General features: G+C 66.9%; 59 protein-coding genes and 4 tRNA genes (1 of these 63 cut by a window edge). 23 read left to right on the top strand and 40 right to left on the bottom strand.

Annotated features, from left to right (window positions below; genetic code table 11):
* Positions 1-1,838 carry the 3' portion of a tRNA(Met) cytidine acetyltransferase TmcA gene (gene tmcA / locus ACSC1W_RS20220; protein ID WP_435349620.1) on the top strand. 421 nt of this gene lie to the left of the window's left edge, so 1,838 of the gene's 2,259 nt are visible here — the last part of the coding sequence; the start codon falls outside the window, past its left edge; its stop codon occupies positions 1,836-1,838.
* Between the two features lie 43 nt (positions 1,839-1,881).
* Positions 1,882-2,043 (top strand): DUF8014 family protein, encoded by a 162-nt coding sequence (locus tag ACSC1W_RS20215; RefSeq protein ID WP_435349618.1) that lies wholly within the window; start codon positions 1,882-1,884, stop codon positions 2,041-2,043.
* Positions 2,044-2,185: 142 nt separating this feature from the next.
* Here ACSC1W_RS20215 and ACSC1W_RS20210 read toward each other — a convergent pair whose 3' ends face one another.
* From ACSC1W_RS20210 to ACSC1W_RS20185, 6 genes are all read right to left on the bottom strand, one after another.
* Entirely contained in the window at positions 2,186-2,920 is a 735-nt protein-coding gene (locus ACSC1W_RS20210) for a GNAT family N-acetyltransferase (RefSeq protein WP_435349616.1), read from the bottom strand.
* A 206-nt stretch (positions 2,921-3,126) separates the two neighbouring features.
* Positions 3,127-3,483 (bottom strand): DUF8055 family protein, encoded by a 357-nt coding sequence (locus ACSC1W_RS20205; protein ID WP_435349614.1) that lies wholly within the window; start codon positions 3,481-3,483, stop codon positions 3,127-3,129.
* Positions 3,480-5,147, bottom strand: coding sequence for an FAD-dependent monooxygenase (locus tag ACSC1W_RS20200; protein WP_435349613.1), 1,668 nt, complete (start codon positions 5,145-5,147; stop codon positions 3,480-3,482). Before ACSC1W_RS20200 ends, ACSC1W_RS20205 begins: the two co-directional genes overlap by 4 nt.
* The gene (locus ACSC1W_RS20195; protein ID WP_435349611.1) at positions 5,140-6,816 is read right to left on the bottom strand and encodes an electron transfer flavoprotein subunit alpha/FixB family protein; all 1,677 of its coding nucleotides are present in this window, start codon (positions 6,814-6,816) and stop codon (positions 5,140-5,142) included. Before ACSC1W_RS20195 ends, ACSC1W_RS20200 begins: the two co-directional genes overlap by 8 nt.
* A gap of 1 nt (position 6,817) precedes the next feature.
* A complete protein-coding gene (locus ACSC1W_RS20190) occupies positions 6,818-7,672 on the bottom strand; it encodes an electron transfer flavoprotein subunit beta/FixA family protein (RefSeq protein ID WP_435349610.1) in 855 nt (284 codons plus the stop codon).
* Positions 7,673-7,678: 6 nt separating this feature from the next.
* A complete protein-coding gene (locus ACSC1W_RS20185; RefSeq protein ID WP_435349609.1) occupies positions 7,679-8,008 on the bottom strand; it encodes a 4Fe-4S dicluster domain-containing protein in 330 nt (109 codons plus the stop codon).
* 226 nt (positions 8,009-8,234) lie between these two features.
* Here ACSC1W_RS20185 and ACSC1W_RS20180 point away from each other — a divergent pair, with 226 nt between their 5' ends.
* Positions 8,235-8,735, top strand: a complete 501-nt coding sequence (locus ACSC1W_RS20180) for a DUF456 domain-containing protein (RefSeq protein ID WP_435349607.1) — start codon at positions 8,235-8,237, stop codon at positions 8,733-8,735.
* A 17-nt stretch (positions 8,736-8,752) separates the two neighbouring features.
* Here ACSC1W_RS20180 and ACSC1W_RS20175 read toward each other — a convergent pair whose 3' ends face one another.
* The 3 genes from ACSC1W_RS20175 to ACSC1W_RS20165 form a co-directional block, all read right to left on the bottom strand.
* Complete coding sequence (locus tag ACSC1W_RS20175) at positions 8,753-10,471, bottom strand: glutamate--tRNA ligase (RefSeq protein WP_435349606.1); 1,719 nt, start codon at positions 10,469-10,471, stop codon at positions 8,753-8,755.
* Between the two features lie 98 nt (positions 10,472-10,569).
* Entirely contained in the window at positions 10,570-11,619 is a 1,050-nt protein-coding gene (gene idsA3 / locus ACSC1W_RS20170) for a geranylfarnesyl diphosphate synthase (protein ID WP_435349605.1), read from the bottom strand.
* A gap of 4 nt (positions 11,620-11,623) precedes the next feature.
* Complete coding sequence (locus ACSC1W_RS20165) at positions 11,624-12,976, bottom strand: RNase J family beta-CASP ribonuclease (protein WP_435349604.1); 1,353 nt, start codon at positions 12,974-12,976, stop codon at positions 11,624-11,626.
* A 342-nt stretch (positions 12,977-13,318) separates the two neighbouring features.
* On the opposite strand from ACSC1W_RS20165, the gene ACSC1W_RS20160 reads away from it, so the two are divergent.
* Positions 13,319-13,570, top strand: a complete 252-nt coding sequence (locus ACSC1W_RS20160) for an AN1-type zinc finger protein (RefSeq protein WP_435349602.1) — start codon at positions 13,319-13,321, stop codon at positions 13,568-13,570.
* A gap of 11 nt (positions 13,571-13,581) precedes the next feature.
* On the opposite strand, the gene ACSC1W_RS20155 is transcribed toward ACSC1W_RS20160, so the two are convergent.
* The 16 genes from ACSC1W_RS20155 to moaA all read right to left on the bottom strand — a co-directional run bounded on the left by ACSC1W_RS20155 (position 13,582) and on the right by moaA (position 22,710).
* Positions 13,582-14,313 (bottom strand): isopentenyl phosphate kinase, encoded by a 732-nt coding sequence (locus tag ACSC1W_RS20155; RefSeq protein WP_435349601.1) that lies wholly within the window; start codon positions 14,311-14,313, stop codon positions 13,582-13,584.
* On the bottom strand, positions 14,310-15,302 hold the full coding sequence (gene mvk / locus ACSC1W_RS20150; protein ID WP_435349599.1) for a mevalonate kinase: 993 nt from the start codon (positions 15,300-15,302) through the stop codon (positions 14,310-14,312). The genes ACSC1W_RS20155 and mvk overlap by 4 nt, the downstream gene beginning before the upstream one ends.
* A 137-nt stretch (positions 15,303-15,439) precedes the next feature.
* Positions 15,440-16,219 (bottom strand): 30S ribosomal protein S2, encoded by a 780-nt coding sequence (gene rpsB, locus ACSC1W_RS20145; RefSeq protein WP_435349598.1) that lies wholly within the window; start codon positions 16,217-16,219, stop codon positions 15,440-15,442.
* Entirely contained in the window at positions 16,216-17,421 is a 1,206-nt protein-coding gene (eno, locus tag ACSC1W_RS20140; RefSeq protein WP_435349596.1) for a phosphopyruvate hydratase, read from the bottom strand. The genes rpsB and eno overlap by 4 nt, the downstream gene beginning before the upstream one ends.
* Entirely contained in the window at positions 17,418-17,597 is a 180-nt protein-coding gene (locus tag ACSC1W_RS20135) for a DNA-directed RNA polymerase subunit K (RefSeq protein WP_435349595.1), read from the bottom strand. The genes eno and ACSC1W_RS20135 overlap by 4 nt, the downstream gene beginning before the upstream one ends.
* A complete protein-coding gene (locus tag ACSC1W_RS20130) occupies positions 17,597-17,791 on the bottom strand; it encodes a DNA-directed RNA polymerase subunit N (RefSeq protein ID WP_435349594.1) in 195 nt (64 codons plus the stop codon). The genes ACSC1W_RS20135 and ACSC1W_RS20130 overlap by 1 nt, the downstream gene beginning before the upstream one ends.
* A 10-nt stretch (positions 17,792-17,801) precedes the next feature.
* Complete coding sequence (locus ACSC1W_RS20125; protein ID WP_435349593.1) at positions 17,802-18,197, bottom strand: 30S ribosomal protein S9; 396 nt, start codon at positions 18,195-18,197, stop codon at positions 17,802-17,804.
* A complete protein-coding gene (locus ACSC1W_RS20120; protein ID WP_435349592.1) occupies positions 18,191-18,628 on the bottom strand; it encodes a 50S ribosomal protein L13 in 438 nt (145 codons plus the stop codon). The genes ACSC1W_RS20125 and ACSC1W_RS20120 overlap by 7 nt, the downstream gene beginning before the upstream one ends.
* The gene (locus ACSC1W_RS20115; protein ID WP_435349590.1) at positions 18,625-18,975 is read right to left on the bottom strand and encodes a 50S ribosomal protein L18e; all 351 of its coding nucleotides are present in this window, start codon (positions 18,973-18,975) and stop codon (positions 18,625-18,627) included. The genes ACSC1W_RS20120 and ACSC1W_RS20115 overlap by 4 nt, the downstream gene beginning before the upstream one ends.
* A gap of 32 nt (positions 18,976-19,007) precedes the next feature.
* Positions 19,008-19,092 (bottom strand) — tRNA-Leu (locus ACSC1W_RS20110).
* Positions 19,093-19,253: 161 nt separating this feature from the next.
* Positions 19,254-20,000 (bottom strand): DNA-directed RNA polymerase subunit D, encoded by a 747-nt coding sequence (locus tag ACSC1W_RS20105; protein ID WP_435349588.1) that lies wholly within the window; start codon positions 19,998-20,000, stop codon positions 19,254-19,256.
* Between the two features lie 3 nt (positions 20,001-20,003).
* Complete coding sequence (locus tag ACSC1W_RS20100) at positions 20,004-20,393, bottom strand: 30S ribosomal protein S11 (protein ID WP_435349586.1); 390 nt, start codon at positions 20,391-20,393, stop codon at positions 20,004-20,006.
* Positions 20,394-20,915, bottom strand: coding sequence for a 30S ribosomal protein S4 (locus tag ACSC1W_RS20095; protein ID WP_435349585.1), 522 nt, complete (start codon positions 20,913-20,915; stop codon positions 20,394-20,396).
* Entirely contained in the window at positions 20,915-21,436 is a 522-nt protein-coding gene (locus tag ACSC1W_RS20090) for a 30S ribosomal protein S13 (protein ID WP_435349584.1), read from the bottom strand. The genes ACSC1W_RS20095 and ACSC1W_RS20090 overlap by 1 nt, the downstream gene beginning before the upstream one ends.
* An 80-nt stretch (positions 21,437-21,516) precedes the next feature.
* A tRNA-Ser gene (locus tag ACSC1W_RS20085) sits at positions 21,517-21,601 on the bottom strand.
* Positions 21,602-21,744: 143 nt separating this feature from the next.
* Positions 21,745-22,710, bottom strand: a complete 966-nt coding sequence (moaA, locus tag ACSC1W_RS20080) for a GTP 3',8-cyclase MoaA (protein WP_435349583.1) — start codon at positions 22,708-22,710, stop codon at positions 21,745-21,747.
* Between the two features lie 150 nt (positions 22,711-22,860).
* Here moaA and ACSC1W_RS20075 point away from each other — a divergent pair, with 150 nt between their 5' ends.
* Positions 22,861-23,787, top strand: a complete 927-nt coding sequence (locus tag ACSC1W_RS20075) for a DUF7351 domain-containing protein (RefSeq protein WP_435349582.1) — start codon at positions 22,861-22,863, stop codon at positions 23,785-23,787.
* 18 nt (positions 23,788-23,805) lie between these two features.
* On the opposite strand, the gene ACSC1W_RS20070 is transcribed toward ACSC1W_RS20075, so the two are convergent.
* From ACSC1W_RS20070 to ACSC1W_RS20060, 3 genes are all read right to left on the bottom strand, one after another.
* A complete protein-coding gene (locus tag ACSC1W_RS20070; protein WP_435349580.1) occupies positions 23,806-24,999 on the bottom strand; it encodes an MFS transporter in 1,194 nt (397 codons plus the stop codon).
* A gap of 94 nt (positions 25,000-25,093) precedes the next feature.
* Positions 25,094-25,822, bottom strand: coding sequence for an archaeal proteasome endopeptidase complex subunit alpha (locus ACSC1W_RS20065; RefSeq protein ID WP_435349578.1), 729 nt, complete (start codon positions 25,820-25,822; stop codon positions 25,094-25,096).
* Complete coding sequence (locus tag ACSC1W_RS20060; protein ID WP_435349576.1) at positions 25,823-26,572, bottom strand: Ntn hydrolase family protein; 750 nt, start codon at positions 26,570-26,572, stop codon at positions 25,823-25,825.
* Positions 26,573-26,686: 114 nt separating this feature from the next.
* Between ACSC1W_RS20060 and ACSC1W_RS20055 the strand changes: the two genes are divergently transcribed.
* The 3 genes from ACSC1W_RS20055 to ACSC1W_RS20045 all read left to right on the top strand — a co-directional run bounded on the left by ACSC1W_RS20055 (position 26,687) and on the right by ACSC1W_RS20045 (position 28,664).
* A complete protein-coding gene (locus ACSC1W_RS20055) occupies positions 26,687-27,730 on the top strand; it encodes an Mrp/NBP35 family ATP-binding protein (protein ID WP_435349574.1) in 1,044 nt (347 codons plus the stop codon).
* The gene (locus ACSC1W_RS20050; protein WP_435349573.1) at positions 27,727-27,972 is read left to right on the top strand and encodes a DUF7976 family protein; all 246 of its coding nucleotides are present in this window, start codon (positions 27,727-27,729) and stop codon (positions 27,970-27,972) included. Before ACSC1W_RS20055 ends, ACSC1W_RS20050 begins: the two co-directional genes overlap by 4 nt.
* Positions 27,973-28,043: 71 nt before the next feature.
* Positions 28,044-28,664 carry a uracil-DNA glycosylase gene (locus ACSC1W_RS20045; protein WP_435349572.1) on the top strand — a complete coding sequence of 207 codons (621 nt, stop codon included), beginning with the start codon at positions 28,044-28,046 and terminating at the stop codon, positions 28,662-28,664.
* 2 nt (positions 28,665-28,666) lie between these two features.
* Here ACSC1W_RS20045 and ACSC1W_RS20040 read toward each other — a convergent pair whose 3' ends face one another.
* Positions 28,667-28,873, bottom strand: a complete 207-nt coding sequence (locus ACSC1W_RS20040; protein ID WP_435349571.1) for a hypothetical protein — start codon at positions 28,871-28,873, stop codon at positions 28,667-28,669.
* A gap of 89 nt (positions 28,874-28,962) precedes the next feature.
* Between ACSC1W_RS20040 and ACSC1W_RS20035 the strand changes: the two genes are divergently transcribed.
* From ACSC1W_RS20035 to ACSC1W_RS20025, 3 genes are all read left to right on the top strand, one after another.
* Positions 28,963-29,733: a DUF2064 domain-containing protein gene (locus ACSC1W_RS20035; protein WP_435349570.1), complete on the top strand. Its 771-nt coding sequence runs from the start codon at positions 28,963-28,965 to the stop codon at positions 29,731-29,733.
* 26 nt (positions 29,734-29,759) lie between these two features.
* Positions 29,760-29,842 (top strand) — tRNA-Ser (locus tag ACSC1W_RS20030).
* A 382-nt stretch (positions 29,843-30,224) separates the two neighbouring features.
* Positions 30,225-30,578, top strand: coding sequence for a DUF4112 domain-containing protein (locus tag ACSC1W_RS20025; protein ID WP_435349569.1), 354 nt, complete (start codon positions 30,225-30,227; stop codon positions 30,576-30,578).
* Positions 30,579-30,583: 5 nt separating this feature from the next.
* On the opposite strand, the gene citE is transcribed toward ACSC1W_RS20025, so the two are convergent.
* The 5 genes from citE to glmS are packed head-to-tail and all read right to left on the bottom strand — an operon-like array spanning position 30,584 to position 35,895.
* The gene (gene citE / locus ACSC1W_RS20020; RefSeq protein ID WP_435349567.1) at positions 30,584-31,624 is read right to left on the bottom strand and encodes an L-malyl-CoA/beta-methylmalyl-CoA lyase; all 1,041 of its coding nucleotides are present in this window, start codon (positions 31,622-31,624) and stop codon (positions 30,584-30,586) included.
* Positions 31,621-32,664: a 2-methylfumaryl-CoA hydratase gene (gene mch / locus ACSC1W_RS20015; protein WP_435349565.1), complete on the bottom strand. Its 1,044-nt coding sequence runs from the start codon at positions 32,662-32,664 to the stop codon at positions 31,621-31,623. The genes citE and mch overlap by 4 nt, the downstream gene beginning before the upstream one ends.
* Positions 32,665-32,709: 45 nt before the next feature.
* Complete coding sequence (locus tag ACSC1W_RS20010; RefSeq protein ID WP_435349564.1) at positions 32,710-33,996, bottom strand: methylaspartate ammonia-lyase; 1,287 nt, start codon at positions 33,994-33,996, stop codon at positions 32,710-32,712.
* Complete coding sequence (locus ACSC1W_RS20005) at positions 33,986-35,455, bottom strand: methylaspartate mutase subunit E (RefSeq protein WP_435349563.1); 1,470 nt, start codon at positions 35,453-35,455, stop codon at positions 33,986-33,988. The genes ACSC1W_RS20010 and ACSC1W_RS20005 overlap by 11 nt, the downstream gene beginning before the upstream one ends.
* A complete protein-coding gene (glmS, locus tag ACSC1W_RS20000; protein WP_435349688.1) occupies positions 35,455-35,895 on the bottom strand; it encodes a methylaspartate mutase subunit S in 441 nt (146 codons plus the stop codon). The genes ACSC1W_RS20005 and glmS overlap by 1 nt, the downstream gene beginning before the upstream one ends.
* Positions 35,896-36,050: 155 nt before the next feature.
* On the opposite strand from glmS, the gene mct reads away from it, so the two are divergent.
* The 5 genes from mct to ACSC1W_RS19975 all read left to right on the top strand — a co-directional run bounded on the left by mct (position 36,051) and on the right by ACSC1W_RS19975 (position 40,594).
* Positions 36,051-37,241 carry a succinyl-CoA:mesaconate CoA-transferase gene (gene mct, locus ACSC1W_RS19995; RefSeq protein ID WP_435349562.1) on the top strand — a complete coding sequence of 397 codons (1,191 nt, stop codon included), beginning with the start codon at positions 36,051-36,053 and terminating at the stop codon, positions 37,239-37,241.
* A gap of 56 nt (positions 37,242-37,297) precedes the next feature.
* Positions 37,298-37,624 carry a DUF5785 family protein gene (locus ACSC1W_RS19990; RefSeq protein WP_435349561.1) on the top strand — a complete coding sequence of 109 codons (327 nt, stop codon included), beginning with the start codon at positions 37,298-37,300 and terminating at the stop codon, positions 37,622-37,624.
* Between the two features lie 143 nt (positions 37,625-37,767).
* Positions 37,768-38,526, top strand: coding sequence for a GTP cyclohydrolase III (locus ACSC1W_RS19985; RefSeq protein ID WP_435349560.1), 759 nt, complete (start codon positions 37,768-37,770; stop codon positions 38,524-38,526).
* 94 nt (positions 38,527-38,620) lie between these two features.
* A complete protein-coding gene (locus tag ACSC1W_RS19980; protein ID WP_435349558.1) occupies positions 38,621-39,202 on the top strand; it encodes a CBS domain-containing protein in 582 nt (193 codons plus the stop codon).
* A gap of 129 nt (positions 39,203-39,331) precedes the next feature.
* Positions 39,332-40,594 (top strand): ABC transporter substrate-binding protein, encoded by a 1,263-nt coding sequence (locus ACSC1W_RS19975; protein WP_435349556.1) that lies wholly within the window; start codon positions 39,332-39,334, stop codon positions 40,592-40,594.
* Positions 40,595-40,622: 28 nt separating this feature from the next.
* Here ACSC1W_RS19975 and ACSC1W_RS19970 read toward each other — a convergent pair whose 3' ends face one another.
* Genes ACSC1W_RS19970 through ACSC1W_RS19955 form a run of 4 tightly spaced genes read right to left on the bottom strand, consistent with a single transcriptional unit; the run spans position 40,623 to position 44,663 of the window.
* The gene (locus ACSC1W_RS19970; RefSeq protein WP_435349555.1) at positions 40,623-41,327 is read right to left on the bottom strand and encodes an ABC transporter ATP-binding protein; all 705 of its coding nucleotides are present in this window, start codon (positions 41,325-41,327) and stop codon (positions 40,623-40,625) included.
* Positions 41,327-42,142: an ABC transporter ATP-binding protein gene (locus ACSC1W_RS19965; protein ID WP_435349553.1), complete on the bottom strand. Its 816-nt coding sequence runs from the start codon at positions 42,140-42,142 to the stop codon at positions 41,327-41,329. The genes ACSC1W_RS19970 and ACSC1W_RS19965 overlap by 1 nt, the downstream gene beginning before the upstream one ends.
* Positions 42,139-43,533: a branched-chain amino acid ABC transporter permease gene (locus ACSC1W_RS19960; RefSeq protein ID WP_435349552.1), complete on the bottom strand. Its 1,395-nt coding sequence runs from the start codon at positions 43,531-43,533 to the stop codon at positions 42,139-42,141. The genes ACSC1W_RS19965 and ACSC1W_RS19960 overlap by 4 nt, the downstream gene beginning before the upstream one ends.
* A complete protein-coding gene (locus tag ACSC1W_RS19955; protein WP_435349550.1) occupies positions 43,530-44,663 on the bottom strand; it encodes a branched-chain amino acid ABC transporter permease in 1,134 nt (377 codons plus the stop codon). The genes ACSC1W_RS19960 and ACSC1W_RS19955 overlap by 4 nt, the downstream gene beginning before the upstream one ends.
* 209 nt (positions 44,664-44,872) lie before the next feature.
* Between ACSC1W_RS19955 and ACSC1W_RS19950 the strand changes: the two genes are divergently transcribed.
* From ACSC1W_RS19950 to ACSC1W_RS19940, 3 genes are all read left to right on the top strand, one after another.
* Positions 44,873-46,081, top strand: coding sequence for a phosphoglycerate kinase (locus tag ACSC1W_RS19950; protein ID WP_435349548.1), 1,209 nt, complete (start codon positions 44,873-44,875; stop codon positions 46,079-46,081).
* Positions 46,071-46,562 (top strand): GNAT family N-acetyltransferase, encoded by a 492-nt coding sequence (locus tag ACSC1W_RS19945; protein ID WP_435349546.1) that lies wholly within the window; start codon positions 46,071-46,073, stop codon positions 46,560-46,562. The genes ACSC1W_RS19950 and ACSC1W_RS19945 overlap by 11 nt, the downstream gene beginning before the upstream one ends.
* 12 nt (positions 46,563-46,574) lie before the next feature.
* Positions 46,575-46,648 (top strand) — tRNA-Thr (locus ACSC1W_RS19940).
* Between the two features lie 575 nt (positions 46,649-47,223).
* On the opposite strand, the gene ACSC1W_RS19935 is transcribed toward ACSC1W_RS19940, so the two are convergent.
* Positions 47,224-47,544, bottom strand: a complete 321-nt coding sequence (locus tag ACSC1W_RS19935; RefSeq protein WP_435349545.1) for a hypothetical protein — start codon at positions 47,542-47,544, stop codon at positions 47,224-47,226.
* 78 nt (positions 47,545-47,622) lie between these two features.
* Here ACSC1W_RS19935 and ACSC1W_RS19930 point away from each other — a divergent pair, with 78 nt between their 5' ends.
* From ACSC1W_RS19930 to ACSC1W_RS19920, 3 genes are all read left to right on the top strand, one after another.
* A complete protein-coding gene (locus tag ACSC1W_RS19930; RefSeq protein WP_435349543.1) occupies positions 47,623-50,634 on the top strand; it encodes a hypothetical protein in 3,012 nt (1,003 codons plus the stop codon).
* Positions 50,635-50,730: 96 nt separating this feature from the next.
* The gene (locus tag ACSC1W_RS19925) at positions 50,731-50,982 is read left to right on the top strand and encodes a hypothetical protein (protein ID WP_435349542.1); all 252 of its coding nucleotides are present in this window, start codon (positions 50,731-50,733) and stop codon (positions 50,980-50,982) included.
* A gap of 144 nt (positions 50,983-51,126) precedes the next feature.
* Complete coding sequence (locus ACSC1W_RS19920) at positions 51,127-51,660, top strand: hypothetical protein (RefSeq protein ID WP_435349540.1); 534 nt, start codon at positions 51,127-51,129, stop codon at positions 51,658-51,660.
* Positions 51,661-51,805: 145 nt separating this feature from the next.
* Here ACSC1W_RS19920 and ACSC1W_RS19915 read toward each other — a convergent pair whose 3' ends face one another.
* Positions 51,806-52,156, bottom strand: a complete 351-nt coding sequence (locus tag ACSC1W_RS19915; protein ID WP_435349538.1) for a nuclear transport factor 2 family protein — start codon at positions 52,154-52,156, stop codon at positions 51,806-51,808.
* Positions 52,157-52,493: 337 nt separating this feature from the next.
* Here ACSC1W_RS19915 and ACSC1W_RS19910 point away from each other — a divergent pair, with 337 nt between their 5' ends.
* Positions 52,494-53,354: an IS5 family transposase gene (locus tag ACSC1W_RS19910; protein WP_435348564.1), complete on the top strand. Its 861-nt coding sequence runs from the start codon at positions 52,494-52,496 to the stop codon at positions 53,352-53,354.
* The last annotated feature ends 656 nt before the right edge of the window (positions 53,355-54,010 follow it).

Below are 54,010 nucleotides of genomic sequence, written 5' to 3'. Positions count from 1 at the left end.
TCCGCCGGCGCTTCGTCGAGACGCTCCGGGCGCACCCCGGAGTCGGTATCGTGGACGTGGACGACGACGCGGTCCGTGACGAAGGACTCACGCACCCGGCCCCGCGGGTCGCCCGAGAGGAGGGACTCGCGTTCCCGACCGACCACGCCTTCCCGCGCGCGGCGTACGAGGCGTGCCTGACGACCGACCAGGTCGAGGCGGTCCACGACTTCGAGTTCCTCCGGCGGGACGACGGGACCGCGACCCCCCGTGCCCTCGTCCTGGAGGCCGACCGGGGGCGCGGGAAGTCCAGTGCGGCGGGACTGGCCGCCGGTGCGTTCGCCGCCGACGGGCAGGACGTCCTCGTCACCGCGCCACAGTACCGGAGCGCAGCGGAGGCGTTCGAGCGCGCGCGGGAACTGCTCGCGACGCTGGGCGTGGCCGGCGACCATCCCGACGAGGAGACGGACCTCGTCTCGACGACCGGCGGGTCGGTGCGGTTCGAACCGCCGCGGGAGGCCGCGGCGACGGCCGGCGACCCCGACGTGCTGGTCGTCGACGAGGCGGCAGCCCTGTCGGTGCGCCTGCTCGACGCGACGCTCGACGCCGACCGGGTCGCCTACGCCTCGACAGTCCACGGCTACGAGGGTGCTGGCCGTGGGTTCTCGGTCCGGTTCCGGGACCACCTCGACGAGAGCGACCACGACGTGCGCGAAACCCGACTGGCGGAGCCGATCCGGTACGCGGGCGGCGACCCGGTCGAGGTCTGGTCGTTCCACGCACTCGGACTGGACGCGAACCCGCCGGTGCCCGAACTGGTCGCCGAGGCGACCACCGACTCGGTCTCCTACGAACGGCTCACCCCGGACGACCTCCTCGCGGACCCGACGCTGCTCCGGGAGACCTTCGGCCTGCTCGTGCTCGCACACTACCAGACCCAGCCCGACGACCTCGCGCGCCTGCTCGACGCCCCCAACCTCACCGTCCGGGCGCTGTCCCACGGGGGCCACGTCGTAAGCGTCGCCCTGCTCGCCCGGGAGGGGGACCTGTCGGACGGGACAGCCGCAGAGTTGTACGAGGGTGGCCGCATCCGGGGCAACATGATTCCCGACGTGCTGGTGAGCCAGGTCCGCGACGAGGGGGCCGCCGCCCCGGTCGGCCAGCGCGTCGTCCGCATCGCCACGCATCACGCCGCCCGGTCGCAGGGGCTCGGGTCGCACCTCCTCTCCGAGGTCCGCGATGAGTTCGCCGACGAGATGGACTGGCTCGGCGTCGCCTACGGTGCCACGCCCGACCTGCTTCGGTTCTGGCGACGGAACGACTACGCCGTGGTCCACTACTCGACCACCCGGAACGACGTCAGCGGCGAGTACTCGGTCGTGATGCTCGACCCCTGCTCGCCGGCGGGCGAGGCGCTGGCCGACCGCCACGGCGACTGGTTCGCACGGCGCGTCGGCGGCCAGTTGACCGACTCGCTCGCCGACGCCGACCCCGACGAGATACGGGCCGCGCTGACCGCCTGCGACGGCGACGTCTCGCTCTCGCTCGACGAGCACGAGTGGCGGATGGTCGCCGGGGCGGCCTACGGCACGGGCCTGTTCGACGTGGACCCGACGCCCTTCCGCGACCTGCTGACCAAGCACCTCGTCGACCCGGACCACGACGTGTCCCTGACCGCCCGGGAGGAGCGCCTGCTCGTCGAACGCGTCCTGCAGGGCCGACCGTGGCCGGCCGTCGCCGAGGACTGCAGCTTCCACTCCGCCGGCCAGTGCATGCGCGCCCTCGGCGACGCGTTCGTCCCGCTGGTCGACGCCTACGGCGGGGACGTCGCCGCCGAGGAGCGCGAGCGTCACGGCTGACCGGACGGGGTACCTTCGTTACCCTCCGCCCGAAACGGGGCGTATGGAGTGTGCCGAACCCGACTGCGACCGCGAGGCCGCGGTCCTGCTCGACGTGCCGTGGGACGAGAACCGCGAGGTGTGCACCGCCCACGCTCGTGCGCTGGTCCAGCAGGACGGCGTGGTGGCGATTCCCCTGGAGGGCAGGGAGGACGAGTGGCCGTGACGTTCGTCCTGGCCGCCGACCCGCCGACGTAATACTGCCCCGACACCAGGACCCTCGGTGCGTCCGGGCTGGAGCAGGTACTCGGCGGCATCGAGAAATGCTGGGGTGACTGCGCGTCCCGTTCGCCCGTCCAGTCCTCGACTCAGACCGTCACGGCCATCATCACTTCGTCCACGTACTCGCCGCCGATACGGTAGTGGTCCTTCCGGACCGCCTCGGTCTCCCAGCCGTGTCGTTCGAGGAACTCGATGGCGCCCTCGTTGGTCGCCGGGACGGAGTTGTATATCTTCTCGTAGCCGTTCGAGGCGGCCCAGCTGATGCCGCGCTCCAGCAGGTGCGAGCCGATGTCGTGACGGCGGTACTCCGCGAGGACGCCGACGGTCAACTCGGCGGTGTGGGCCAGTTTCTCGAGTTCGGGAGCGCGGATGTGGACCCAGCCGACCACCTCGTCGCCGATGGTGGCGACGAAGAACATGCGCGACTCCAGTTCGTTGTGCCGGAGCAGTACCTCCTCGTGGTCGAGGACGTCCGCGACCGACTCGGCGACGATGTAGTCCCCGCCGCTGGCGACGGCCCGGATGGCCCCGACCAGTCCGGTCAGGTCCTCCTGCCGGGCCTGCCGGATGACGAAGTCCAGGTCGTCGGAGGAGTGCTCCTCGGCGGCCGCCTCGTCCTCGAACGCCACCTTCAACTCGCCGTCGGTGTCGGTCAGGTAGCCGTCGCGCTTGAGGATGGCGACGTGGTGTCGGACCGCCCGCGGGTCGAGGTTCAGCGTCCGGTGGAGCGACGACCGGTCGACCGTGCCGTGGCTCTCTACGTACTCGTAGATCCGCTCTCGGTCCTCGTGTTCGAAGCTCAGTTTGTCCGTGAGTTTCATGGTGGACGTTATCACGCATCCTGCCGTAATGATTGTTTGGGACCACCGGACCGTCGTGCGAATCCCCTCAGCAGGGTACCGCCGAACTGAGCAACGGTCGAAGCCGCCATCTCCAGCACGTCTCGACAGCATCGACGTGCAGCGATGGCTGGTCACGAATCTCCGGACGGGTCAGACGGCGAAGAAGGTGAGTCCGGCGACGACCGTCAGTGCCGGGGCGGGACCGTCGTCAGCAACTGTGCCACGTCGCGGGCGTTGTGCGTCTCGACCAGCACCTCGGCGGCCGTGTGCAGTGCGAACGAGCACTCCATCTCGACGCCGTAGCACCGCGCGTACAGCTCCAGCCAGTCGTTGAGGACGCCTTCGAGTCGGTCGCGCTCCGCCGACGGCAGGTCCGGGCCGCCGGTCCGGCAGTCCGCGTAGAGGACGACCGCCGGCCCGACGCCCTCCCGGACGTACTCCATCGCGCGTTCGTCCGGGTCCTCGGGGGGGTCGAACGATCGCCGTTCGCGTTCGACCCGTCGTTCGAACTCGTCGATACGGTCACCGACGGGAGCCGTCATCCCTGACGGTACTCGACACCCTTGCCGCCGCGGGGGTGCTCCCACTCGGTGTCGGCGACGATGGCGCAGGTGCCACACTCCACGCAGGGTTGCGTGTCGAGGCTCACCACGCGCTCCTCCCCGCCGTTGGTCTTGACCGTCTCGGAGCGATAGCAGCCGCCGCCGAAGTCCTCGGCACTGACCGGACAGGCCGTGACTGCCGTCCCGCTGGCCGCGTAGGAGTTGTCACGCAGGCGGATGTGCGGGTTACCGATGTCCGTGTCGTAGGTCAGGTCGCCGATGCGGTCCTCCAGGGACGGTGGTTCGACGCTGCTCTCGCCCTCGACCGGGACGCCCTGCTCCTCGGCCAGCAGGGTCGGTATCGTCACGTACGCGGGCCGGATGTCGGGCAGCATCGACAGCATCGTCGGCGAGTTGAACGCGCGCGAGACCAGCGATTCGCCGACGCCCGTCCGGAGGACCGCCCGTCCGAGGAACGAACTGGCGAGCGTCTCCGTCACGCCGGCGACAGCCGAACTTTCGGTGACCGAACTCGTCACCTCGTAGCTGCTGGGTCGGAGTTTGGCCATCACGCCCTCCTCCTTCAGCAGGGACGCGTAGCGCTGCCCCGCCGTCTTGTCGGAGCGCCCGCGGGACGTGACGTACGCGTCGGCCGCCAGCGCGCCGGCGGTCACCGCGTGGTTCATCCCCTTGATGATGGGACCCTGGGCCTGCATCTGACCGGCGGCGTCGCCGACGAGCAGCAGGCGGTCGCGGTGAGGTTCTTTCAGCGCCACCTTCTTCGAGTCGGGGACGAGTTTCGCCGAGTACTCCAGTTCCTCGTACTCGTCGCCGATCCACTCCGAGAGGTGCGGGTGGGTCAACAGCGCGTTCAGCAGTTCGTGGGGTTCGGCGCGCTCGGCGGCAAGGCTGTCGAGGTGGAACACCGTCCCGATGGAGAGGGTGTCCTGGTTCGTGTACATGAACCCGCCGCCCCGGACGTCCTGGAACAGGTCGCCCGAGAACAGGCGTGCGGCACCCTCGCCCTCGCCGACGTCGAACCGCTCCTGGATGGCCCCGTCGGGCATGTCGACGACGGCCTTGACGCCCTGGAACCACTCCTCGGGGTCCTCCCAGTCCATCAGTCCGGCCGCCCGGGCGAGTTCGGAGTTGACCCCGTCTGCGCCGATGACCACGTCGGCCTCGATGTCGTCGAGTTCGTCGCAGGTGACGCCGATTATCTCGCCGTCCTCGCGGAGCAGGCCGTTGACGCGCACGTCGGTCAGCAAGCCACCGCCGTGCTCCCGGCACTTCTCGTGGACCCGCTCTGCCAGCCACGAGTCCATCTTCCGCCGGAGCACCGCGTCACACCACTTCGTGTCGTTCTCGTGGAGCGGCGTGAGGTCGTACGTCTTCACCGCGTTCCCCGCGATGTTGTCCATCTGGTAGTCGGTGATGGGACGCTCGGTCGCTTCCTCGCGGAAGTCGGGGAACAGGTCGTCGATGCGGTAGGGTGCGGAGTTCTCTGCGTAGATGAGTCCGCCAGAGACGTTCTTCGACCCGGCCTCGACGCCGCGTTCGAGGACGAGCGTCTCGACGCCGTGGTCGGCGAGTCGGGCCGCCGCCGCCGCACCGCCCGGGCCGGCACCGACGACGACCGCCTCGTAGTGCTCGCGGTCAGTCATCGTCACCACCCCCGGCGGTCGCGGCCTCCGCAACGGCGTCCGAGGCGTCGCCGCTCTTGACCGCCTCGATGAGTCTGGGAAGCACCTCGAACAGGTCTCCCTCGATGAAGTAGTCCGAGAAGTCCCTGATGCGTGCGTCCGGGTCGGTGTTTATCGAGACGATGACGTCGGACTCGTCCATGCCGACCTTGTGCTGGACGGCACCGGAGATGCCGGCCGCGATGTACAGTTTCGGCGCGACGACCTGTCCGGTCTCGCCGATCTGGCGTTCCTCGGCCGTGTAGGGTTCGACGTGGCCCTCGAACTGGTACGACCCGGTGACGATGCCACGGGTGACGCCGACGTCGGCGTCCTCGAAGCAGTCGGCGAGGTCCATCCCGAGTTCCATGCCGCGGGTCGGGTCGCCCCCGATGCCCCGGCCCATGGCGACGATGACCTCGTTGTCCGTGAGGTCGACGCCCTCGTCGAGCACGTCGTACTCGGTCACCGAGACGCGGAACCAGTCGCCGGAGATGTTCCCGTCCCACTCGACGAGTTCGCCCTCGCGGTCGGGGTCCGGGTCCGGCACGTCGAAACTCCCGGGGATGACCGACCCACCCTGTGGGTGGAAGTCCCGGTTCGGGTTGTCGATGCAGAGGATGGTCGAGTACTCGAACCCGGAGAAGTCCGGACGTTTCATGTGCAGGATGCGCTCGAACGTCTTCGTCGTGCCCGGTTCGCCGGTCTTGACGGGGTTCGATATCTCGGCGTCCTCGATGTAGAGGCCGGAACAGTCCGACGCCAGCCCCGAGTCGAGTTCGGCCTGGACCTGCGCCGAGAGGTCGCGACCGTTGTTCGTCGCAGGGAACAGGACGTATCGCGGTTCGTCGTAGTCGCGCCAGTCGGCCGGGTCGGGGTTGCCCTCGCCGGGGTCGCCGCCCCACCGGGCCATGTCGCAGAATATCTCCGTGTACGGCTTGTGGCGGAATCGCGACAGCTCCTCGTCCTCGGCGTACACGACGACGTCCGCGCCGAGGGAGATGCACTCGTCGGCGTGGCGCTCCACGTCGTCACCGATGAGGACGGCGACGACCCGCTCCTCGGACCCGTAGTCGTCGGCGTAGTCGTCCATCAGTTCTCGCGCCTTCCCGAGCATCTCCCGGGAGACGTCCAGCAGTTCGCCCTGCTGGGTCTCGCAGTACACCCACGTGTCCTCGTAGGTGCCGTCCTCGATGGCCCGGACGTGGCGCTTGTCCGCCGTCGGGTGGTCGAGTTCGGGGTGGCGCTCCTCCGGCGACAGCGCCTCCTCCTGTTCACCCTCGTCTTCCGCCTCGGACTCGCTGAGGTCGTCGATGCGCTTCTGGATGAGTCGCTTCGCACTGTCGCGGTTCTCGGCGGCCTCCTCGGCTTCGAGCATGGCTTCGAGGTCCTCGACCTCCTCCAGGTCGCGGACCGCGTTGCCGATGTCCGCGACGCTCATGTCGGCGGGGTCGAGTTCGCCCTCCTCGTCGTCCGTCTCGTCCTCGGAGAACTTGTCGATGCGACTCTCGATGAGCGTGACCGCGCCGGTGCGGTCCTCGCCCTCCTTCTCCGCCTGCAGTATCTCCTGCAGTTCGTCGACGTCCTCGATGTCCTTGAGTGCCGGTCCGAGTTCAGCGATCGTGTACTCGCCTGGGTCAATACTCGCCATCTCAGTCACCTGCCGCGAGGGGCGTCATCTCTTCGAGAATCGATTCCATCCCCTGTTCGTCGTCGGGGTCGACCATCGTCGCCTCGCGTTCGGCGGGCGCCTTCGGGATGGGGTCCACCGACGAGACGATGGTGGGGGACCCGTCGAGTCCGACGTAGTCAGGGTCGAGGTTCAGTTCCTCGTGGTTCCACGTCGTGAGGTGGTCCTCGTAGTTCTCCGCGCGTTCGCGCGTCTCCTCCCTGAGGTCCTTGTGCCGGAGGCGGTGTTCCGCCCGCCGGTACGTCGGTTCGAACTCGGGGTCGGTCACGACGAAACACGGGAGTTCCGTCTCGACCGTCTCTATCTCGTTCACGTCGCCCTCTACCAGGCGCTTCGCCCGGACGGTCCCCTCGTCGGGGTCCATGTCGAGCGAGATGACGTGGGTCAGGACCGGCCACTCGAGTCCCCAGCACGTCTGGGGACCCGTGTGACCCGTCTCGCCGTCGGCCGTCTTGAACCCCGCGAACACGAGGTCCGGCGTCCTGTCTCTGTGTTCGAGCGCCGTGGTGAGCGTGATGGCCGTCGCCCAGGTGTCCGCGGCAGCGAACTCGCGGTCGGACACCAGCACGAGGTCGTCGGCGTAGACGTCGCGCATCCCCTCCTCGAGGATGTTGTCGTAGCCGGGCGGCCCCATGCTGCACAGCGTCACGTTGCCGCCGTGGCGCACCTTCGTCTGGAGTGCCGCCTCCAGCGCGAACTTGTCGTTCGGGTTCATCACCGTCGGGGTCTTCCCGCGTTCGAGGTGGCCGTCCTCGTCGAACGACACCTGGCCCTCTCGGAAGTCGGGAACCCCCTTCGTAAGCACTGCGACCTCCATCGCTATCTACGCTCGCCCCTGTCGTCCTGCGTCCACGTCGATGGCGTCGACCGGACAGACGTCGACACAGAGCATGCAGTCGATACACTGGGCCTCGTTCGCGGGGTCGGCCTTGATCTCGGATTCGGGGTGGCCGGGGGTGTCGACCCACTCGAACACGTCGACGGGGCAGTCCTCAAGGCAGGCCCCGTCGGCGAGGCAGATGTCGAAGTCCACCGCGACGTGGGTGCCGTGGATGCCGAGTTGCTCTGGCTCCTCGACTGGACCCCACACGTCGTGTCCGTTGTGTTCGTCGACGACTTCCCGGTTCTCCTCGAAGTTCGGGTCGATGGGCATTGTCAGCTAGGGTCAAAGGCGTCCCGGGTCTTAAATGTACGTTCGTGAACCTCGTTACTGCGGCGGGTTTTGCCGTCGCTTCGTCGGCGTCGTCACCGGATACCGGCCCGCTACTCGCCACATGGTGTGTTCTGGCCGCCCATCGCCGCCCTCTCTGGCGATTGTGCGTCACCGGGTGACACACTCGCTCGGAAAGACACATGCCCGGCAACCGAGTATGGACGGTATGGACATCGCCTCCCTGGTGACGGGCGCCGACGTCGCGTTGCTCGTCGCCGTCGCGTTGCTCGTCGCGGGCGTCGTCGGCAGCGCCATCCCCTCCGTGCCCGGGCCGCTGGTGTCGATGCTCGGCGTCGGCGTCTACTGGTACGCCGGCGACGGACTCGGCACCGTCGCCGCCGTCGCGTTGCTACTCGTCGGCGCGACCGCCGTCGCCGCCGACTTCCTCGCGGACGTCGTCTCGGCGAAAGCCGGCGGTGCGTCGTGGGGGACCACGTTGCTCGCGGGCGTCGTCGGCCTCGTCCTCGCGTTCGTCGCCGGACCGGTCGGCATCATCGTCGGCGTCGCCGGCACGGTCTTCGCCGTCGAACTCTACCAGAAGGAGGACCACGAACACGCCGCCCGCGTGGCCGCGTTCACCACCGTCGGCATCCTCGCGAGCATCGTCGTCCAGGTACTGCTGACCCTGTCGATGCTCGTCGGGTTCGGCCTGGCACTCGCGGTCTGAACCGGCGTCCGGGCCAGCTACTGGTGTGCGAAGTACGCCACCGACCCGTCGTCGGTGTGGGCGTCGACGCGCGCGAAGCCGATGCGCTCGAACTGCACCATCGCGTCGACCGGCTGGTCGACGAAGCCGGGTTCGGCCCGCCCCTCGACGACGCCGTCCATCGTCCAGAGTTCGACCGGTTCGTTGTCGGCCGCCGGCACCCAGTGGACGACGTCGACGCCCTCCTCACGGACCGCCGAGATGTCGTCGCCCGTGTACTGGAGGGCGTCGCGGGTGAACCGGAAGCAGCCGAGTCCCTTCAGCCAGACGCGTTCCTCGCGCTCGGGCAGGTCGCCGGGTTCGACCAGGACCGCGCTTCCGACCGGAATCTCGCGCCGACCCCGCTCCTCGTGGTCCGGGTGGACCGGCGGTTCGCCGAACTCGGGTGCGCCGCCGACGATGCCGAGTTCCGTGCCGTCGCGCACGAGGAACTGCCGGTCAGCCTCGTCGTCGACGAGGTCCCGGTTCTTCGAGTAGACCGTCGACATGGCGAGGTCGACGTCGCTGGTCGACGTGCCGAGTTCGAGCATCGACTCGACGATGGCCTCCCCGCGGATGCCCCGCCGGCGGAGGCTGTCGATGGTCGGCGCGCGCGGGTCGTCCCAGCCGTCGAGTTCGCCGGCCTCGATGAGTTCCTTGATCGTCGAGGTGGACATCTTCACGTCGTAGGCGTCGACCTGCACGTGCCCCCAGTGGACCACCTCCGGGTACGTCCAGTCGAAGTAGTCGTAGACGAACTGCTGGCGCTTCGCGGAGTCCTGCAGGTCGATGCCCCGGATGATGTGGGTGATGCCGACGAGGTGGTCGTCGACGCCGGACTGGAAGTCGAGCATCGGCCAGCAGCGGTAGTCGGCGGCCTCGGGACGCGGGTGTGGCGTGTCGACCATCCGGAACGCCACCCAGTCACGCAGGGCGGGGTTCTTGTGACCGATGTCGGTCTTCACCCGCAGCACCATCTCGCCGGAGTCGTACTCGCCGTCGACCATCGCCTCGAACTCCTCGCGGGTCGTCTCGGGGTCCTTGTCCCGGTGCGGGCACGGTTCGCCGCTGTTCTTCAGGTCGGAGAACTCCTCGCCCGAACACGAGCACGTGTACGCGCCACCGAGGTCGACGAGTTCGCGGGCGTGGTCGTAGTATGTCTCGACCCGGTCGCTGGCCTTGAACACCTCGTCTGCCTCGAAGCCGAGGTACTCGACGTCCTCGAGGATGGCGTCGTAGGCGTCGAGGTCCGGGCGCTTCGTCTCCGGGTCGGTGTCGTCGAACCGGACGCAGAACCAGCCGTCGTATCGGTCCTTGTACGTCCCGATGACGGCGGGCATGCGGGCGTGGCCGATGTGCCACGGGCCGTTCGGGTTCGGCGCACACCGCATCCGGACCTGCTCGTACTCCTCGACGTTCGGCAGGTCGGAGAGCACCTGCTCCTCGGCCGCCTCCTCGCTGTCGAGTTCCGCCAGCATCTCCGGTGCGATCTCGCCCAGTCGCTCGCGTTTCCCCTCGTGGTCGAGGTCGTTCACCCTGGCGCAGACGCCCGCGACGATGCCGGGTATCTCGTCGCCGTGTTCTCGGAACTCGGGGTTCTCGCCCATCATCGGGCCCATCACCGCACCGACGTCGGCGTCGCTCTCGTGCTTGATGGCGTTGAACAGGGCGTGTCGCTCTGCTACCGTCTCCACCCGTTCGCGAAGGGACTCGTCCATTGGTACAGGGTAGTCCCACCGGGGTCAAAACAGTCGTGATGTGTCGCTGGCCCCGGTATCGGTAGACGGTAGACCCGGAGACCGCACCGCGTCTCCGGTCAGTAGCCGCGCTCTATCAGGTAGTCGGCGATGTCACACAGCAGGTCGCGGGCCTCGTTGTCCGGGAGGACCTCCAGGCGCGACTTGCCACGGTCGACGAGGTCTCGCGCGGTCTGGTTGGCGTACTCGATGCTGCCAGCCTCCTGCAGCGTCTGGACGGCTGCTTCGATCTCCGCCTCGGTGACGGCCTCGACGCTGTCGGTGTCGACGAGTCCGTCGACGTCGACGCCCTGGTCGCGGGCGTGGACGGTTATCAGCGTCTGCTTGTTCTCGACGAGGTCGGACCCGCGTTGCTTGCCCAGCTGGTCGGACGGCACGGTCAGGTCGAGGACGTCGTCCTGTATCTGGAACGCGCGCCCGACGTCGAGTCCGTAGCCGTACAGCGCGTCGACGACCTCGTCGTCGGCCGAGAGCAACTCCGCCGCGATGGCGGCCGATGCCGCGTACAGCACCGCGGTCTTCTGTTCTATCATCTCGAGGTACTCGTCCGGGTCCACGTCGGCACGCGACTCGAAGGAGACGTCGAGGCTCTGGCCCTCGCATATCTTCGTACAGGTCGACGCGAGCGTGTCGGTCGCCGCGACCACGCGCTCGGGCGGGGCGTCGGTCTCGACCATTATCTCGAACGCCTTCGAGTAGAGCGTGTCGCCCGCGAGGATCGCTGTCTCGAGGTCGTACTCCTTGTGGACAGCCGGGACGCCGCGACGGAGGTCGTCGTCGTCCATGATGTCGTCGTGGATGAGCGTGAACGACTGGATGACCTCGACGCTGACCGCCGCGGCCATCAGGTCGACGGGTTCGTCAGTGAGCGACGGGAACTCCCTGTAGTCGGCCGAGAGTGGCGGGGTGTCCGTCAGCGCCTCGCCCACCACGAGCAGGACGGTCGGACGCAGGCGCTTCCCGCCCGCGTCCAGCAGGTACCGGGACGCTTCGTAGAGCCGCCGTGGCGGCTTGATGGGAAGCTCCTCCGTGATACCCCGGTTGACCTGCTCGCGTCGCTCGGCCACCGCATCGAGCACCGTCTGTTCTCGCGTCTGCGGATCTGTCATGCTGTCACTCGGTCAGCTGGATGAGGTTGCCGTTTCTGGTGACGTGGAGGTCGCGACCCATAGTGTATCCTTCGTTCTCGGCGAGGTCGACGTAGCCGGAGAAGCCCTTCATGTCCTGGTGGGCCGGGATGACGTGCTGGGGCTGGAGCGCCTGGAGCATCTCGTAGTGGCCCTCCTGGTTCAGGTGGCCGGAGACGTGGATGTCGTCGTAGACGCGAGCGCCCTGCATCCCGAGCAGGCGTTCGGACTGGTAGCGCTGGCCCTCGTTCGTCGGTTCCGGGATGACCCGGGCCGAGAAGATGACCTTGTCGCCGTCGGCTAACTCGTAGGGAGTCTCGCCCCGGCCCATCCGGGTGAGCATCGCGCGCGGTTCACCCTGGTGGCCGGTGACGATGGGCAGGAAGTTGCCCTTGCCCTCCTTCATGATTCGCTTGAACGTCCGGTCGACGGACTTGCGGTGGCCGAACATCCCGAGGTCGCCCGGGAAGTCGACGAAGCCGAGTCGTTCCGCCGTGCCGGAGTACTTCTCCATCGACCGTCCGAGCAGGACCGGTTGCCGCCCGATGTCGCGTGCGAACTCGACGAGGGACTTCACGCGGGCGATGTGGCTGGAGAACGTCGTGGCGACGATGCCGCCCGTGTAGTCCTCCATCGAGTACATCACGTCCTTGAGGTGGCGTCGTGCGACGGCCTCGGAGGGCGTTCGCCCCTTCTTGTTCGCGTTGGTACAGTCCTCGATGTAACAGAGGACGCCGTTGCCTTCGCGGCCGATCTCGCGGAACCGCTTCATGTCGATGGGGTCGCCGATGACCGGCGTGTGGTCCATGCGCTTGTCGAGGCCGTAGACGATGGCCCCCTCGGGCGTGTGGATCACCGGGTTGATGGCGTCGATGATCGAGTGGGTGACGTTGACGAACTCGAGTTCGACCTGCCCGGAGTCGCCGATGGTCATCGTCTCGCCGGCGTCCATCTTCACGAGGTCGTTCTCGACGCCGAACTTCTGTTCGCTCTCGACCTGTTGCTTGACGAGTTCGATGGTGAACGGCGTCGCGACGATGGGTGCGTCGTACCGGTGTGCCAGTTTCGAGATGGCCCCGATGTGGTCGAGGTGGCCGTGCGTCGGCACGATGGCCTGCACGTCACCTTCGAGTTCGCTCATGACCCGGTCGTCCGGGATGGCCCCCATGTCGATGAGGTCCAGACTGTGCATCTTCTCGGTCTCGACGTTGTCGTGGATGAGAACCTGCGAGAGGTTCAGACCCATGTCGAAGACGACGACGTCGTTCCCTGCGCGGACGGCAGTCATCTGCCGCCCGACTTCTTCGTATCCGCCTATGGTTGCGATTTCGATTTCCATGGTCGTTAGCACCGAAAGCCGTGAATCGGTATGGTAAACTCCCCCGTTGGACGGGACGCTACGCCCCGGCGTCTTACAGCACGTCGGCGCATATCCCGCTATGTGACAGCGTCCTCCCCCGACGCAGGTGTCGGGGGTACCGTACTCGCCGTCACACTTACCCGCGGGGTCTGTTGACCGACCATTCTCGGCCCGAGGTTAAAAGCACGTGGGTTACGTGTCGCCCGCGAGTGGGGAACGACTTACGCCGGACCGTCCCCGAGGGTGGTTCCTGGGGTCGAACACCACGTCCTGGAATCGCCCGGGCCACAGGTTTAACTTTCGCCACACCCTGCACGTAGTATGAGTTCGTGTGCGTTCTGTGGCCAGGAGGTCGATGGCCTACCGTACACCTGCAACGAGTGTGGCGAGTCGCACTGCGGGCGCCACAGACTCCCCGAACGCCACGAGTGCGGGGGGCTGGACCGCGTCGCCGACCGCCCCAGCGGGCAGGGGACGTTCATCGGTACGTCGTCAGGCGGCGAGGACGACAGTAACGTCGTCGCCAACGCACTCGACGCGCTCCTGGCACCGTTGCGCAGACTGCGCCGGTGACGGGCGACGCCTCACCCGACGGTCGTGCCCGGTCGACCGCCGTCGAGGAACGACTCCAGGTCGTCGAGTCCGAAGATGGTCGCCGGCGTCGACAGCGCGAGTAGCGTCCGCACCTTTCCTGCCATCCCGCCCGAGACGTCTGTCGCGTCAGCACCGCCGAGGACGTCCGCCACGTCGTCGTACGTCTCGATGCGCGGAATCACCTCGTCGGCGTCGTCGAGGACGCCCGGGACCGTCGAGCAGAGTCCGACCCGGTCGGCGTCGAGCGACGTCGCCAGCGAGGTGACGATCTCGTCGCCGGAGAGTACCGTCACGCCCTCGCCCCGATGTGCGACCACGTCCCCGTGGAGGACGGGGACGAACCCCTCGGCACGGAGCGTCGCGACCTGACCGGACGGGAGCGTCAGCGTCCCGTCCTCGTCCCGGTTCGCGGCCGAGAGGGGATGGACCGGAACCGCCGGGACGTCCCGGTCGTGGAGTCGGCGCAGGACGAGGCCGTTCAGGGCCTTCATCGCGCCGTGTATCTGGGTGACACCGGCGACGTCGTGGGTGCCCTCGGTCGTACTGACGCCGAACGCCTCCGCGTTGTGGTGGCCGAAGCTCCCGCCGCCGTGGACGACGACGAGGTCGTCGTCGTGTGCGGCGACGGCGTCGGCCGCCCGGTCGAGTGCCGCGCCGTCGACCGTCTCGGCGCGGTCCTTCTCGGTGATGACCGACCCGCCCAGTTTGAGGACGGTCGTCACGAGACGACCACCCCCTCGCGGGCGAGTTCCGCCCGGAACGCCTGCTCGCAGGATTTGGAGTACGACAGCGCCGTCTCCGTCTCCGGCGTCTCGTCGAGGGCGACGATACAGCCGGCACCGCCCGCTCCCGTCAGTTTCGCACCGTGTGCGCCGGCCTCTCGCGCAGCCCACACCATCTCGTCCAGGGAGCGCGAGGAGACGCCCAGTGCCTCCAGCAGGCCGTGGTCGAAGTCCATCAGCCGACCGAGTTCGGCCAGCGACGCCTCGTCCCCGTCGCCGCCGAGCACCGACTCCCCGGCCCGGACGACGTCCCCGATGGCGGCGACCGTGTCGGCGGCGAACCCGTACTCCTCGCGCAGGGACCGGACCCGGGCGACGAGTTCGCCCGTGTTCCCCGAGCCGCCGTCGTAGCCGATGACGAACGGGAGGTCCGGCGCGTCGAGCGTCCGACAGTCGTCGCCCTCGACGCGCACCGCACCTCCCATCGCCGAGCAGAAGGTGTCCGCGCGCGATGCCTGCCCGTTCTGGACCTCGAGTTCGACACGGTACGCGCGGTCTGCGACCTCCCGGGGGTCGAGTGTGACGCCGAGTTCGGCCGCCGCCGCCGCGATGGTCGCCACGACCACCGCCGCCGACGACCCGAGCCCCGCCCCGAGCGGGATGTCGCTCTCGACGGCCACGTCGAACCCGGCGCCGGGCGCACCGGCCGCGTCGCGTGCCTGTTCGACCGCGCCGTCGACGTACTCGGTCGCTGCCTCCAGCAGTTCGGTCGGGACCTCTACGCCGGGGTCGCCGTCTACCGTCCCGTACTCGACCGTGAATCCCTCTATCTCGAGGTCCTGTGCGTCCACCCTGAGCCGTCCGTCGGTCCGTTCCTCGACGGTGACCGTCGCCCGGCGCTCGACGGCGCAGGGAATCGCCGGTTCGCCGTAGACGACCGCGTGCTCCCCGAACAGGTACACCTTCCCTGGGGCGCTTGCCGTGACCATACCTCCTCTCTCCCGGCCTGTGCAAAGAGTGTTGTCGAATCCGACATTCCACCCACTCGTCGCCAGTACCGGGTCGGCGCGACCGACGGTGCGGTCGCTCACCGGGGGCGATACCGCGAAAAACGAACCAGAATCCTCTAGATGCCGCTCTCGAAGTCGTCGAGGGAGTACGTCGGTTCGGCACCGCGACGGTCGAGCGTCTCGTTGGCCAGCAGCCAGTAGACGACCGACAGGGCCTTGCGACCCTTGTTGTTCGTCGGGACGACGAGGTCGACGTTGCTGGTCTGGTTGTTCGAGTCACACATCGCGATGACCGGGATGCCCACCGTGATGGCCTCCTTGACGGCCTGACTGTCGCCGATGGGGTCCGTGACGACCACGATGTCCGGTTCGATGTAGCCGTCGTACTTCGGGTTCGTCAGCGTGCCCGGGATGAACCGACCGGTGCGGGCACGGGCGCCGACGGCGTCGGCGAACTTCTCCGCCGGGAACCGACCGTACTGGCGCGAGGACGTGACCAGTATCTGCTCCGGGTCGTAGTTCGCCAGGAAGTCCGCGGCCGTGCGGATGCGGCTGTCCGTCTTGCCGACGTCGAGCACGTACAGGCCGTCGGTCCGGACGCGGTGGATGAACCGCTCCATGTCCTTGGTCTTCTGCTGGGTACCGATGTGAACACCGGCACCGAGGTAGTCCTCGACGGGGATGAGGAGGTCGGCCTCGTCGTCGGACATGACGTCCTCGTCGAGTTCCGGCTCCTCTGCTGTCTCGTCCTCGGCCGCCTCGGCCTCGGAGTCCGTTTCGTCAACGGGCTCTGCGTCCTCGACCTCGGCCGCCGGACCCGCGCCTTCGGCGGGTTCGGGGTCGATGTCGGTCTCTTCCGCGTCGAGCCCTTCCTGTTCTTGGTCCTGGTCTGTCATAGTGCGTCGTCTGCGATTCGGATGAGTTCGTTCAGTTTGGCGGTTCGCTCGCCGCCGACCGCGCCCGTCTTGATGAACGGGGCGTCGGTCGCCACGGCGAGGTGTGCGATGGTCGCGTCCTCGGTCTCGCCCGACCGGTGGGAGATGACCGGGTCGTAGCCGTTCCGGACCGCGAGTTCGACGGCGTCGAACGCGTCGGCCAGCGTCCCGATCTGGTTCGGCTTGATGAGGATGCTGTTCGCGGCGTCGAGGTCGATACCGGTCCGGAGTCGCTCCGTGTTGGTCACGAAGAGGTCGTCGCCGCAGACGAGCGTCTGCTCGCCCACGCGTTCCGTGAGGTCGGCGAAGCCCTCGTAGTCGTCCTCGTCGAGGGGGTCCTCGACGTAGACGAGGTCGTACTCCCGGACCAGGTCGGCGATGTACTCGACCTGCTCGTCGGTCGTCTTCTCGTCGTCGCCGTAGCGGTATACCTCCGCGTCGGCGTCGTACAGTTCGGAGGCGGCCACGTCGAGGCCGAAGCCGACCTCGAAGCCGACGTCGCTGGAGACCACGTCGGTCGCCTCGTCGACTATCTCGAACGCCTCGGCGTCGTCGATGGACGGCGCCCAGGCACCCTCGTCGCCCTTGCCGCAGGACTCGCCGCGTTCGTCGAGGATGTCGGCGACGGCAGCGTGGACGGCCGCGTTCGCGAACACCGCGTCGGTGACGTTCGGTGCGCCGACGGGTGCGGCGAGGAACTCCTGGATGTACGTCGCGTCGGCGGCGTGTTCGCCGCCGCCGACGACGTTCCCGAGCGGCGTCGGGAAGTTCTCCCCGCGGAACGTGCCGCCGAGGTGCTGGAACAGCGGCGCGCCGAGGACGTCGGCACCGGCCTTCGCCGCCGCCATCGAGATGGCGACCGCGCTGTTCGCACCGATACCGGAGAAGTCGTCGGTGCCGTCCGCACCGCGGAGGGCCGCGTCGACCTCCCGCTGGTTGCCGGCGTACACCCGGCCCTCCAGTTGCGGGACGGCGTGTTCGCGCGCGTTCGCGATGGCCTCGCCCGGTGGGAGTTCGATGGCTTCGTACTCGCCCGTGCTCGCGCCGGACGGCGCGGCCGCTCGACCGAATCCGCCGCTCTCGGTCAACACGTCGGCCTCGACGGTCGGGTTGCCCCGGGAGTCGAGGACGCGACGGAGCCTGACGTCCGTGACGAGCGTCATCGGGACCCTCGTTTGACCGTGAAGGGGAGCGCGCCGGCGTCGTACTCCTCGGCCGCGATGAGTATCGGCTCGGTCTGGTCCGTCTCGATGAGCACCGGTGCGCCGTAGGACACCTGCAGCGCTCGTGCGCCGAGGATGCGTGCCTTCTCGTACCGGTTGTAGCGTTGTCGGGGCATTACTGGTAGGGTGAGACGATGTCGACGAGGTCCTTGTGCGAGACGAGCATCCGGCGACAGCAGTAGCGCTCGACGCCGAGTTCGTCGAGGACCTCCTGTGGGTCCTCGTCGCCCTCGCGCGTCCGCGCCTTGAACTCCTCCCAGTGCTCGCCGACGACGTTACCGCACGTGAAACACCGGACTGGTACCATCATGGTCTCTCACCTAGCGGTAGGACTTCTGGTAGCGGGCCCGGGCACCGGGACCGCCCCACTTCTTGGGTTCGGACTGGCGAACGTCGTTGACCAGCAGCGAGCGGTCGAACTCCATGTACGCGTCGCGGAGTTCGGCGTCGCCGGTGTGCTGGACCAGTCCACGTGCGATGGCGGTCCGGACCGCGTCGGCCTGGCCGCTGATGCCGCCGCCGGAGACGTCCACGTCGACGTCCACGTCGTCGCGGATGCCGTCGACGATGCGGAACGGTTCCAGCATCTTCAGGCGGGAGATCTCCGGTTCCACCAGTTCGACCGGCTTGGAGTTGATTCGGACGCGACCCTCGCCTTCCGAGACGGTCGCGCGGGCGATGGCCGTCTTCTTCTTTCCGGACGTGTTAGTTACCATGTGACGTTAGCACCCAGTTTGGCTGAGACGTCGCCCAGCTGGACGAACTTGATGTTCGAGAGTCGGTCGAGAGACGTACCGTCGAGGATTTCGCCGTCCTCGTCGTACGGGTTGCCCACGTAGACGCGGACGTTCTCGAACGCCTCGCGCCCCGCCTTCGACTTGTACGGAAGCATGCCACGGATGGCACGCTTGAAGATCCGGTCCGGCCGCTTCGGGTAGTACGGGCCGCTGTCGGAGCCCACGTCGACGCGCTTCTCGTACGTCGCCATGATGTCGTCCTCCGACCCCGTGATGATGGCCTCCTCGGCGTTGACGACGGCGATTCGCTCGCCGTCCTGTGCGCGCTGGGCGACGGTGGACGCGACGCGTCCGAGGATGCAGTCGCTCGCGTCGACGACGACGTCTGCGTCGTACTCTGCGAAACTCATCGAATCACCCTTACGTTGGACCCTTCGGGATTCTGTTCGATAGCCTGTTCCAGTTCGAGCGATTCGCCGACCTGGTCGATCTTGGTCTCCGCGGACGACGAGAAGTCGACCGCCGCGACGGTGACCGACTTCGAGAGGGCACCGGAACCGAGCACCTTGCCCGGCACGATGACCGTCTCGTCTTCCTGTGCGTATCGCTCTATCCGTCCGAGATTGACCTCCGCGTGTGTGCGGCGGGGTTTCTCGAGACGTTCTGCTACGTCGCTCCAGATGTCAGCGTCCTCTGAACGGGACACCGACTTGAGCTCGGCAATGAGGTTGCTGAGCCGTGGATTGGTCTTACTCATGACTTTCCTCCAGATGGTTTCGATAGAAGTGATGCAGGGAGCAGGATTTGAACCTGCGGACCCCTATGGGACAGCGCCCTGAACGCTGCGCCGTTGGCCAGACTTGGCTATCCCTGCTCGCACCCTTGCGGGTACACATCTCTTCTGTGCCCCCCTTCAAACCACTTTCGATTGCCGACCACGAATCGGGGACGCGAGCGCCATGGCTCGCACTTCGGGACCCGCTGGTCCCGCCGAGATTCGCGGCCGTCAGGGTGTGGTTGGAAGGGGTCATGTTCTTACAACGATACCGCGTCTTCCAGTTCGACCGCACGCTCCTCGATGGAGTCGATAGCACGGGTGACGAGGTCCTCGACGGTCATCGAACCGTCGGTCTCGACGTGGAAGACGAACGCCTTCTCGACGTCCGTGACCTCGACCTCCTTCCCGGGGAATCGCTGGGTGAGGTCGTGGTCGAACTCCGCAGTGTCGATGAGTTCGCCGTCGATCTCGACGACGCCGCGGATGATGTTGGGTTCGCTCTCCTCGAACTCGGCGGCGTCGCCGACGACCTCCGCGTGCTGGAGGTGACGGTAGCCGACCGAGACGCCGCCCTGGTGTTTGGCGTGTTCCTTGCCGGTGTCGAGGACCGCGTCGGCTTCGAGTTCGAGACGCTGGCCGTCCTTCAGGTCGATGATGGGGACGTTCTTGTCCGCCGGCTCGACCATCTCGTCGGCGCTGACGAGGTCACCGGAGTACGCCGTCGCCGGGCCCGCCACGTCGATGGAGAGCGTGACGACGTCGTCCTCGTCGAACTCGTTCGGCGGGGTCGTCAGCGGGATGAGTCCCAGCCTGAGCGCGATCTGCTCGTCGAACATCACCGACGAGTTCTCGATGACGCGCACCTCGTCTATCGACAGGGTCGGCACGTCGGCGATCATCGTCCGCCGGATGCCGTTCGCGAACGCGGGCGTCACGCCGCGCACGAGGAACAGCGCCTTTCGGTCGTCGCGTTCGATGAACTCGACCTCGTAGTCCTCGTCCATGGCTCAGAACCCGCCTTTTCCTTTCGGTGCCCGGGACCCGTCGTGCGGGATGGGCGTGACGTCCTCGATGCGACCGATCTCGAAGTCGGCACGGGCAAGCGCACGGATGGCCGCCTGTGCGCCCGGGCCGGGGGACTTCTGCAGGTTGCCGCCGGGGCCGCGCACGCGGACGTGCAGGCCCTCGATGCCGGCGGCGCGAATCTCGTCCGCGATGGACTCGACCATCTGCATGGCCGCGTACGGCGACGCCTCGTCGCGGTTCTGCTTGACGGCAGTCCCGCCGGAGGACTTCGTGATGGTCTCTGCACCCGTCAGGTCGGTGACGGTCATGACGGTGTTGTTGAACGATGCGTGTACGTGGGCGATGCCCCACTTGTCGTCGTTGTCTGCCATTTATTGACCCTCCGCGCGTTCGGGGTGAAGCTCGTCTGCGAGCGGACTCGTCTCGTCGAACGCGATGCTGTCTTCCTCGGCGACGTCGACGGTGTACGACGGCACGCGGACGCGTGCGTCGTCGACGGTGACGTGGCCGTGGACGATGAACTGTCGCGCCTGACTGGTCGTGTTGGCCAGTCCCTTGCGGTACGCCACGGTCTGGAGCCGACGCTCCAGGATGTCCGAGACCTCGAGCGACAGGACGGCGTCGAGTCGGTCCTCCTCGTCGAGGACGCCGATGCGCTTCAGTCGCGCGAGGAACTCGCCACCGGCCGTGGCGATGTCGTCCTCGGACTGCGTCTGGCCGAGCAGGTCGCGGGCCTCGCGACGGTAGTCACGAAGCTCGGACTGGGCCCGCCAGAGTTCCTCCTTGTTCTTCAGGCCGTAGCGCTCGACGAGGCTGTGCTCCTCGGCGATGCGCTCGCCCTGGAACGGGTGGTTCGGCGTCTCGTAGCGCTTGGTGTTGCTGCCGAGCGCCATTATTCCTCACCGCCCTCGGCGGCTTCCTCGGCGGCCTGTTCTTCTCGAATCTCCTCGACGTTGACGCCGATGGTCCCCTCGGTACGTCCGGTGGACTTGGTGCGCTGACCGCGTACCTTCTGTCCCTTCTTGTGTCGGACGCCCTTGTAGGAGTCGATCATCTTCATCCGGTTGATGTCGTGACGTCGAGACATCTCGAGGTCGTTGCCGACCTCGTGCGTGGTCTCGCCGGAGTAGAAGTCGCGCTGGCGGTTGGTGAGCCAGGCGGGCACCTCGTCGGCGTAGGTCTCGACCTCTTCGACGACCGAATCGATGTCTTCCTGGTCCAGTCGGCCGAACGTGGCCGTCCGGTCGACGTCTGCCTTGTCGGCGATGATTCGGGCTGTACGTCGGCCGATGCCGTTCATCTCGATGAGCGAACGCTCGACGGTCTTCGTCCCATCGAGGTCTGTCTTCCCGATGCGGACGAAGTACTGAAGGTCTTCGTCGTCTTGTTCGCCCTGTGGTTCTTCTGCACTCATGTGTGGTGTGTATCGAACGTGCTCGCTGCACTTGTGCGGTTGGATGTCACACCGGGCCCAAACTCGGTGTGAAAGTCCGACGTCGTGGCGGGGATTCGAACCCCGGAGGCTTGACGCCACAGAGTTAGCAACCCTGCGCCTTGGGCCAGGCTTGGCTACCACGACAGTGTGTCTATCGTCGCCCGTACGGACTCGGGACCCGGTGCCCCTACATTCGTATTGCGACTGGACGTATTCCCGAACAGTACTTAAGCCCAACGGAACGGTCGCCACGTGCGACGGCGTCGCAACGTGCGCCTGGGCGGCGGTCAGTCGACAGTCTCGACGTAGTCGTCGTTGACCTCCCACTCGCCGTCGCCGTTCCGGACCATGTACTCGCCGTAGAAGGGGACCCGCCTGGCGACGGTCTCGCGGAACGTCTCGCGTATCTCGGGTTTGGTCATCTCACCCATCGGCCGCAGGTCGTCGTTCCGGTTGAGACACCCCTTCAGGTAGCCGTCGTGGGTGACGCGAACCCGGTGACAGTTCGCACAGAACGTCGGGTTCTCGACGGGGTCGACGATCTCGACCATCCCACCCTGCACCCAGTAGCGACGCCGGTCGTGCATCTCGCGGTGTTCGATGCGGTCGGCCTGCTCGGCCAACCAGTCGTGGACGCGGTCGATGTCGATTGCCCACTCCGGCTTGCCGACGAGTTCGGGCATGTACTCGATGAGTTGCAACTGGAGGCCGTCGTTCTCGGCGACGTGGTCGACCATCTGCGGGACGTAGCCGGCGGTCTGCTCGAAGACGACCATGTTCAGCTTCACGGGTTCCAGGCCGGCGTCGAGCGCAGCCTCGACGCCCTCGACGACCCGGTCGTAGGCACCGGACTGCGTGACGGCCGCGAACTGCTCGGGGTCGAGTGCGTCCTGCGAGACGTTCACCCGTTCGAGTCCGGCGTCGACCAGGTCCTCGGCGCGACCCGGCAGGAACGTGCCGTTCGTCGTCAACGAGACCTCCATCGAGTCCGGAGTGCGGCGGATTATCTCCTCGAGGTCCTGCCGGAGCATCGGCTCGCCACCTGTGAACTTCACGCTGTCGACGTCGAACTCCTCGGCGACCTCGAGGAACCGGACCACGTCGTCGGCGCTCATCTCGTGGTCCTGCGCCTCCATCGGCCCGCGCGTGTCGCCGAGCCCCTCGTTGTGGCAGTAGACGCAGTCGAAGTTACACCGGTCGGTCAGCGAGACGCGAACGCCGGTGACCTCGCGTCCGAACTCGTCTGAAAGCACGAGCCAAGTTAGCATCCCGTACCTATTAAGTTCAGTGTGTCGGAGAACGACGCCGGCCGTCGACCCCGCCCACCGAACGTCCAGTCCATCGACGGCGGTGGACGCTCAGGAGTCGAGAGGATTTTGAGTACCCGCACGCTACCACGGCGCATGGTCGACGAGACGGCGAGCGACGCCTTCCAGGCGCTCGGGAACGAGACGCGCATGACCGTCCTGCAGGCCCTCGTGGCCGACGGCCGCCCTGTCACCCGGTCGTTCTCCGCCCTGTTCGAGGCGACCGACGAGGACACCACCGCCGGGTTCGCCTACCACCTCCGCCAGCTGGTCGGTCCGTTCGTCCGCAAGCGGGCGGACGAGGACTACGAACTCACGGATGCCGGCCTCCGCGTCGCGCGGTCGATTGCCGCAGGCGAGTACACCGCGAGCGTGGACCGCGACCCGGTCTCGTTGCCGGAACCGTGCCCACTCTGCGGTGACGCCGAGCTAGCGGCGCGCGTCGCCGACAACGTGACGACCGTCGGCTGTGGGGCTTGCGAGCACGACCTGCTCGAACTACCGTTCCCACCGGCCGGCTACGCGACGCACGACGACGACGACCTGCCCGCCGCCTTCGGCCGGTACCATCGGCATCGCATCGGCTCGTTCGGCGACGGCGTCTGCCCGACCTGCGGCGGCGACGTGCTCGCCCGCATCGAGTGCGTGACCGACAGGGTGGACGAAGCCAAGGACGGAGACGACAGTGACACCGACGCCCCACCCGTCGTCACCGCCCGATTCGACTGCGGGGCCTGTGGCGACCGACTGCGCTGCCCGGTCGCGCTGACTGTTCTCGACCACCCCGGCGTGGTCGCCTTCTACCACGACCACGACGAGGACGTCACGGAGCGACCGGTGTGGAACGTCGGTGCCGAGTGGCGCGAGGCGGTCCTCTCGACGGACCCGCTCGCAGTCCGGGTGACGACGCACCTCGACGACGAGGAACTGGCGCTGTACGTGGGCCGGGACGCGAGCGTCGTCCGGACGACCCGGAACGAGGTCGAAGTCCCGGATGGGGTTCGACGCCGGTCGCCGGGGTGACGCCGCCGGCCACCCTGGTCAGGCCAGCGATTCCAGTTCCGTCGACGAACGTCCGAGGCGTCGCACGGCCGGGAGTGCGAGCAACGCGATGGCGAGTTCCAGTCCGCCGACGACGAGGAACGCCGAGAGGTAGTTCGCGGCGTCGACGACCAGTCCACCGAGGAGGAACCCGGTCAGGAACCCGAAACTCCCGAAGACGTTGAACCCGCCCATGGCGGCCCCACGCTGGGCGGGGTCCGCGAGGTCGGTCACGAGCGCCATCGTCGCCGGAGCCATCAGCGCCCCGCAGACCCCGGCCGCGACCATCGCGGCGACCGCCAGCGGGTAGACCGGCGCGACGCCGACGGCGACGATGGTCAGTCCGTAGACGACGGACCCGCCGACGACGGGGACGACCCGACCGATGCGGTCCGAGAGCACGCCGAAGGGATACTGCAACAGCGCGAACGGGAGGAAGAAACACGCCAGGGTGACCCCGGCCATCGCGGCGTCGAGGTCGAACGCGTCGCGGAAGTAGTAGACGCCGACGAGCGAGAAGAACCCGGCGGTCGACCGGTCGACGAAGCCGAAGACGTACGGGACGCCGAGTGCCGGTCGGTCCCCGAGTCGGTCGACGACCGCACCGAACCCGGGACTGCGCCCGGCCGTGCGGTCCGGAACCGTCGCGGCGAGGCCAGCGACGGCGAGGAGGACGACCGAGGCGCCGTACAGGGGTGCGAGGGGGTCGACCGAAGCCAGTTGTCCGCCGACGACCGACCCCAGGGCGGCCCCGAGACCGATGGCGATTCCGGCCGCGCCCATGTTCCGGCCGTGCCCGCCCGAGAGGTCCATCAGCATCGTGAGGGAGAGCGAGAACGCGCCGATGGTCGCCGCCCCGCCCACGACCCGGACGAGGAGGACGGCCTCGTAGTCCACGCCGACCGACGGGAGGAACGGCAGCACCAGATAGCTCGCGGCACCGCCGACGGCCCCCGCGACGACGAGCGGAACCCGCCTGCCGACGACGTCGCTCACAGCGCCCCAGACGGGCGCGAACACGACGAATGCCGCGAACTCGGCGACGAGGAACCACATCCCGGCACGGATGCTCCCGGGAGCACCGAGTGCGGCGACGAGGTCTTCGAGGCCGGGATAGAGGAACACCTGCGAGACGAGGACACCCCATACCACGAGGGCGAGGCGGCGGCGTTCGGACCCGGGACGCCCGTTCATACTGCTCTCTTGCAATCGAGGATACAAAACCCGTCCGTCATCGCACGGCCGGTCGTCGGGGGGTCCGAACCCTGCCCCGTCGCCTCGTCCGGCGTCACGACGCCCCGCCGAGGTGGCCGGCGACTGCCTCGTCGTCGAGGGGCCGGTAGCCATCCGCGTCCATCACGGCGACGCCCGTCGTCGCGGCGTCGAGGTCGGCGTCCGACCCGACGGCGAGCGCGTCGAGTGCGAGTCCGACGCCGTCGGCGGCGTCGAGGCCGTCGACGTGCTCGGTCTCCAGGTACTCGCGGATGGCGTCGCCCCCGCGGCCGATGGCCGTCGCTCGCCACTCCGAGGGCGTCCCGGACGGGTCCGTCTCGAACAGTCGCGGGCGGGCGTCGGCGTCGCCCCCTTCGTAGCCGCCGACGAGGAGTGCGACTCCGAACGGTCGCGACCCGCCGCTCTGGGTCGCCTCCTGGACGTCGTCGGCGATGGCCCTGGCCGTCGTCTCGACGCCCGGCGCCTCGCCGTACCGGAGTCGTTCCGACTGGGTGAACCGGCGTGCGCCGTCGACGAGGCGGCGGGCGTCGGCCACGTGTCCGGCGGAGGCGACGCCGAGTCGGCCGTCGACGTCGTGTAGCTTCTCCACGCTGTCGGGGTCGAGCAACGGCGACCGGACGCTGGCGTCCGAGGCGAAGACGACGCTTTCGTCCGTCTTCACGCCGACGGTCGCGCTCCCGCGACGCACGGCCTCGCGTGCGTACTCGACCTGGTACAGACGGCCGTCCGGCGAGAAGATGGTGTTCCCCCGGTCGTAGGCGCGCCTGTCGCTGTCGCCCCGCATCTACGCCACCTCCCCGGCGTCGTCGAAGGAGCCGACGTCGACGCCGTCGGCGGTGACCGTCGCCACGGTGATGCCGTTCCCGCTGGCAGTGTCTCGTTCGCTGGCGGCCGAGACTGCGTCTGCGACGAGGTCACGGGCCGCGTCGACGCTGTCGACCGTCTCGGCGCGACCCTCGAGGACGCCGTAGGCGACCTGCATCCCGCTGCCACCGGCGGCGTAGTCGGTGGCCACGACGCCGCCGCCACCGTCGAGTTCGTAGACCGCCGCCCCGTCGCCATCGACCTCGTCGGACTGCGTCCGGCGGGCCGACGTGCCCGCCGCGTCGACGCCGGCGAGCAGGACCTGTGCGGGCAGTCCCCGGACGAGGGACCCGGCGACGCTGGCGAGCGCCGTTATCGACATCGGGTCGCCGCGTCGTGCGTCGTAGAGATTCGCCTCGGCACGGAGCGTGTCCGCGAACGACTGGAGCCCCCCGACAGACCCCGAGAGCGCGACGACGCCGGTCGGGTGGACCCGTTCTAGCTTGTCGACGTCCTTGTTGGCGACGAACCGGCCGCCGAGGCTGGCGCGCTGGTCGGCCCCCACGACGACGGCGTCGTCCGTTGCGACCGCGACGATGGTCGTCCCGGTTTCGAGCACCGGGGCGTCCGTATCCACGGTGGCCACGTCGAACTCGGTCGCAGGTCCTGTTCCGGTCTCTCGTCCCCCCGGTTCGCGGCCGGTCCGGCTTCTGCACCTGGAATCTGGCATAGACGATGGCAGGACCCGACAGGGGAAAAGTGTTAGCTAAAATATATTTTAGCCGGTGCGACGACGGTTCGCGTCTCCGAAGCGCTTACCACGCGCTCGCCCGGAGGGACACCCATGGACGAAGACGCCGTGCTCGACCGGCTGCGCTCGGTCGAGGACCCCGACATGGAAGACGACGTGGTCACCCTCGGACTGGTGAACGACGTTACCGTCGACGACGACACCGTCGCCATCTCGCTCGCGCTCGGGGCGCCGTACTCCCCGACGGAGACCGCCATCGCGAACGAGGTCCGCGAGGCCCTGGCCGACACTGGACTGGAGGTATCGCTCTCCGCAGAGGTCGACACCGGCCTCTCGGGTGACGACCAGGTGTTCCCCAACGTCGAGAACGTCATCGCCGTCGCCTCCGGCAAGGGCGGCGTGGGCAAGTCGACCATGGCCGTGAACATCGCCGCCGGCCTCGCCGACATGGGCGCCAGCGTCGGCCTGTTCGACGCCGACGTGTACGGCCCGAACGTCCCACGGATGGTCGACGCCGACGAACCGCCGGGCGCGACGGCGGACGAGACGCTCGTCCCACCGGAGAAGTTCGGGATGAAGCTGATGTCGATGGCCTTCCTCGTCGGCGAGGAGGACCCGGTCATCTGGCGCGGCCCGATGGTCCACAAGGTGCTGACCCAGCTCTGGGAGGACGTCGAGTGGGGGCACCTCGACTACATGGTCATCGACCTCCCGCCGGGCACCGGCGACACCCAGTTGACCCTGCTCCAGACCGTTCCCGTGACCGGGGCGGTCATCGTCACGACGCCACAGGAGGTCGCGCTCGACGACGCCCGCAAGGGCCTGGAGATGTTCGGCAAGCACGAGACCGTCGTCCTCGGCATCGCAGAGAACATGGGCTCGTTCGTCTGTCCCGACTGCGGTGGCGAGCACGCCATCTTCGGCGAGGGTGGCGGCGAACGCTTCGCCGACGTCCACGACATGCCGTTCCTCGGGTCGGTCCCGCTGGACCCCGCCGTCAGGACCGGGGGCGACGAGGGCGAACCGGTCGTCCTCGACGAGGACAGCGACACCGGCGCGGCGTTCCGGACGATAACCGAGAACGTGGCGAACAACGTCGGCCTCGTTCGCCGGCGGGAGCACACCCAGGGCCGATGAGCGACGACGCCCCCGACCGCGCAGCCGACGCCAGATTCGAGCCGGACCCCGAGCGCGTCCGACTGCTCCGTGAGGTGGCCGACGACGTCAGGGGCGAGAGTTCGGAGTCAGAGCAACTCGCGAACGTCCTCTACCGGACCAGCGACATCTTCGACCCCGACGAGGAGACGACGCCCGAGGACGTGATCCGCAACGTCAAGTTCATCCTCGAGGTCAAGGAGCGCGGCGGCCTCGGTCGCTGACGCCGGTCGAGCACCGGCGACCCACGCCACGCTCCGAAGGGCTTACGCCCGGACCCGCCCTGTCCGTAGACGTGGACGCTACCCAGGACGAGTTCGCGAACCCGTTCGGCATGGACGACGCCTGCGAGAACTGCACCCTCTGCGAGCGTCGCGAGCGCGTCGTCCACGGCTACGGCGACGTGGGTGCGGACTTCGTGTTCGTCGGCGAGGGACCGTCAGGCGACGCCGAGCGGGCTGGCGTCCCCTTCGCCCACGACGAGCGGTTCGGGCGCATCCTCCAGCGCCTCGGACTCCGCCGGGTCGACGACGACCCTGCCGAACCGTCGGTCGCGAACGTCTTCTGTACCTACCTGACGCGCTGTCGCCACCCGGACCGCGACCCGACCGACGGGGAGGTCGCGACCTGCGAACCCTACCTGAACGCAGAGATACGGATGATAAACCCCGAGATACTCGTCCCCGTCGGCCAGCGCGCCCTGACCGAACTCGGGACGGAGTACACGACCACCTCGGCGGCCGACCTCGACGTCGAGACGCACCACGCCGAACCGATACGCGGGCGGGGGTTCGAACTCGTCCCGATGCGCGCCCCCGAAGACATGACCGACGAGCACGCACAGACGTTCGTCGAGAACTTCGCATCGCTGATGGCGTCGGACTACCGCCAGACGAAGGGCCGCCAGGAACGGTGAGCCTACCAGTACGGCGTCGAGAGCCACCCGCCACCGCGGGTACCCACGACGCCGAGGCCGACGAGCACGAGAACGACGAACGCGATCGTCGCCACGGCCGCGACGACGCCGATAGCCGACAGTCCGGTCCCCAGTCCGACCAGCGCGCCGAGGGCCGCGACGGCGATACACAGCGGGACGAGCACACCGAGTGCCTGCAGCCAGTCCATGTCAGAGGAACCGGGCGCACCCGTCTTAATTCCCCACGATACCGGCCGAGAACGGCGGCTTGAAGGTCCCGGGCGCGACAGGTTCGGACATGACACTCGTGGTCGTCCTCGCCGACCCGCCCCGCGACGGACTGGTCTTGTCCCGACTCTCCGAGACGTCGTCGCTCTCACCCCCCGAGGCCACCGACTGTTACGAGGCGATGCTCGCCGACGCCATGCTCGCCGCCGAGCGCTCAGGGGGTGACCTTCTCGTCAACTACCGCTCCGACGACGACCTCCCCGACGAGTTCGTCACCGACGAACCAGCCGAGGAGTCAGTCAGGGCCGTCGCCGAGGAGGCCCTCACGAGCACGGCCGACGTACGCTTCGAGGTGCAGGTCGGGTCGACGTGGGACGGCCGCGTCGGAAACACCGTCTCGCACCTCCTGAGGGAGGAGGGCGAGAGCTCCGTCCTCGTCCTCGACGGGCGGACGCCGCTCCTCGGCCGCAAGGACATCGACAGCGCCGCCATGAAACTCCGGAGTTCCGAAGTGGTCGTCGGTCCGGCTACCGACGGGCGCGTCTGGACCACGGCCTTCACCGACCCCATCGACTTCGACGGCGCGTTCGCCCAACCGGCCGTCGAGACGCTGGTCGACCGGGCCGTCGACGCCGGCCTCGACGTGGACTTCCTCCCGACGTACCGCACAGTCGAGACCGGTGCCGACCTCGCCGACGTGGTCGCCCACCTCAACGCCCGCCGGCGCGCCGGCCGCATCGTCCCCGAGCACACGACGGCGTTCGTCGACGACCTCGGCCTGCACGCGGTCGAGGATGGCGACGGCCTGTCCCTGGTCCGGGGAAAGACCGACAGGTCTTAGAAGACCAGTCGAGAATCACCGTACGTGGTGAGGTGGCGGAGCGGCCTATCGCGCCTGCCTTGAAAGCAGGTGGCGTCATGCCTCCTGGGTTCGAATCCCAGCCTCACCGTGTCTGCGAGTCACGGACGTGACGAGCGACGGGTCCACGCTGGATTCGAACCCTGTCAGTCGCAGCGGCCGAGCGTAACGAGGCCGACCGTCTGACTCCGGTTCGAATCCCAGCCTCACCGTCCTGCGACGAACGAACGTGAGGAGTGGACGGTATCCGACGGGATTCGCATCAGGGAGTGGAGCGAACGACGTGAGCGAAACGACCGTGGTTCGAATCCTAGCCTCACCGTCCTGCGACGAACGAACGTGACGAGCGACGAGGATATGCGAAACAGACGGCTCAACCGGACCGCGGGTTGCCACTGAAAGGCGAGTTCCCCGGGCGGACGTGTTCGACCCACGACCTTATGCGCTCTCGTCTCCAACCAGACTACCCACCGATGCCAGTACGAGAACCCAGCCATCCGGCGGTCAGACGGACAGAGCAGGTTTCGTGGCTGCTGGACGAAGCCATCAGAATCCCCGGGACGAAGCGCCGAATCGGTCTGGACACGATGGTCGGCCTCCTCCCGGTGGCCGGCGACGTCGTCACGGCCATCGTCTCGCTCTACATCGTCGTCGAGGCGTGGATCGCGGGAGCGAGAAAGCGCGTCCTCGGCCGGATGCTGGTGAACGTTCTGGTCGACGTCACGGTCGGTTCCGCCCCGGTCGTCGGCGACGTGTTCGACGCAGTGTGGAAGGCCAACGTGCGGAACCAGGAGTTGCTCGAACGGGAACTGTCCGAGACAGAGTAGGCCGGTCAGTCCCAGGACGTGTCGACGGTCAACGCGCGCTCCAGTAGCGTCTCGTCGTACATCTCGTCGGTCTGGTCCGGGTGCGCGTCGTCGATAGCCCGGACCGTCTCGACGGTGTTGACGAAGTTCTTGAAGGTCGCCTCGTCGACCATCTGTCCCTCCACGGTGACCGCTCCGGTTCCACCCGACTTGGCCTCCTGGAACGCCTCTATCTTCCGGACGTCCCGGTCGAGTTCCTCGCTCGTCGGCATGTGGATGCGGTTGGCCTGCACGGTCTGTTTCGGGTAGAGCGACCACGACCCGTCGAGGCCGACGGCGGCCTCGCGCTCGACGTGGTCCGCGTAGCCGTCGCCGTTGTAGAAGGTGACGCCGGCGCGCTCTGTGAACAGGCGGTCGTACGGGCCGCCGATCGCGACCAGGTCGCCGGCGCTGGCCTCGTTCGAGAGGTCTTCGAGAAGGCCGTCCCAGGTGGGACGCTCGCCGCCGAGTTCCCGGCCGCCGAGTTCCGCGGTGTAGTCGACCGGACCGAACACCAGCGCGTCGAGTCGGGAGTCGGACCCGAACATGGCGATCTCCCTGAGGTCCGACTTCGCCTGCGCGGTCTCGACGATGACGGCGAGGCCGACCGAGCCGTCCTCAAAGCCGAACTCGCGCTCCGCATCGGCGACGACCGAGGCCGCGTTCACGACGTCGTCGAGTCGACCCACCTTGGGGACGACCACGCCGTCGACGTACTCGCCGACCTCGTCGACGATGGTCCGTATCTCCTCCCGGCCCTGCTCACGGGTGGCCTCGTCGTCGTAGGCCCACTGGACGCGGGGCCATATCTGGCCGGGAAACTCGTCGGCGGTCCCGGGGAGTCGGTCGACGACGTTCGCCAGCCCCTCGGCCTTCATGTCCGGCGCGGTGCCGTCCTCGAGGTCGGGGACGAGCCAGTCGGGGCACTCGAACCCCTCGCTGTCGAGGGCGCTGTCGAGGTACTTCGCCGTGTTGTCCCGGGGAACGGCGGCCGGTGCGGTCTGGAAGGTTCGTGCGAGGTCTGTCATCTCTGGATGAGTGTGCGACGGGTGCCCGAGTAGACGGGTTCGTCGTGCTGGTTGAACGCGACGTGTTCGAACGTGACGGTGCCGGCGTCGTCGTGGGTGCCCTCGGCGTCGACGACCCGTGTGAAGCCGTAGATGGTGTCTCCGGGGGTGACGAACGTGTGGAAGCGCTCGTCGTCGCAGCCGAGTTCGCGGTAGGTGGCCTCGTCCGAGCGGGCGTGCCCGAGCGCGACCGACCGCGTGACGTCGCCGTAGGCCACGATGTCGCCCGACGGCGAGTCGGCCATCACGTCGACGTTGTGGTGCTGTTTCGCCGTGTTGAGCGTGACGAGCGGGAGCGTGGCGACCATGACGTCGTCCATCGTCCGCCCGCGTTCGTGCCGGTAGGCGACGGCGGCGTCCCGGTCGTCGGCCTCGTCGAGGGCCGACCGGAAGTCGGAGAACCGGTCGCCGTCGGGGGTGACGAACGCCCCGGGCACGTCGGGGCCGTCGTCGCCATCGGGTTCGACGGACTCGCCGCCGTCGGTGGCGACGGGGTCACGTCGGGGAATCATGTTCGTCCGCTCGTAGCTGACCAGCGTCTCGCCGGTCTCGGCGTCGCGCCCCTCCGTCGCCCAGGTGACGATGCCGTACTCTGGGCGCGAGGAGGAGGTGCCCGTCGACTCCACGGTCGATTCGACCCGGAGTTCGGTGCCCGGGTACACCTCTTGGTCGTGATACCGGACGTTCGTCCGGCCGAGGAAGTAGCCGCCCTTCTCGGAGAGGTCCTCGACGGTCGGGCCCATCACTGCCGCGAGCAGGTAGTCCGGGTGGACCGGTGGGCGCTCGAAGCCCCGGTCGCGTGCCGCGTCGGTCCGCCAGTACGCCGGGTCGTGGTTGAGCGTCTGGCTTGCCCACAGTTCGTTCGCGTGCGTCGAGAGGACGAGTCCGGGGTCGTGCTCGATGGTCTCGCCCTCGGCGAAGTCCTCGAAGCAGTTACCCTTCTCGCGCGTTTCGACGCGGTTCAGTACGGTCTCGAACGTGTTCTCGTCTGTGTAGTCCATGTGTCGTCTATCGTGTTCGGAAGTCGCCGTCTGCCCTGAACTCGACTAGTCGTCGGCCGCTGCCTCCGGTGTGGTCCGGAGTCGGGCGAGCGCCCGGCGCATCTCGTTGGTTACGACCATGAAGCCCTCGTCGAAGCCCATCCCGGGCTTGGCGAGCGTCTGGGCCGCGTCCGTCGCGAGCGCGACGTGCGCACAGGCCCGGGCCGAGGTGACCGTCTCGTTGCAGGTGCCCCCGAGGTACGCGCGGGTGTCCGTCCCCTCGCAGTACCGGACGGCCTCGGCCGAGCGCTGGACGCCGCCGAGGTCGGGCGTCTTCACCTGCACGAGGTCGGCCGCGCCCTCGTCGACGAAGGCGCGAACGTCCTCGAAGGTGTTGCACCACTCGTCGGCGACGACGTCGACGTCGACGCCGGCGTCGGCGAGGCCGTCGCGGAGTTCGGCCATGGCGTGAATCTGTTCCTCGCGGCCGCCGGCGTCCATCGGGCCCTCGACCTGCACGTCGAACGGACCGGCCGCGGCCTCGAGGGTCGAGAAGTAGTCCGTCACCTCGGCGCGGTCGTACGGCGGTCCGAAGACGTCGCCGAGAACGCCGTAGACGTCGACGTGGATGGTCGGGTCGTAGCCGTCGGGCCCGAGTTCGGGTGCGCGGGTCGCCAGCCACGCCACGTACTCCCGGAGCCCCTCGCCTTCTGCACCGACCTTCTCGACGCTGTTGAACAGGCCGTGTGGGAGGACGGGGACGCCCTTGATCATCATCTTCTCGGCGTTGACCCGGCGGTCGTCGCCGGACTGGCCGAAGACGGGAACCGGGTCGGTCGCCGGCGTCGTCCCCATCGCGTCCGCGAGCACCTCGGTCATGGTCGTCCCCGAAGCCCGCGCCGCCGCGGCGAGCAGGGCCTGCGAGACGCCGTACCTGACCGCGGTGTGGAGCTGTCCGTCCCGGTCCGGGTCGTCGGTACCGGACCGCTCCGCCGGGAGCGACTCGACGAGGGCCGCGTTCTCGGCGAACTCGGTGACGTCTCGACCGCGAAGTTCGCTCGCGACGGTCCCCTCGACGACCGGCCGATACGTCTCGGCCCGGAACAGCGGGTCGCGCCCGCCGGCACCGGAGTACTGGACGGCACAGCAGTCGCCGGTGACGACGCTCCCGTCCTGGAGTTCCAGTTCGACCACGAGGGCCTCGCCGGCCTCTCGGATGGAGTCGAATCCGGGGGTCGTCGGGTCCCCGTCGTAGGCGAAGCCGTCGTGTTCGGCCCCGTCCTTGATGGCGCGCTGGTCGTCGAAGAAGAACCCGGAGACGGCCGGTATCGCCCGGACCCGTTCAATCTGCACGCGTCTCACCTCCCTCCCGTCCGGCACCGTCGCCGCCTGTCGGTCGGCCGATGAGTTTCCCGTCGCTGATGGCGTCGACGTCGTCGGCGACCATCCGGAACGACTGGCTCCGGCCCTCGGTCTCGGCGCGGTCGGCCAGTCGGGCAGCGTGAATCTCCTTGATGTCGTCGTCCATCGCGAGTTCGCCCCACTCGAAGATGCGGACCCTGCCGTCGTCGTCCCGGGCCGGGAGGACGGCGCTGTGAGCCGCGTCGCTCGGCGCGAACGGCACGTCCAGCGCCCCGGAGGCGAACGCCTCGATGGTCCCCCGGGCGACGTCGCCGTCGCCGTGGGACTCGATGGCCTCCATGAGACAGCGGGTCTCGCGCTCGATGAGGTCCTGTTCCTCGTCGACCCCGTCTAGGGAGATGTCCTGCTCGACGACCATGTCGATGAGCTGGCGAGTCGTCCGCAGGCCGGCCGCGTTGGCCTCCTTCGTCGGGACGCCCTGGAACTCCTGTGGCGACTTGGTGATGACCTTGTCGGGTCGCGCGATGGCCGCCGTCGTCCCGCCGAGGCCGATGACGCCGTTGGCGCGAGCCTCGTCCGGCGGGAAGCCGCCCATCCACTCGTGGAAGACGGTGGTGACCGTCACCTCGTCGGGGAGGTACTCGTTGCCGAGCGCCCGGAGCGCCCGGAGCGCGGCCACGTCCTGAACGACGTTGCCGACCTGGCCGTAGCCGAGGGTGACGCTCCGGACGCCCTGCGTGGCCGCCAGTTTGCCCTCGACCAGCATGATGGCGATGGCGATCGAGGGCGGGACGAGCGTCCCGGTCAGCGGTCCGAACGGTTCGCGGTTGATGGTGACCCCGCGCTCGGTGTACGCGCCGGCGAGCCGGTCGACGTACTGCCAGTGTTCGATGGTCTCGGCGAGGTCGCGCTCCTTCGTGTACGGGATGTTGTACGAGATGGGACCGCCCTCGAAGCTCTGGAACCCGCCCGCGAACGTGACGGCCGCGAGCAGGCGCGCGTCGGGCGTGCCGTGTCGAACCTCGATGGGTGCGTCGACGGACTCGACGAGCGTCCGACAGCCCTCGACGCCGTGGTTGACGGCGGGGAAGCCGTTGAGGGTGTCCTCGTCGGTCTCTCTGGCCTTCTCCAGACCCTCCTCCGCCTTCTCGTACTCGTTGTCGCGCGTGTAGGAGTCGATGGTCGTCGGGAGGAGGTCGGCCCCGCCCGACTCGTGGAGGTGGGTCAGCAGGCGCGACTGGTCGTCGAGCCGTGGGACGCCGGCGCGTGGCTGTAGCAGCGGCCTGTCCGCGGATTCGAGCACGTCGGCGAAGCGCTTGTGCGCCGGCAGTGACTCGTGGTAGGCGATGGCCTCCTCGAAGTCGACAGCCGCACCGGTCGGCCAGTCGTCACGGATCCGGTCGTCGATGCGTTGCAACTCGTCGGCCGTGAGGCGTTCGTCGCGTGTCATCAGGCCTGGACTCGGTCGTACTCGGCTTCGCGAGTGGAGATACCCAGGTCGCGTTCGAGCGACCTGATGACCTCCTCCGGTGTCGTCTCCGAGTCGAAGACGCGGTCGAATCCGAGCGCCCGGAACGTCTCGCGGGTCCGCTCGAAGTCGTCCTGCCCGACGGCGAGGTTACCACCGATGTAGGTGGTCGCGTCGACGTCTTCCCGTGCCAGAAGCTCGGAGAAGCCCTGACAGTCCTGCTCGGCGTGCCCGTACAGCGACGAAACGAGTACAGCCTCTGCGTCTTTCTCCTTCGCTGCCGCCGCGAACTCTTCCTGAGAGGTCTGGACGCCGAGGTTCTCGACCTCGAACCCGGCGGCGGAGAGCGCCTGGTCGAGGATGGTGATTCCGACGACGTGTGCGTCGGAGCCGATGACACCGAGGATGACTGTCGTGGGCATGCAGTGTTCAACAAGTTGCATGAACAATCCTTAAAGATAATGGTTTTTCATGATAATACTCCTTATACACCTTAGGCACCCCCAGTGAGAAGGAACCACACTATCATGATTTATCCGGAAGGTTTTAGCGCCGCGACGGGGTCGTTCTGACTATAATGGGTGCGCTCGAAGACGTCACGGTCGTCGACCTCACACAGGTCCTCGCCGGTCCGTACTGTACGATGCTGCTCGCGGACATGGGTGCGGACGTCGTGAAGGTCGAGCGACCTGGCGGCGACCTCATCCGACCGAACCCACCGTTCGCCGAGGACGCGGACGAGGAACCGTACGGGGGCTACTTCCAGTCGGTGAACCGTGGCAAGCGGTCCGTCGAACTCGACCTCGGGGACAAACGCGACCGCGAAGACCTCCTCACACTGGTCGAGACCGCCGACGTGCTCGTCGAGAACTACCGCGCCGGGACGATGGAGAAGTTCGACCTCGGGTACGAGACGCTGAAGGAGCGGAATCCGGAACTGGTCTACTCCTCCATCCGTGGCTTCGGCGACCCGCGGACCGGTGCGACCGACCGGCAGGGCCAGCCGAGTTTCGACCTCATCGCACAGGCGCTGGGCGGCGTGATGGAGATCACCGGCCAGGAAGACGGCCCGCCGACCAAGGTCGGTCCGGGCATCGGCGACCTGTTCACCGCCGTGCTCAACGCCGTCGGCATCCTCGGGGCACTCCACCACCGCGAACGGACGGGCGAGGGGCAGTACGTCGATACCGCGATGTACGACGCGATGGTCTCGATGTGCGAACGGACCGTCTACTACTACTCCTACACGGACGAGGTGCTGACCAGGCAGGGCAACTCGCACCCGACCCTGTTCCCGTACAACTCGTTCGAGACGGCGGACGGGCACGTCGTCGTCGCCGCCTTCTCCGACGGCCACTGGCGCGTCCTCTGCGAGACGATGGACCGCCCGGACCTCGTGGCGGACTACCCCGACGCGGCGTCGCGCTTGCGCGACCGCGACCACCTTCGGGAGGAGATAGCGACCTGGACCCGGGAGTACACCGAGGCGGAGGTCGTCGACGCCCTGGAAGGCGACGTTCCCGTCGCGCCCGTCCAGGACACCGCCGACATATTCGACGACCCGCACGTCCACGCGCGAGAGATGCTCGCCGACGTCGAACAACCCGGGGCCGGCCGGGACGTGACCGTCGCGGGGTGTCCAATCAAGCTTTCCGAGACGCCGACCGGTCCGCAGGGGCGGGCCCCGCTACTCGACGAGCACCGCGACGAACTGCTCGGGTCGGCGGCGGACGACGACGAACGCGGTCGGGCCACCGGCGACGACTGACGGCACGACCGGCCGTTTCGGAAACCCTTTTGCGGGTACCGTCCACACGGGCAGGTATGAGCAACGAGTGGCCCCACGACCCCGACGGCGAGGAGGGGAGCGAGGGCATGCGCAAGTACGGCATGGCCATCCTGGCGAAGAAACTCGACGAGGACGAGGACTTCCCGCTGCAGGCGGCCGACTTCGTCGAGGAACACGGCGACGAACCCGTCCGCCTCAACTCGAAGCGCGTCGTCAGCGTGGCCGACATCTTCGAACACGTCGCCGAGGACGAGTTCGAGGACATGGTCTCGTTCCACAAGGCGGTCGGCAAGGCCATGCGGTCCGGCGGGTTCTGGGAGTTCCACCCGAGGGCAGGCGAGTCCAACGTCAAGCACGCCTGAGACGAGCGCCCGCCCGCCCGGACGGTCGTCCGGCGACGCGACCGGAACGTGAGATGCGGCCACGACAGCGTTTCTCACCCGTCGTTTCCCGGCATCCGGGTTAGTTCGACTTATATCGCTGGACCCGTAACCCTCGCCTACCAGTGACGAACACGCAGGTCACCCTCATCCAGATCGACAACTACGGGCCGTGGACCGTCACACCCGAGCCTCGACGCGAGGTCGACCTCCAGACGCTCCAGTCCCGTCTGTACGCCGACCTCTCGCAACTCGTCGGCAACCGTGACGGCTACGTTTTCTTCACCCGGTTCGACAACATGGTCGCCGTGACTAACGGACTCGACGTCGACGACCACCGGCTCATCCAGGAGTCGGTCCGGAACCGGTACCCCGTGACCGTCAGCTTCGGCATCGCCACCGGGACGACGCCCGTGCAGGCCCTCTCCGACGCGACCGACCTCCTGCAGGAGGCCGGGAGCGCCCAGGACAAGTCCCGCCGAGAGATACTCGACGGCCGGGTCGTCGAGGAGGAGTTCCGGACGGACGACGACGTCCACGTCGCCCACTTCGACGTCAACGACGCCACCGGCAAGTACACCGACGAACTCGACGCCTTCGGTGCGTTCATCCACATCGAGCAGGCGTACGCGTCGCTGATGCGGTACATGTACGAGGCGAACGACGCGCTCTCGTTCTTCGTCGGCGGCGACAACGTCATCGCCGTCTGCCCGGACCTCGACGAGCGCGACTACGCCGACGCCATCGAGTACGTCCGCGAGGAGACGGGCATCCCCCTGAAGGTGGGCGTCGGCGAGGGGCGCAACGCCCACCGGGCCGGCATCGCCGCGAAGCACGCCCTGGAGGTGTGCCGGGCGGACGGCACGCTCGTCGAATTCGACTGAAGACGGCAGGTTTCCGTAACTTGGATTGTTCGCACGACGAACGCATAAAGGTAGTGCAGGTAGCTTTTAATCCGGCCATGCCAAATCTTCCCACATGGAACGCGACGTATCGATTCGTGACGTGACTCCACGGGAGTTCGTGGGCGTCAGCGAGGCAGACTCCGTCCGTAGCACGGTCGAACTCATGCACGAGGAGGACGTAGGCAGCGTCCTCGTCATGCGAGGGAGTTCCCCGGTCGGTATCATGACCGAACGGGACGTACTCGAGATGGTCGCGACGGACCGGGACCCCGAATCGACGACGGTCGACGAGGTGATGTCGAACCCGGTGGTCTCAGTCGACGCCGACCGGTCGCTCGCCGACGCGGCCGACGTGATGTCCCGGGAGGAGATACGGAACCTCCTGGTCACCGAGGACGCCGACGGCACCATCGTCGGCGTCCTCACCGAGCGAGACGTCATCGACGCCGCCGGCACCCTGCAGGCGTCACGCTCGCTCCCTGACGACGCGAACCCTGCAGGGGTCGCGTCCACGTCCTCGTCCGTCGACTCCGAGGCGACCGCGAGCACCGACGGTTACGGGACCCAGGGCGTCTGCGAACTGTGTGGCGCGCTCTCGGAGTCCCTGTACGACGCGAACGGTCAACTCGTCTGTTCTAACTGCCGGCAGGTCTGACGGCCACGTCACCCGCGTCTGGGTGTTCTCCCGTCACCGCAAAATTCGCCGACGGCCCGGAGCCTTCCTGCCGACACGTGCGCACGAACGGAGGCAAATTTATAACTGAGGGGCCAGTACGACGCTATCATGGCACGTGAAATTCAGCGGCGCGATGTGCTAAAGGGTGCAGGTGCGGCAGGTATCGTCGGTCTCTCGGGCTGTCTCGACAGCCTCGGTGGTGGCGGGGGCGGTGGCTCCCGCTCCATCCAGTACGGTGTACTGGCAGCCGAAACGGGCGACCTCTCCTCCGTGGGCATCCCGATCCGCGACGCGGCGACGCTCCCGGGGAAGCAACTGAACAACAACTCGGACTTCGGTACCGAGATCGACTTCCAGGTCGAGGACACCGCGACCACCCCCCAGACCGGTATCAACGCGGCGAACACGCTCGCAAACGCGGGCTATCCCGCCATCTCCGGTCCGCTGTCCTCGGGTGTGAACGTCCCGGTCTGCAACCAGGTGCTTGTTCCGAACGAGGTCGTGGGGTGCTCGCCGTCGAGCACGACGCCGACCCTGACGGACCTCGAGGACGACGACTTCATCTACCGGACGTGTCCGAGTGACGCGCTGCAGGGCCAGGTGCTCGCGCAGGTGGGTGCCGAGGACCTCGGCGGGAGCACCGCCGCGACGCTGTACATCAACAACGACTACGGGCAGTTGCTCTCGCAGTCGTTCGCCAGTTCGTTCGAGAACAACGGCGGAACCGTCCAGACGCAGGTGTCCATGGAGAGCGAGCAGTCCTCGTACACGTCGCCGCTCCGGCAAGCGCTGTCGGACAACCCGGACGTCCTCGTCGTCATCGGCTACCCGGCGTCCGGCATCCAGCTGTTCACCGACTACTACGCGGACTTCTACAACGACGGCAACTCGGAGCAGGTCCTCGTCACGGACGGACTGAAGGACCCCGACATGCAGGAGCAGGTCGGCAACCCGATGGAGAACGTCACCGGGACCGCTCCCAGCGCCGCCGGTCCGGCCCGCGACGAGTTCAACAGCCTCTACCAGGACGAGTACGGGGAATCCCCGGGCATCTTCACCGCCCAGTCGTACGACTCGGGTGCGGTACTCATCCTCGCGAACGCCGCGGCGGGCGAGAACTCCGGCGCGGCCGTCAAGGCAGAGATGCGCAACGTCGCCAACCCCGGCGGCATGGAAGTGACGCCGAACAACCTCGCGGAGGGCGTCCAGGCCGCGATGGACGGCGAGGAGGTCCAGTACCTCGGCGCCTCCAGTTCGGTCAACTTCGACGACAACGGTGACATGGGTGCCGTCGCCTACGACGTCTGGGAGTTCGCACCCGGCACCGAGTCGGGCGTCGAAGTCACCGACACCGTCAACTTCGAAGCGTAGAACCTCGAAAAAATTTTTTCGGCGCGCGCTATCCGCCCAGGAACTGCTGTCGCACTTCCTCGTCGTTCAACAGCACGTCACCCTGGTCCATGTAGCGGTTCTGTCCGTGGACGAGGACGTACCCCCGGTCGCAGCGCCGGAGCGCCTCCTTGGCGTTCTGCTCGACCATCAGGATGGACGTGCCGGCGTCGTTGATCGCGTCGATGCGGTCGAACATCTCGTCGACGAGGTCGGGCGCGAGGCCGGCCGACGGTTCGTCGAGCAACAGCAGGTCGGGGTCGAGCATCAGCGCACGACCCATCGCCAGCATCTGCTGCTGGCCGCCCGACATCGTCCCTGCCTTCTGCTTCCTGCGCTCCTCCAGGATGGGGAACCGGTCGAACACCGCCTCGAGCGCCGAATCCGGCACCTCGTCGAGGATGTACGCACCCATCTCCAGGTTCTCCTGGACCGTGAGGTTCGCGAACACGTTGTCGTTCTGGGGGACGTAGCCGAGGCCGTGGTGGATGATATCCTCGGGCTTCTTGCCGGCGATGTCGTCCCCGTTGAAGACGATGGAGCCGCCCATGTACGTCGTCAGGCCGAAGACCGACTTCATCACGGTCGACTTGCCGGCCCCGTTCGGGCCGACGATGGTCACGTACTCGCCGTCGTGGACGTTCAGGTCCACGTCGGTCAGAATCTGGAGGTCTCCGTAGCCCGCGTCGAGGTTCGCGACGTCGAGCAGCGACACTACAGTTCACCTCCGAGGTAGGCGTCGATGACCTTCTCGTTCTGCCGTATCGCCTCGGGGTCGTCGTCGGCCAGCACCTTGCCCTGGTGCATCACGATGACGCGTTCACAGTTCTCCATGATGAGGTCGATGTCGTGTTCGACGAGCAGGAACGTGTAGCCCTGCTCGCGGAGTTCGTGGATGTGGGTGAGCAGTCGGTTCTCGAGCGAGGGGTTGACACCAGCGAACGGTTCGTCCAGCAGGAGCATGTCGGGGTCCGTCATCAGCGCCCGTGCCATCTCCAGCAGTTTCCGCTGGCCGCCGGAGAGGTTGCCGGCGTACTCGTCCGACAGGTGGTCGATCTCGAAGAACTCGAGCATCTCCCACGCGCGGTCGAGGACCTCTGACTCGTCCTCCTTGACGTTTCCACGCGTAAGGATGGAGCGCCAGATGGACTCCCCGTACTGGTCTTGCGGACCCAGCATCATGTTCTCGAGGACGGTCATCTCCGAGAGTTCGCGGGCAATCTGGAACGTGCGGACGAGCCCGCGGTCGGCGAGCCTGTGTGGCTGCATCCCGGTCACGTCTTCGCCGTTGAAGTAGACCGACCCGGCGTCGGGCTGGATGAAGCCGGTGATGAGGTTGAACGTCGTGGACTTGCCGGCCCCGTTCGGGCCGATGAGACCGGTGAGCGTCCCCCGTTCGACGTCGAGGTCGAGCCCGTTGACGGCGTTGATGCCGCCGAAGGACTTCCGGAGACCCTCCACGCGGAGCGGGTAATCACCGTACTTCGACTCGGGCGTCCCCTCGGCGGTCACCTCCTGTGCGCCGCTCATCCGTCCTCACCTCCGTCGGTCGCCGCCGCGGCACTGGTCTGGCGGTCCACGCGGTCACGGTCGAGTGACGTCGCGAGTTCCTTCCGGTGACCGAGCAGCCCCTCGGGTCGATTCTGCATCAGCCAGACGAGCACCGCACCCATCAGGACGAGCCTGAGCGACTGGATGTTGGCCAGGAAGTACGCGAACAGCGGCATCGGGTCGAGCGAGAGCAACGCCGCGGCCCCGTCGACGATGGTCGCCGGCGCAGCACCACTCCCGATGTCGAGCGTCTGGCGGACCAGCCCGACGATGCGGATGGGGCCCTGGAAGAGCAGTCCGATGAACAGGATGCCGCCCATGAGGCTCCCGGTGGTCGACCCGGCACCGCCGATGATGAGCGCGATCCAGACGAAGAACGTCGTCTGGGGTTTGAACGGTTGCGTGTTGATGAACCCGGCGCTCGCCCACCAGAAGACGCCGACCAGGCCCATGAGCATGCACCCGACGACGAACGATTGCATCTTGAAGCTACGCGTGTTCTTGCCGAGCGCGTTGGCCACGTCCTCGTCCTCGCGGATGGCCTTCAGCACCCGTCCGAACGGGGAGAACCCGATGCGCCAGACGAGCACGTAGAACGCGAGGGTCAGGAAGATGAGGAAGATGGTGTATATCCACGAGCGCATCGCGGGGGTGGCGACGCCGATGGCCTCGCCGAACCCGACGAACAGGTCGTAGCCGATGCTGAACCCGGGCGTCTCCGAGAGGAACGTCAGCAGGAGGTCCTGCGGCGGTTTGTCGACCGTGATACCGCTGGCGCCACCGGTCCCCATCTCGACGGGGCCCATCAACTGCACGCCGAAGAGTTCGTACGGACCGACGGTGAACCGCTGCAGGCTCCGGGACTTGAACGCGAACCGGATGATCTCGGAGAGCGCGATGGTGACGATGGCGAGGTAGTCGGCCCTGAGTCGGAGCGTCGGCAGCGCCGCGAGGAAGCCGACGAACCCGGAGGCGAGCAGTGCCAGCAGGAGGCCGACGACGAACGGAAGTCCGAGACCGGGAGTCCCGGCGGCCGACGTGGGGTCCGGTGAGGCAGTCGCGATGGCGAAGGTGTACGCGCCGACCGCCATGAACCCGGTGATGCCGATGTTGAACAGGCCGGTGTACCCCCAGTGGATGTTCAGGGCGAGCGACAGCATCGCGTACACGGCCATCAACAGCGTCAGTTGCTGGAGTGCGGCAATCTGCCCGCTGAACGGCGTGCCGAGCAGTGCCCCGATGACGAAGAAACCCACGTACATGACGAGCAGGGTGACGAGGACCATCCGGACGTCGCTCTCGAAGTACCAGTCACGGACGTCGTCGACGAACGAACCGGAGCGGTTCGCGGTGACGTCTTCCCCACTCATGCAGTGGTCCTCCCGGAGAACAGACCCTCCGGACGATAGAGCAGTATGAGCACCATCAGACCGAACGCGACGGCCGTCGCGAGGTCGCTCAGGTCACCACCCAGCCAGATGAGCGACAGTTTCTCGGTCAGACCGATGATGACCCCGCCGGCGATGGCCCCGTAGATGGAGCCGATACCGCCGAGGATGACGGCTGCGAAGATGAACAGGAGGAGCCGCCAGCCCCGGGTGTAGATGAGGTTCCCGGACTCCAGCGTGAGCAGGAAGCCCGCCATCCCGGCCAGGGCCGCGCCGATGATCCACGTGAACAGGACGACCCGTTCGGTCGGGATGCCGGTCACGCGGGCGAGGTCCTTGTTGTCCGCCATCGCCCGCATCGCCTTGCCGAGGCGCGTGTACTGGAGCACGAAGTGCACGGCAAGCATCAGGACGATGGCCGAGACGACCAGCACGGCCTGGTGATAGCTGACGTTGACCACTTCTGCCCCGATGGGAATCTGGAGCTTCCCGGGCTGGGCGGCGACGGTGAGCACGGACTCGCCGAAGACGAACTGGAGCAGGTTCCGGAGCGCGAAGGCGACACCGACGCTCGCGATGAGCAGTGCGATACCGTCCTGGTTCCGCATCGGCTTGTAGACGATGCGGTCGAGAACGAGCGCCAGGACCACCGTCACGAGCGCCGAGACGACCAGACCGACGAAGATGGAGAAGGGCGCACTCGTGATGGTTATCGCGAGGTTACCCGGACTCGCACTCCCGAACACGCGCCCTGCACCCACCAGTATCAGGTTCCCGAGTTCGTACGAACCGAACCCTGCCACCACGAACGTCGCTGCCCACCCACCGAAGGCACCGGTCGTGATGTAGTCACCGTGAGCGAAGTTCGCGAAGTTCAGGATGCTGTACGTCATCGACAGGCCTATTCCGGCGAGCCCGTAGACGAGTCCGATGACCAGTCCCTGCCAGACGAAGGTCAGGACCAGTCCGGCGCTCACACCGGAGGTCGGTGATAGAAGCTTTACTACGAGGTCGTACGACAACCAGAGCAACACGGCGAGTGCCAACAGTGCCGCGACGTGATTGGTAACGAACTGCCACCCGCGTTGCACCTGTGATTCAGATTGGGTCATTGATACCCCTCAACGTGCTAGGAAAGCACCCCCACGCACTATTAAACTTTCCTCCCGCCGTCTCCCGATTACACGGTCAGGAGAGCTGACACTCGTCGGGTGACGGCGCGGCGATAGCCCCCGTCGAATGCCCGACGATAACATACTTCATACAGGGCGGCCTGCTGGACAAAGAAAGGCCTTTCACCGGGCCCGACGCATTCGAATACATGCCGGTAGGGACCCTCGACGACCTCACCGTCGCTGGACGCCGAGTCGGGGTGCGCGTCGACATCAACAGCCCCCTCGACGACGACGGCGGCCTGGCCGACGACGCCCGGCTGCGAGCGCACCGGGAGACGCTCTCGGAACTGCTCGACCGGGACGGGCGCGTCGCGATACTCGCCCACCAGGGTCGACCCGGTGGCGACGACTTCTCTACGCTCGCTGCACACGCGGACCGCCTCGACGAGTTGCTCGACTGGCCGGTCGGCTACGTCGACGCGAACTACGGGACGGCGGCCCGCGAGGCGGTCGAATCCCTCGAACCGGGGTCGGCCGTCGTCCTCGAGAACACCCGCTTCTACGCCGAGGAGTACATGGAGTTCGACCCCGTCGAGGCCGGCGAGACCCACCTCGTCAGGAGCCTCGTTCCCGTCCTCGACGCCTACGTCAACGACGCCTTCGCCGCTGCCCACCGCTCCCAGCCCTCGCTCGTCGGTTTCCCCCAGTACCTTCCGAGTTACGCCGGGCGGGTCATGGAGCTCGAACTCGACGTGCTGGGCGACGTCGAGTCGACCGAGCGCCCCCGCGTGTACGTCCTCGGGGGTGCGAAGGTCGCCGATTCCATCGACGTCGCCTGGAACGTCCTCGAATCCGGACTGGCCGACCAGGTGCTCACCGCTGGCGTCGTCGGGAACGTCTTCCTGCTCGCCGACGGCGTCGACATCGGCGACGCCAGCGCCGACTTCATCTACGACAGGGGCTACTGGGACGAGATCGACCGCGCCGCCGACCTGCTGGACGCCTACGGCGACCGCATCCGCTTCCCGCAGGACGTCGCCGTCGAGCGAGACGGCGAGCGGCGAGAGATCGGTCTGAACGCGCTCCCCGGACGGGAGGGCGAGGCCGCGATGGACGTCGGCTCCGAGACCCTGCGGATGTACAAGTCCGTCCTCGAGGGCGCACACACGGTGATACTCAACGGTCCGGCCGGGGTCTTCGAGGACCCCCTGTTCGACACCGGGACCCGGGAACTCTACGCCGCGGCAGCGGCGGTCGACCGTAGCATCGTCGGTGGCGGCGACACCGCCGCCGCGATACGCAGACTCGGCATCGACGGGTTCAGCCACATCTCGACCGGCGGCGGCGCGTGCCTCAGGCTTCTCACCGGCCGGCCCCTCCCCGCCGTCGAAGCGCTCGACGGCGATGCCGATTGAACCCGCCACCCTCGACGACGTCGACACCGTCGTCGACCTCTGGGTCGACCTCGCGACCGAACAGCGACCCTACGGGAGTCACTTCGTCCCCGAATCGAACCGCACCGCTATCCGCGAGCAACTCGCCCGCCACGCCGTCACCGGAACGCTCCTCCTCGACCGGACTGACGACGACGAGGTCGTCGGGTTCGTCTCGTTCCAGCCCCAGCGAAGCGACCTGGACGTCGACGCCGACCGCGGCCTCGTCGAGAACATCTACGTCCTGCCCGAGTACCGCGGCACGGGCCGGGGCGCCGCTCTGCTCTCCGCCGCGGAGGTCGAACTCCGAGAGCAGGGCGTCGACGTCGTCCAGCTAGAGGTCATGGCCGACAACCGTCGCGCCCGGTCCTTCTACGCCGACCACGGCTACGAGGACCACCGACTCGTCCTCGAGAAACGGGTCGGAGTCGAAAGTGATACTAAGGGCAACGACCACGACTGAACTACGAACCGCGCCAGGGGAGCATGGGCGGTTCATGCACTCGACTTGTAATCGAGACTTCGTGGGTTCGAATCCCACCCCTGGCTTCGGCTAAAACCTTGCACATCCAGGGGGCTTAAACCTCAGCGCCCCGGTTCTCATGCACCACATCTCGCGATAGCGAGTCCTCACGCCGCCCCCTCGAACGGAGGTGCCCCGGCGCGACCCAGCGCTCGTACGACGGGCCAGCGCTGGATGGCACGTACCAGTACATCACCGAGCGCCCCGAACTCGACGACGACGGGGACGACGGTGAGACCGTCTACTGCACGCCCGCGGAACCCGACGGCACCGAAACCACCGAGAACGTTCCCGTTCCCGATCTCGACTCGGATGCGGACGGCCAGACGACGTTCGCGGACTGGGGGTGGTCGGTGTGAGTGGCGAGCTCCCGCTCGCCGAGCAGGTCGCGCGCTACCTCGAGGACCACCCCGACGCCACCGTTGCCCAGATTGCTGGCGCACTCGATGCAAATCCAGCCGCCATCACAGAAATTTGTACACGGGACGATACAGAATCTAAAAATATAAATAAAGGTGTCAGAAATTGCCACTGCGGTTCCGGGCCACAGAAACCGAGACCCATACGGGACCCGTGGCATGGTCTGGCCGACGCAAGGTTCTCATCCCCCCAAAGTCTGTGGCCCTCTGAACTTCTCGAGCGCCGACAGTGGATGGGCCACGTCGACAAGAAACCGTTCGCGCCCTGGAGCGACCGCGACCACCCGGACGCCAGTGGAGACGAAGACGCCCGCTGGAAATGAAGTATCACCGACAACTACGTCGACGGCGACACCATCGCGATCGCCGAAGACGACCACCGCCTCGACGGCCGTGCGTTCATCCAACGCGACGACGACCCGTACGCGTACGGCGACGGCGACGACGTCCGCTGCCCCGGCACCGGCGAGGTCCACCCTGCGTTCATCGCCATCCTCGAACATCTCGGCTCGACGTACGTCGACATCTCTCAGTCCGGTACCGGCGTTCACGCCATCTACAAGGGCGACCTCCCCGACGGCGTGAAGCAGGCCAGCTGGCAGCTCGACGAGGACCCGTGGGGCGGGAACGACGACCTGCCCAGTATCGAGATCTACCCTGGCAAGCGCGTCTGCGTCATGACCGGCGACCACGTCCCCGGAACACCCGAGGACGTCCACGAGTGGAACGACGACGTCATCGAACCCCTCCTGGAGGCCAACGACGAAGTCGCCATTAGAAATCGTAATCGCGCACGCGAGGACATCCCGACGGCTCGCGACGACTACAATCTCGACGAGTACGAACCCCAGGCGACCGAGGCCGGTGAGACCACCACGGACATCCGGGATATCTTCGCGGCGCTCGACCGCATCGACGCCCGTCACGTCGCCGACCGCACCATCGTCCACCGCTGGAACGACAGTGCGTCGACGAGCGACGGCGAACGCGCGTTCGCCCCCACCTGGGGGCCCGGCTCGAATGGCACGGCGAACATCGTCAACCGGGACCGCTGGCTCGACACCGGCGACCACGGCGGCTACGGCGGCCCCGTCGTCATGGCCGCCATCGACCGCGGCGACATCCGCCCCGACCAGGCCGCCGGCGGCGTCACCGGCCACACGTGGTGGCGCGGCGTCGACCACCTCCGCGACCTCGGATTCCCCATCCCCGAACTCGAAGACAACGGGTCGAGCAGCGACGAGAACCACGACGCGGACAACGATGGTCCCGGCCTCCTCGAGGCCGCCATCGAGTCCAACCAGGACGTCGACGCCAGCCCGGTCAGTGCACTCCCGCTCGCCCAGCTCGACGCTCTCGCTCCCAGCGAACGTCGACGGTTCGCGAAGAAGCGTGGGCTGGAGTGGCCGACCACGCGGGAGGCTCGTGACCAGCTCTTCGAGACGATCACCCAGGTGATGGCCGAAGGCGACGACCGCGTCGTCGACGCACCAACGAGCCTGGGCAAGAGCTACACCATCGCGACGACGGCCTGGGACGACCCCCAGTACGACGCCGTCACCGGCGGCCAGCCCGTCGTCCACCTCTCGAAAACCCGGGACGCCCGCGACGAAGCTATCGAGGCCGCCCACAACGCTGGCCTCGACCCGTTCGTGCTGCGCTCGCGTGACGAAGCCTGCCCGGTCGCCGCCGGTGACCACGACCCCAGTGAGTGCCGGGAAAGCGACCGCAAGCCCGTCACCATCAACGGCACGCCGGCGTCCGAGTGGATCAGCGAGATGTGCGAGGGCAAAGGCCTCGCGTTCAGCGCGGTGCATCGCCACCTCGAAGACCACAACGACCAGGACACCACGCTGCCCTGCTGTCAGGGCTCGTTGACCACGTACGACGAAGACGAAGGTGACTTCGTCGAAGGTGAGAGCCCGGTCTGTCCGGCCATCGAGCAGTGGGATACCTTCCGGACGCTGCGCGACTCCGAGACCAGCAGTCGTCTCGGCACGGTCATCGCGACGCACAACTTCGCACACGTCCCCGGGCTCCGCATGCGCTCGAACGTCATCATCGACGAAGAACCCAGCTTCACCGCCGACCTCTCGAAAGAGCGCATCGAGCGCGCCGTCGCCGCCTACCTCCAGGACGCCAACGCACCCGTCTCGACCTGGGAAGCCTTCATCAGTCTCTCCCGGAACGGCGACTGGGGGACCGACGCCGCCCTCGAGGCCGACGCCCTCCAGAACAGTCTCGACCACGAGCCCGACCGCGACTGGTACTTCAACAACCCCCACGCCCACACGCTCGCCCCCGCGCTCGCACGGGCGATCTTCCACGCCGAAGACCGCGGCAACGGTCGTCGGGTCGGGAAGACGCCACACGAGCCCCCGCGGCTCGACGCCGGCGTTCGCGACGACGACGGCTGGAACCGCGAATGGGTCACCGTCGTCCTCGACGACACCAACACACCCGTCACCGTCCGCACCAGCCCCGACTTCAGTCAAGCGAGAAGTCTGGTTGGGCTGGATGCTCACCCCAGCCAGCCCGTCTGGGCTGTGAATACCGTCCCGCACATGCAGACCCGGCCGGTGCTCGACCCCGAGCAGCGCCAGCTCTGGCGGCGGTACGAACGCGGGCTTCGCGTCGTTCAGGTCGGCGACGCAACCCGCCCACTCGCCAGCGGCGAATACTTCAATGAAACCCAGGCCCGCACCCTCACCGAACACCTCGTCGACGAATACGGCCCCACCGGATTCCGCACCGCCATCACCACCAGCGCTGTCGAACCCCAACTCGGCCAGATCATGACCGATGCCGGCTGCCACCAACCCAAACTCATGCACTACGGCGAAGAGAAAAGCCGGAACGACTTCGCCCACGAAGACGTCGGGCTCGTCGAGGGCTGCATCGACCCCGGCGACGACTACGTCCTCGACCTGCTCGCCGAACTCGACCTCGACGCCGAACCCAAAACCCGAGAAGTCGACGGCACTCTCGAGCGCGTCCACGGCCGCGGGTTCGTCGGCGACGACGCCGACACCGCCACGGAGATCCTCGCCAGCGTTCGCGAGAACCACACCGCCCAGGCCGCCGGCCGCTACGCCCGCAACCCCGACGACCCCTCGTCGACGGCCACCGTGTTCGTTAGAACGGACGCCATGCCCCCAGGGTTCGCCGACATCCACGTCCCTGGCATCCAGTGGGTGTTCAGCGACCTCCAGCGCGACATCGTCCAGGCGCTCCGCGACCAGCTTGGCACCGCCACCGCTCGCGAACTCGCCGACGAAGTCGAGTGCTCAAAAGAACACGTCCGCAAGACGCTTCGACGGCTCGCCGACGAGGGCACCGTCAGTGCGTTCGACCAGGCTGGACCCCACGGAGCAACCCTGTACTCGGACAACGACGTCCCACAGCAGGGCCTCGTCGACATCCAGCCGACCACCAACGACCACGTATTGGACTCCTATACGTGGGCGTTGGCGATTTCGACCCCCACGGTCGAGGACACACCTGCTTCGGCACCCACAAACGGGGGTGACACCACCTCGACCACGACGTGGAACTGGCAACGCGCCGGTGATCCAGGTGGCGGACCCCCCTGAGCGGCCGCTGCTCGCCCCGGTCGCGAGCCGGTCGAATAGCCACCGGTACGGACGACCCCACGACAACCCTGAAATCCACGACGACTCCATGACATCATGACCGAACTCATCCCGCCTCTCCTGGCTGACGTATCGTCGACGGCGAAGCTCCTCTACGTGGTACTCGAGGAAACGGGTCCGTGTTCGATGTCGGATCTCCGCCAGCAGACTGCAGGCTGTTCGGACCAGTCGCTGCGGCGCGCACTCGAGGAGCTCCGGGACATCGGCGCCGTCGAGACGCGGCCGCACCCCCGGGACGGACGCAAGTCGAGGTACGATCTCGCAACTACCCTCCAGAATCGTGGGTGAAACCCGGGGGTGACTCTGGTGGCTACGAACAGGCCTTTTGTCCTGAGCGACCTGGAACGATTCGACGACAAGCTTGCACTCGGTCGCCTGACCCGTGGGGATGACGGGGACCGCACAGCCAGCCGTCTCTTCTCCCCCATCACGATGAAAGCCCCGCACGCGTTCAGTCCGTCGACCGGCGCACCGCTCTCGGACGACCAGCACTACCCGGCCCCGCTGAACGCGCCGACGCGCGCGTCCATCGACGGCACTGGCGAGCTCACCAACGGCGAACGAAAGAGCTCGCGGGTAGCGCTCCAGCAGTACTTCGAACGCTGCTACCGACGCGCCCACAACGGCCGCGACCCCCCGGACGACATCGTCCGCGCGGCTGGGACCGCGCTCTACCAACTGAAACGCGAGGACCCACTGGACGTCTGGGCGTGGTACGCGCTCGCCGAACGCCTCGCCCGAACAGGCTACTGGAGTACGTGGCTGCTATCGTTCGTCGACCTCCAGTGCCCCCGCTGCGGCAGCCGCGTCCAAATCGAACCCTCGCTCGCTGGCTACGAGTACATCCGATGTGCGAGCCGATGCGGCGCCGACTCAAGCTCGGAGCGCTCCCCCGAGATCGCCGGCCGCATCCTCGACCTCTACGCCAGCGCCTTCACCCCAATCGACCGACTCACCGTCTGCTAACCCCACAACACCGTCCAAGACGGACGACTGACCCTGTTGAAACCCTCAGAACCTGTCAGAAGCGGTGTGCTGAATATAGAGGGTGTATGCATCACTACATACATCAACGAAGATATTGGATAGAACCGTATTCTGCTACTTTTTATCAGTCCTTAGGTTCGGTTTTGCCGGCGAAGGTCTGGAAATCAATCGTCTCCTCGGGGATGTAGAACGTATCGGTACAGAACTCGTAGACGTTGTCCGGCGTTTCGGCGTGCCACAGGAGGTAGGCGAAATCCCCTTCGAAGATGGTGTCATCCACTTCAATGGTCGTCCCTTCCTGGGAAAATTCGTCGAGCAGTTCCGCGAACAGTTCCTTGATCTCGTCAAGGCCACGGTAGACGCCAAGGTTCGTGACGACGACTGAATCCTCGACGTAGTCGACCATGATCTCCTCTAAGTCCTGATTGGCGAACGCGTCCAAGTGATGGTCAAGCACGGCGTCGGTATCGGTCATGGTTTGTTTGTTACCTCCACCCCACTACTTATCCCTCTCCGCCATATCGTGACCTCGCTGGGGGCAACGTTGATATCTGTGGCCCAGGGGCATAACATTACTCGGTGACATCTGTTCATGGAGTAAACAGGAACGAAGCGTGCTACGGGTTGGTCAGTGAGGAATACGCGCCCTGTATTCAGCACGGCCACAGAAACCTACTCAGGTGCTGTCAGAAGCGGCGTGCTGCATACAGAGGATCGGCCCTGTTTAGACGCTCCTGACCAACCGGGAGCGATCGTCACTAGTAACTTCTAGTGTCCTAGCAATACTCGCTACTTGTCGAATCTACTATGAAGTGAAGCGGGACGGGTTCGGTGTGCAAACCAAGACCGCCCGCTTCGCGAAGACAGTCGTAACGTTCGCCCAAAAAGCCGTCGCTGGCGAGCCCGCTCCGGCATACCGCCCCGGTCAAGAGGGGTATGCCGATTGGGTGATTCTGGCGATTCAGGGGTTCAAAGAGTATCTCGGCCACGATTACCGGAAGCTGATGGACGTGCTGCGAGAGATGCCGCGGGTCGCGAACTCACTTGATTTGACGGTGGAGACGCTGCCGCACTTCTCGACCGTGTGTGCGCGGAAGCAAGCGATTCCGATGACGCGGTGGCGAGCGATCCTCGACGCATCGGTCGAACTGTACGAACTCGGCGATGTTCAGGCAATCGACGCAACCGGTGTGGATCGTGTCCAGGCGAGTCAGCACTACGCGAAACGGACGGATTACACGTTCGAGGCGGTGAAGACCACGCTTCTCATCGATTGTGAAACGAGTGTGATCCTAGATATACACTGTTCGATGAAACAACCGCACGATACACAGGTCGGCTGGCAGGTGCTGGTACGGAATCTTGACGCGTTGACGGCTGTGGCGGCGGATAAAGGCTACGACTGGGAGCAGCTCCGCACGAAGTTACGTTCTGAAAATGTCACACCGCTGATTCCGAAGCGTGACCCAGGATTCCGAGGGTGGGCGAGGAATCTACTCATTCACGATCGGGGCTACAATCAGCGCTCGAACGCTGAATCGGTGTTTTTCGGCTTGCGCCAGCGATACGGTGAGACGCTGTGGGCGAGAACGTGGTTCGGTCAGTTCCGTGAACTTGTCATGAAATCGGCGGTCCGAAACATCGAACGCGCGTTAGAGGGGTCAACCCGCTGAATTCAGGCGTCTAAACAACGCCCAGAGGGTGAGTTCAGCACGCAATCCCATCATGCGCCTACGATGCGAGCAGCAGCCCGATCCCGATGATTGCTGTGGTTCCACCAACGATTCGAGTCATAAGTATGTCAGTGTCCGATGGCTTCACGTCCGTTGGTTCAACACCCTCTGGAAGGTTCTGAGAGGTCACAAATGATTGTGCCCGAGTACGACCGATTGGCTCCGCCATAACAACGAACGACACCCCCATCGCGAGTAGCATGAGTCCTAGCCACGAAACCATACAGAAGGTGCTTGGACACTCACATTAACTGTTTTCACCGGTTCCATATAGGCGAACTCTATCTCATCTCGTTTCTCGACATACAGAGATGAACTAGTGAGAGATACGCGCGCTCTATTCAGCACACCCTCAGCAATCTATCCTCGATTGGGGATTTCAGCAGAGCCAGCAAACCGTAGTTGCATCCCGATGACAGCCGTCCGGACCACCTCTGGTGGAAGGCTCGAGGGCCCGCGGTGACCGACCGACGCAACCCGTGTCCGAGGTGGCGGTGCGTCGAACCACTACACCCACCGATTGCATCACTGGCACGGTGACATCTCGTCGACCAGGACGACTGCAACCTCGACTGCAACAGCCTGACCGAACGGGT

It is taken from the genome of Haloarchaeobius marinus, assembly GCF_051207415.1.
In the GTDB taxonomy this organism is placed as follows: Archaea; Halobacteriota; Halobacteria; order Halobacteriales; family Natrialbaceae; genus Haloarchaeobius.
This window is presented reverse-complemented; position numbering and strand designations above follow the sequence as displayed.

Bases quoted from the DNA above. Each gene is read 5' to 3' on its own strand.
- ACSC1W_RS19955 (WP_435349550.1), bottom strand. From the start codon at position 44,663: ATGACCCAATCTGAATCACAGGTGCAACGCGGGTGGCAGTTCGTTACC.
- ACSC1W_RS20070 (WP_435349580.1), bottom strand. From the start codon at position 24,999: ATGAACGGGCGTCCCGGGTCCGAACGCCGCCGCCTCGCCCTCGTGGTA.
- ACSC1W_RS20180 (WP_435349607.1), top strand. From the start codon at position 8,235: ATGGACATCGCCTCCCTGGTGACGGGCGCCGACGTCGCGTTGCTCGTC.
- ACSC1W_RS20120 (WP_435349592.1), bottom strand. From the start codon at position 18,628: ATGAGTTTCGCAGAGTACGACGCAGACGTCGTCGTCGACGCGAGCGAC.
- ACSC1W_RS20130 (WP_435349594.1), bottom strand. From the start codon at position 17,791: ATGATGGTACCAGTCCGGTGTTTCACGTGCGGTAACGTCGTCGGCGAG.
- ACSC1W_RS20035 (WP_435349570.1), top strand. From the start codon at position 28,963: ATGACACTCGTGGTCGTCCTCGCCGACCCGCCCCGCGACGGACTGGTC.
- ACSC1W_RS19915 (WP_435349538.1), bottom strand. From the start codon at position 52,156: ATGACCGATACCGACGCCGTGCTTGACCATCACTTGGACGCGTTCGCC.
- ACSC1W_RS20175 (WP_435349606.1), bottom strand. From the start codon at position 10,471: ATGGACGAGTCCCTTCGCGAACGGGTGGAGACGGTAGCAGAGCGACAC.
- ACSC1W_RS19920 (WP_435349540.1), top strand. From the start codon at position 51,127: ATGAAAGCCCCGCACGCGTTCAGTCCGTCGACCGGCGCACCGCTCTCG.
- mvk (WP_435349599.1), bottom strand. From the start codon at position 15,302: ATGGTCACGGCAAGCGCCCCAGGGAAGGTGTACCTGTTCGGGGAGCAC.
- ACSC1W_RS19980 (WP_435349558.1), top strand. From the start codon at position 38,621: ATGGAACGCGACGTATCGATTCGTGACGTGACTCCACGGGAGTTCGTG.
- ACSC1W_RS20090 (WP_435349584.1), bottom strand. From the start codon at position 21,436: ATGAGTGCAGAAGAACCACAGGGCGAACAAGACGACGAAGACCTTCAG.
- ACSC1W_RS20200 (WP_435349613.1), bottom strand. From the start codon at position 5,147: ATGACTGACCGCGAGCACTACGAGGCGGTCGTCGTCGGTGCCGGCCCG.
- ACSC1W_RS20055 (WP_435349574.1), top strand. From the start codon at position 26,687: ATGGACGAAGACGCCGTGCTCGACCGGCTGCGCTCGGTCGAGGACCCC.
- ACSC1W_RS19990 (WP_435349561.1), top strand. From the start codon at position 37,298: ATGAGCAACGAGTGGCCCCACGACCCCGACGGCGAGGAGGGGAGCGAG.
- ACSC1W_RS19935 (WP_435349545.1), bottom strand. From the start codon at position 47,544: ATGTTCGAGGATGGCGATGAACGCAGGGTGGACCTCGCCGGTGCCGGG.
- citE (WP_435349567.1), bottom strand. From the start codon at position 31,624: ATGACAGACCTCGCACGAACCTTCCAGACCGCACCGGCCGCCGTTCCC.
- ACSC1W_RS20215 (WP_435349618.1), top strand. From the start codon at position 1,882: ATGGAGTGTGCCGAACCCGACTGCGACCGCGAGGCCGCGGTCCTGCTC.
- ACSC1W_RS19960 (WP_435349552.1), bottom strand. From the start codon at position 43,533: ATGAGTGGGGAAGACGTCACCGCGAACCGCTCCGGTTCGTTCGTCGAC.
- glmS (WP_435349688.1), bottom strand. From the start codon at position 35,895: ATGCCCACGACAGTCATCCTCGGTGTCATCGGCTCCGACGCACACGTC.
- ACSC1W_RS20060 (WP_435349576.1), bottom strand. From the start codon at position 26,572: ATGCCAGATTCCAGGTGCAGAAGCCGGACCGGCCGCGAACCGGGGGGA.
- idsA3 (WP_435349605.1), bottom strand. From the start codon at position 11,619: ATGACAGATCCGCAGACGCGAGAACAGACGGTGCTCGATGCGGTGGCC.
- ACSC1W_RS19925 (WP_435349542.1), top strand. From the start codon at position 50,731: ATGACCGAACTCATCCCGCCTCTCCTGGCTGACGTATCGTCGACGGCG.
- ACSC1W_RS19950 (WP_435349548.1), top strand. From the start codon at position 44,873: ATGCCGGTAGGGACCCTCGACGACCTCACCGTCGCTGGACGCCGAGTC.
- ACSC1W_RS20210 (WP_435349616.1), bottom strand. From the start codon at position 2,920: ATGAAACTCACGGACAAACTGAGCTTCGAACACGAGGACCGAGAGCGG.
- rpsB (WP_435349598.1), bottom strand. From the start codon at position 16,219: ATGACAGACCAGGACCAAGAACAGGAAGGGCTCGACGCGGAAGAGACC.
- ACSC1W_RS20165 (WP_435349604.1), bottom strand. From the start codon at position 12,976: ATGGAAATCGAAATCGCAACCATAGGCGGATACGAAGAAGTCGGGCGG.
- ACSC1W_RS19965 (WP_435349553.1), bottom strand. From the start codon at position 42,142: ATGAGCGGCGCACAGGAGGTGACCGCCGAGGGGACGCCCGAGTCGAAG.
- ACSC1W_RS19945 (WP_435349546.1), top strand. From the start codon at position 46,071: ATGCCGATTGAACCCGCCACCCTCGACGACGTCGACACCGTCGTCGAC.
- ACSC1W_RS20050 (WP_435349573.1), top strand. From the start codon at position 27,727: ATGAGCGACGACGCCCCCGACCGCGCAGCCGACGCCAGATTCGAGCCG.
- ACSC1W_RS20065 (WP_435349578.1), bottom strand. From the start codon at position 25,822: ATGCGGGGCGACAGCGACAGGCGCGCCTACGACCGGGGGAACACCATC.
- ACSC1W_RS20025 (WP_435349569.1), top strand. From the start codon at position 30,225: ATGCCAGTACGAGAACCCAGCCATCCGGCGGTCAGACGGACAGAGCAG.
- ACSC1W_RS20195 (WP_435349611.1), bottom strand. From the start codon at position 6,816: ATGGCGAGTATTGACCCAGGCGAGTACACGATCGCTGAACTCGGACCG.
- ACSC1W_RS20100 (WP_435349586.1), bottom strand. From the start codon at position 20,393: ATGGCAGACAACGACGACAAGTGGGGCATCGCCCACGTACACGCATCG.
- ACSC1W_RS20040 (WP_435349571.1), bottom strand. From the start codon at position 28,873: ATGGACTGGCTGCAGGCACTCGGTGTGCTCGTCCCGCTGTGTATCGCC.
- ACSC1W_RS20105 (WP_435349588.1), bottom strand. From the start codon at position 20,000: ATGGACGAGGACTACGAGGTCGAGTTCATCGAACGCGACGACCGAAAG.
- ACSC1W_RS20125 (WP_435349593.1), bottom strand. From the start codon at position 18,197: ATGGTAACTAACACGTCCGGAAAGAAGAAGACGGCCATCGCCCGCGCG.
- ACSC1W_RS20075 (WP_435349582.1), top strand. From the start codon at position 22,861: ATGGTCGACGAGACGGCGAGCGACGCCTTCCAGGCGCTCGGGAACGAG.
- ACSC1W_RS20095 (WP_435349585.1), bottom strand. From the start codon at position 20,915: ATGGCGCTCGGCAGCAACACCAAGCGCTACGAGACGCCGAACCACCCG.
- mct (WP_435349562.1), top strand. From the start codon at position 36,051: ATGGGTGCGCTCGAAGACGTCACGGTCGTCGACCTCACACAGGTCCTC.
- ACSC1W_RS20185 (WP_435349609.1), bottom strand. From the start codon at position 8,008: ATGCCCATCGACCCGAACTTCGAGGAGAACCGGGAAGTCGTCGACGAA.
- mch (WP_435349565.1), bottom strand. From the start codon at position 32,664: ATGGACTACACAGACGAGAACACGTTCGAGACCGTACTGAACCGCGTC.
- ACSC1W_RS20135 (WP_435349595.1), bottom strand. From the start codon at position 17,597: ATGCCCCGACAACGCTACAACCGGTACGAGAAGGCACGCATCCTCGGC.
- ACSC1W_RS19975 (WP_435349556.1), top strand. From the start codon at position 39,332: ATGGCACGTGAAATTCAGCGGCGCGATGTGCTAAAGGGTGCAGGTGCG.
- ACSC1W_RS20160 (WP_435349602.1), top strand. From the start codon at position 13,319: ATGAGTTCGTGTGCGTTCTGTGGCCAGGAGGTCGATGGCCTACCGTAC.
- ACSC1W_RS20205 (WP_435349614.1), bottom strand. From the start codon at position 3,483: ATGACGGCTCCCGTCGGTGACCGTATCGACGAGTTCGAACGACGGGTC.
- ACSC1W_RS20190 (WP_435349610.1), bottom strand. From the start codon at position 7,672: ATGGAGGTCGCAGTGCTTACGAAGGGGGTTCCCGACTTCCGAGAGGGC.
- eno (WP_435349596.1), bottom strand. From the start codon at position 17,421: ATGACGCTCGTCACGGACGTCAGGCTCCGTCGCGTCCTCGACTCCCGG.
- ACSC1W_RS20115 (WP_435349590.1), bottom strand. From the start codon at position 18,975: ATGAGTAAGACCAATCCACGGCTCAGCAACCTCATTGCCGAGCTCAAG.
- ACSC1W_RS20005 (WP_435349563.1), bottom strand. From the start codon at position 35,455: ATGACACGCGACGAACGCCTCACGGCCGACGAGTTGCAACGCATCGAC.